We start from the raw sequence: 57671 nt of genomic DNA on the forward strand, positions 1-57671 counted from the left end.
TTTGGTAAATGCTAATGAAGTTCTTTTTCTGGAATCTGTTTCCACCGAACAATACGAAGCTATTCAAAAAATATTAGCCGAATATGGTTTTGAAATTATTGAAAACCAAAAAAATGTATTGGTTCAAAAAATAAAAGATACTATTGTAGAAATGGTACTTCAGGAAGAAAATTTGAATGTAAAAGTATCGGCTTATTTAGCAGAAAAGCTGGAACATAGTTATGGTTATTTATCCAATCTGTTTTCTGAAGTAACCTATACTTCCATTGAAAACTTTGTCATTTTGCAAAAAATAGAACATGCTAAACAATTGATGGTAAACAGTAATTTAAGCTTGACTGAAATTGCGTTTAAGCTTAATTATTCTAGTGTGGCGCATTTAAGCAGTCAGTTTAAAAACACTACAGGAGTTACACCGTCGGCTTTTCAGCGTATTATAACGAAACGTCGTGAACTGCTTACCAAAAACATTCATTAACTTATTTTTCTTTTATGCAAAAAGACTTTTTACTGATAACACTCGCCGACGATGATGAAGACGACAGAATGTTTTTTACCGACGCATTTGACGAATTGAAGATCAATACTGTAGTCAATACTTTTGTAAATGGTCAGGAACTCATGGATTTTTTGAATAACGAAGAAAGTATATTGCCTAATATCATCTTTCTGGATTTGAATATGCCTATTAAGAACGGAATAGACTGTTTAAAAGAAATCAAACAGAAAGATCGTTTGAAAGATATCGCTATTGCTATTTATTCTACTTCTTCATCAGATGCTGATGTTGAGGAAACATTTGTTTTAGGAGCCAATGTGTACATCAAAAAACCAAATGACTTTTCCGAACTGAAAAAAGTATTGAATGATGTGGTTACACTCAATTGGCAATACTATACTTCCGGATTAAAAAAAGAGAATTTTTTACTGAAATTATAAAGCATGTTCAACAAAAAGTTTTTTAGTTCTTTTGCCTTTATAAAAGGAATTTTCTATGCGGCTTTTTTCGTATTGATTTTCCTGGCATCCATAACGTATAGGCACATTCAGGAATTAGAAAGCAACAGAGAAGCGATATTAAAAACATACGAAGTATCTCTGGAACTTGAGAAGTTAATTTCTTATATTAAAGATGCTGAAACAGGAGATCGCGGTTTTGTGTTATCCAATGATTCTACTTTTTTAGAACCGTATTCCAATGCACGTGACAAAGTAAACGAATCATTCGCTATTTTAAGAAAAACAACTTTTAAGGATAGTTTACAGCAAAGTCATCTCAATACGGTTTATAATCTTGTAGAACGCAGATTCATTTATTTTAAAAAAGAATTTTCAACACCACATGAATTTCAGGAAAATTTAAAAACCGGAAATCAAATAATGGATTCCCTTCGTTTAGAAGTCAACCAAATGATTACTAACGAGAAAAAGTTAATCCATTATAATGATGAAATTTATAAAATCAATAGTTCAAATACGCCATTAATTTTATTTTCAACGTTTCTTATTTCTATACTGACAATTGTTTTAGGCTATTTGCGAATTTCTAAAAATTATCAGCGCCTTTTAAAATCAAATCGGCAGTTGAAGATTTATGATGAATTGAGCAATCAATCGCAAATTTTAGGTAAGTATGGAACTTGGGTGTATCATATTTCACGAAACGAATTCTTATTTTCAGACAACTACTTTCGTCTTTTTGGGTTAGAACCCAATCAAAAAACAACTAAAATGGAAGATTTTCGCTGTATGATTGTTGAAGAAGACAGAGAAAGTCACAAACAAAATTTTCAGAACAGTCTGAAAGACGAAAATAATACGCCTATTAATTTTAAGATAAAACGAAATGATACCGGAGAAATTCGATATCTAAGAACGAAAACAAAATTAATCCAAGACGCCAAAGGATTAAAAAGTGTCATCAGTACAACACGAGACATTACAGAAGATTATCAAAAATCATTACTGATAGAAGAGCGAAACAAAGAGTTGGAAAGAACCAATCAGGAATTGTTAGAATTCAACCATGTTGCCAGTCACGATTTACAAGAACCGCTCAGAAAAATCCAAACTTTTATTTCTCGATTAGAAGAAAAAGAAATAGAACAACTTTCTGAAAATGGAAAAGCCTATTTTGAACGAATTAAAAATGCAGCTACGCGAATGCGAATTTTAATTGATGATCTGCTGCAATATTCAAGAACTAGCAGAGCTCAAGTTAGCTTCACGTCTGTTGATTTGAATGAAACGTTAGAAAATGCTTTAGCCGAACTTTCCGAAAGTATTTTAGAACAGAAGGCCATTATCGAAATAAAAAAATTACCGATAATTCAAGGTGTTGAGTTTCAATTGGAACAATTATTCACAAACTTGATTAGCAATTCATTAAAATATCGAAAAGTAGAAGAAACACCAAAGATTTTAATTTATGCCGAAGATTGTATAGCAGCCAATGAACCTGATATTAAGGATAATAGTGAAAAGAAATATCTTAAAATCACGTTCTCGGATAACGGTATTGGCTTTGATCAAGAATTTGCAGAAAAGATATTTAATTTGTTTCAAAGATTGCATAATAAAACAGATTATCCGGGAACAGGAGTAGGATTAGCTATCTGTAAAAAAATTGTAGAAAATCACAAAGGCTATATTGTAGCCAAAGGAAAGCCCCAACAAGGCAGCCAGTTTATAGTCTATTTACCCAATTAGTTTTTCCGTTAAAAAAACAAAACGCTTACTGAACAGTAAGCGTTTTTTTATGCACTATAATAGTTAAATGGAAATGTTATAACAAAGCAAAAAAATGTTGTAACACAAAAACTGCTGATCCTAACGAACTTTGTAATGTAATTAAGAAACAAACCATTACAATTAGTTTAAAAATGAAAATTAAAAAATTCATCCCAAATCTATTTTTTGCTATGGCTGTTTTGCTAACAGCATTGGTTTCGTGTAAAAGAGAAGAAAAAGATGAAATGAATAATCCTTTAATCAATATGATTAACGAAGATATTCACAACAAAGTAGACTCTCAGTTTTTGAATGATGTAACAGTAGCCGGGTTAAAAATTTTAAATGTAACCCAATATGCTAAAGAAAAAGAATTGAGCTTAAAAACAAGAAACATTATTTCAGAAATTGAAGCTAAACATGTACATCTGAATAAACGAATTAAAAAGATCGCAAAAAAGAATCTGATTATTTTACCTGATACCATCCAGGAAACAGAAGGAATAGTTGAGCAGAATGAAGTTGATATCAGAGAATATGTGTATTTAGTTGAACTGGAAAAGTTAATGAAGAAAGAAGTTGAAGAATTTTCTAGAGTAAAGAAAAATACCGAAAATGAAGAATTAAAGCAATTGGCAGAGCATGCCATTACAGAGCTAAATTCTAAGTTAAACCAAATTAATTCTGAATTAAATTAAAAGTTAACCATAAAAACACAAATTGCTATGAAAAAGAAAATTTTAACAAGTATGGCACTATTAGGATTAATAGGCTTTACAACTGCACAAGCTCAATCAACAGATGCGTCATTTGGTATAAAAGGTGGTGCCAATTTTTCGAACCTTTACGTTGACGATGTTGATGACAACAATGTTTTAGCCGGTTTTAATCTAGGAGTATTTGTAAATATGCCTTTGAATGAAGCAGTCTCCATTCAGCCTGAATTTTTGTATTCCCAAAAAGGAGCTAAATTGGCTTATGACAATGCTTTGGCAACTGGAGAAGCTAAATTCAGACTCAATTACTTAGAAGTTCCGGTACTGTTAAAATTAAATCTAACGCCAAATTTCAACCTTCATGCAGGACCTTATGTAGCTTATTTAATAGATTCTAAGGTAACTAATGAAACGAATGGAGGAGCATTTGACTTTGAACAAAATATTGATAACGATGATCTGAATAAATTCGATTACGGATTATCAGGCGGAATTGGATTTGACTTTTCATCCATATCAATAGGAGCGCGCTACAACTATGGTCTTAACACTGTAGGAAAAGAACAGAACATAGGCGGAACAACCTATACTTTCCCTGATGGGAAAAATAGTTCCGTAAGTGTCTACATGGGAATTAAATTCTAACAATTAAAAAAAAAGCTATGGGAAATTTATTATATCTGATAGCAGTGTTTTTAGTAATACTATGGGCACTAGGACTTTATGTTGGATCATTTGGAAATCTAATTCATATTTTACTAGTCATAGCTATTATTGCTATTCTATTGCGAATCATTAACGGAAGTCGAAGAATTTAAAAAATTAAAATATTATGAAAAGTGGAAATGTAATTTTAGGCGTATTAGGCGGAATTGCCGTAGGCGCTATTGCCGGAGTATTATTAGCACCGGAAAAAGGTTCAAAAACCAGAAAAAAAATGAAACAAAAAGCATCTGATATCAAATCAGATCTAAAAGGTGAATTTGAAGATTTTCTCGAAAAAATGGAAGAGAAATACCAAAACGCCAGTGAAAAAGCAAATGAAATTGCCGAAGTAGTTAAAAAATAGAACATCATGAACGAGCAAAAAGAAGCATTAGAAGAATTATTTGATAAAGTAGAAAACTATTCTAAAACAAGTTTTACTTTATACAAATTACAGTTAATTGACAAATCAAGTTCATTACTTTCAATTGTTTTGGTTTATATTGCCATAATTGTCTTCATGCTCTTTTTTATCTCATTTATTAATATTGCTTTGGCCTTATTCATCGGACAATGGATTGGAGATTATTATTTAGGCTTTCTCATCGTTTCTGTTTTTTATCTCATAGTCGGGGGACTAATCTATTGGAATAAAAACAAACTATCAGCGTATTTTTCAGAAAGCGTTCTACTCAAATTATTGTTACCAAAAAATTGGAATTATGAAAAAGAAGACTAGAAAGGAACGTTTACAGGAGCAAATTTTAATATTAGAAAACCAACAAAAAATGGATTTATATCATTTAAAATTGCAACTCGAAGATACGTATGAAAGCCTAAAACCAATTCATCTAATCACTGATTTTATTGAAAATTCAGTAAAAAATACAAACGGTATCAAATCCAGTTTAACAAAATTGATAATCAGTAGTACCGGAAGTCACTTTTTAAAGAAATGGATTGTAGGAAAACCTGAAACCTTCATTGGAAAACTATCAGGGAACATTTTTCAAAGTTTATCCTATAAATTCATTCAAAGCTTACTTCAAAAAAAGATTTTTTAAACGATAGTTGTTTAAAAAAAAATCACTAATTAAAACCAAAATCACATGAAAAAGTTCTTTTATACTGTTGTTGCGAGCACATTACTCCTAACAGCAACAAAATCTTTTGCTCAAGAGCAATACAGTTTAGATACTCCTTATGATCCCAAATTTAAATTGGGAGTAGGTTTATCAGTTGGAGCGCCTTTACAAGATCCTTATGAAACCAGTTTAGGAGGAGACGTTCGTTTACAATACGATTTTTCAAAACCGTATTCCGTAACACTAACAACAGGATTTACGAATCTTTTTGTCAACGGAAGTAATAACGATTTAGGATACATACCATTAAAAGGAGGTTTTAAAGCTTTCGTCTTAAAAGATAAATTTTATTTAATGGGAGAAGCCGGAGCTGCATTTGCCGTGACCAATGGCTATGATAAAACATCATTATTATTGAGTCCGACCATCGGTTATGCAACCAAATATATAGACTTGAGCTTGCGATATGAATATTTAAGTGATTTTCCAACAATTGAGAATAATCAACCGGACAAAGGATTAGGACAAGTCATGCTTCGATTAGCGTATGGATTTGACCTGTAAAAATCACAATAATAACTAATTAAAAAAAATGCTATGAAAAATTTATTAAGAATAACAGGAACAATGGTATTTGCAATTGCAATGGTTGCATGTACTGATAAAGAAAGTAAAATGGCGACACATAAAATTGAGAATTTTACTAAATTTGTAGACTCAGTAAGCACTGTTGCAGCAAATGAGTCGGCTGAAAAATGGGAAGATATTGAAGCAGGTTATGAAATGAAAAAAAATGAAGCAGAACAAGCTTTAGAACAAATTGAAAATAAGGTTACTGCTCAGGAAAATATCGATGCTTCAACCACAAAGTTTGATTTGTATAAAACAGAAGTGGAAAAGTCAAAAATGAAAATGGAGAAAGAAGAGCTGAGAAAAGCACTTCTAGGAGAAGAGCATATTGGAGAAGATCTTACTTTTAATTGGGTAAATAAAGACAATATTTTACAAGTTTATGAAAATTTTGTAAATACAGTTCAGCAAAATAAAGACCATTATTCAAGAGAAGATTGGGACGAAATAAAACTGCTTTACGAAGCTTTAGATTCTCGTAAAAATACAGTTGAAAAAGAAGGATTGCCTTCAAAAGATAATTTGAAAATTGCAGCTTTAAAAGTAAAATTTGCTCCTATGTACACTGTAAACCGAATGGGAGCCAAAGCAGAAGAAAATGCTGAAGCAAAAAAATAAACATCTAGTCCGACTTTAATCAGTCGGACTAATTTTAAATACCAAATTATGAGAAAAATATCGCTAATCTTAATCACCCTCTTTATGATAGGGTGTAAATCAACAGAAAAAACTGTTGAAACCAAATTAAATACGAAAGCACAAGTAGCCGTAAAAGGAGACTGGCAAGTAACCAACGTTTCTTTCGCAAATTCAGACTACATCAAAATCGATCTGTTTGATTTAGGAAATACCAAATGTTTTGTCAATAGTACATGGCATTTTATTTCTAATAACAACAAAGGAAGTATGAAGATCAACGATTACAGCTGTGCTTATGAAAGTGATATTACTTGGTATATCAACAGTAATAATGAAATGGTAATCAAGTTTTTAAACGGTACAAAAAGTAAAAAAGTAACAACAGGTTATGTGGTGCAATATGTTCCTATTAATGAAAACAAATTCCAACTGATCGAACAAGCAGATGTACTCAATAAAAAACAAGATGTAGTATTAACTTTTGAACGCATGTAGTTATGAAAAAAACGATTTTAATAGCATTGTCAGCAGTACTTTTGGTACAATGTAATGCAGTAAAAAATTCCAATAATACGCAAAGAGGAGCCGCAATAGGTGTTGCCGGAGGAGCAGTAATTGGCGGGATTTTAGGGAATAATTTAGGAAAAGGAGGCAAAGGAGCAACCGGAGCCATTTTAGGAGGTGTAATTGGTGGTGTTGCCGGAGGATTGATTGGTCGTAAAATGGATAAACAAGCACGTGAAATCCAAAATCAATTACCGGGAGCACAAGTAGAAAGAGTAGGAGAGGGAATTAAATTAACACTAAATGAAAATGCTATTCGCTTTAATTTAAACGAATCTTCATTAACTACGACTGCTAAAACCAATTTAGATAAACTGGTTTCAGTTTTCAAAGATTATGACGATACTAATATTATCATTTATGGACATACCGATAGTTCAGGAAATGATGATTATAATATGAGCCTTTCGGTGAAAAGAGCCGAATCGGTGAAAAACTATTTGGTAACCAAAGGTCTTTCCGGTACTAGATTCCAAATCGTAGGGATGGGAGAAACCGACCCCATAGATACCAATGAAACCAAAGAAGGTATGGCTAATAACCGAAGAGTAGAATTTGCCATTATTGCCAACGAAAATATGGTACAAGAAGCCCAACAAGAAGCAAAAAACTAAATAAAAGACCTCAATTTGAGGTCTTTTATTTTTTACTTTTTATCTGACAACACATTTTTAATACCATTCAACCCTTCCGCAAAATCTTCCAGTAAAGCCACAACCTGATTCATTTTGTCGTTACCTCCAAAACTTTTCAAACGATTGTTTTTCTTGAAGATCGTTTTGATTTCTTCCCAACGCACCTTTTCAGCTTCACTTTGAATTTGCATGATTTCTTTCAATTTCAAAAGATTCGCTTCTGCACCTGTGGTTAAGGTTTGTGATTCATTTTTATAATGCGATAAAACAATTTGTTCTACTTCTTTATCTGTGTGAATCGGTTCAATTTTGGCCACTAATTTATTCATATCACGATACGAACCTTGTAATTTAAAAATCGGTTCCGAACGGTATTCATCTGCCATTGCTGCCGATTGAATGTACATTTCGTTCACTTTGATAACCGTATTGCGTACTTGAATGATTTTTTCCAAAACGTTTTTAAAATCTTCAATTTCCTGAGTCGTAAAATTCCCTTCAACAGTAACATTCGGATTATTATGAACAATGCCATCGTATACTTCGTAAAGATTCTTCATTCCCGCTTGCGTCAAACGCGTCATAAACGAATTGGATAAAATGGAATTTTCAATTAAACTCAAATCAAACAATTCAGCATTTACGCCTGAGATTTCACCTAAATTATACGTGTCAGCACGGTTGGCCAACATATCCGGAATTTGGAATTTCTCACCACTTTCGGTATATGGATTTCCGGCCATAACCAAACAAAAACGTTTGGAACGCAAATCGTAGGTTTTGGCTTCGCCATTAAAAATACCTTCAATTTTTCGTTGTCCGTCGGCTAAAGAAATGAACTTTTGCAAAAATTCAGGGTTACAATGCTGAATATCATCTAAATATAACATCACATTGTCACCCATTTCAAAAGCTAAGTTTAGTTTTTCCAATTCTTGTTTGGCTCCCGCATTTTTCGCTTCACTCGGATCGGTTGATGTGATCTCGTGTCCCAAAGAAGGTCCGTTGATCTTTATAAAAACTAATCCCATTCGGTCGGCTAAATATTCCATCAAAGTTGTTTTCCCATAACCCGGAGGCGAAACCAACAACAACATTCCCATTCGGTCTGTTCGTTTTGTTTCTCCTGTCGCACCGATTTGTTTCGCTAAATTGGCTCCGATTAAAGGAAAATAAACTTCGTTAATCAATTTATTTCTGATGAAAGAAGTCAACACCTGCGTACTGAACGTTTCCAATTTGAACTGCTTTCTTTTGTCGGCAACCCAATGTTTTTTCAACTGTTGGAATTCCAAAAACTTCGGTTGAATTTTCTCAATGTAATATTCCAGTTTTTGACTGAATTGATGAAAATGCAAGGTGTAAATTTCTTCTTTTTGCAACGTTTTAAACGCACTCAATTCTTCAGAAGCGTTGGTTTTTACCACTTGATTTGATTTCAAATTGTGCACCAATAAAAACACAGCCGTTTCGTCTAAAGTTCCTTTTGTTGTGGTAATATCTTGTTCTAACAAATAGGTTTTTACTGCATTATAAACGATATCAAAACACGCGGAAGGAAACGGATACAAATCTTCAATTCGTTGGAAAAAAACCAAATCTTTACCTTGTTCCTTTAGATTTTTCACAAAACTTTGATAATGTGTATTGGCTTCGTCGTTTACCGTGAAAGCGTTTCTGTTTTCTTTTTTAAGATAAGAAGCCGCTTTGTAAGACGAAATAGTTCCAAAATGATCGAATTGTGTTTTGAAAAGTTCAATTTTCTCCGAAAGTTGTTTGTTCAAATATTTGAATTGCTCGGTATTTTTGAACGTTTGCTTCAATAATTCAATGGCTTGGAATTGCTTTTCATAATACGATTTTTCACCTTCTTCCAAAAAGAACCAAAACAATTGCGCCAAAGCTCTTTCGGATGGCGAATAGCGTAGTAAACCTAATTGGTTGTTTAATTGCTGTAATTTGGTCACAATTTGCAAAGCATCTTCATCGTGAACGCCTTTTACCAAACCTTCGCCAAAATGATTCGCGAAAAATTCTTCAATAGCGGCACGATTTGTTTTTTCTGTTCCGATATCCGGATTTTTCAAAAACACGTTCCATGCAATATATTCGATTTTTTTTACCGATTGATTTTCGGTAACAAACTCCTGATTCCAAACGTCTTTAAACGAATCAATTTCTTGATATTCAATAGGCTGATAAAAATTAGTTCCTGTTAAATGATAGAAATACTGATTGTTTTTGGTCACCAAAGTCAAATCGAGTTTTTGCTTGTTTACCGCAAATTTGTAATTTCCTAAAGCAATAATATTTTCGCCGTCTTCATAAATTTCATTTCGATCTTTCAGTTTGCGAATCGCTTCTTGCTGAGCCGTTTTTAACTGAGTCAACAATTCTTCCGATTTATTGGCATCATTCAAATCCTTCAATTGTTGGGCAATATCCCGAACTTTTTCAATCATCAAATCGGAGGCAAAATAGCCGTTGATCTCAATTTCTGTTGCAAATGAAGCTACTTTATTGGCCAAGCCTTTCAAAATACGTTCCGCCGATTGAAATAAATTGGTCGTACGCTTGTTTCTGGCTTCGGTTAGCTGAACGCCTTTGGTTTGAAACTGTTGGTAGATTTCTTCTCTTTTTTCGCCGATAACTTGAATGAATTCGTCAAAATCGACATATTTGGCTTCCATTTCTTCCAACTGAATCGCCAATTTATTTAAGAAATCCTGACATTTATCGGGCGTGTTTGCCAATTCGTAAAAATTAATCGCCGTTTGATCAAACAACGTTACTTGCGCTTTAAAATCGGCTGCCAATTCTTTGCCGGAAAGCTCTCTTTTTTTATTGTTTAATGCAATTCGTTCTTGATTAATCAAAGAGAATAAAACCGAAATATTTTCGATAATTTGGGTCGAATGCGACGCGTCTTCAATCTTTAAATTGTTGACAATGTCTACCAAAAGTTCTAATTGGTTAGCCAAATTATCTAAATTCTTCTCAATTTCTTTTCCTTGAATCGTTTTAGTCAAATGGGTAATTTCAGCCGACAATCCATCAATGGTTTCCTGATAAGGTGCCAAAGCTTGCGGTTCCAATAAAAACGAAACACAATTGGTTGCCAATTCATCTGCCAAAGTTCCCAATTCGGTTTCCCAAACTTCAATTTGTTTGACATCGGCGTATTGCAAATCTTTAGCCGAAATCATTTCGCCTCGCAACGAACGAATTTCAGCCAATGAAACAATATATTGCTGCAAATTAGTATACGACTGATAATTTAATTCGCTGGTTTTATTTTGAAATTTTTGATGAATTTCCTCTAAAGCAACTGCCGTTTTCTTCTTGATTTCCTGAACTTTTTCAAATTCATTAATGGCAGTATGCGCAATATTTCGGATTTCTAAAAGCGGTTCGTTGATACTGAAAACACCTTTGTCTTGCAAGAAATAATAGCTATCTAAAATAGTTGTGGTTTGTTTCACAATTTCGTTATACAAACCGTTATAAGTGTCTTTTTTGCTCAAAAACACTTGCAATTCCTGACATTCCGCCATTAAACGCACCAAGTCTTTATTTCCGACTTTGTACAGAATATTGTCTTTGTTTTGTTCGTTTACAACAACATCTTTAGTGAAAGGCGTTTGCCAAATTTGTACTAAATGGTGTTTGGTATCTTCATTACCTTTGAAAAAACACATTTTTCCATCTTCAAAAAGCGTAAAACCACTACATTGAATTGGCGTTTCAATGGTTTGTTTGATAATGTTGTAAGGAATCAACAAATATTCGTGTTGTTCCTGATCGTAAAAAACGTAAAGGAAGTTTTCGCCGTTAATTCCGGAAATTTTCTTGTAAAAATACACCGGACGATTTTCGGATTCCAACACTTTAATTTCGCCGGTTTGCAACGCAAAACCGTTAGGAAAAATCAAACCTTGGTTTTCGGGCAACAAAACACCGGAGTATTCCAAAGAATCAATTCGGGCAACTTTCTTTTCCTTATGATTGTAAATAAAATATCGTTCGTTTTCTAAATACGGTTTGATTTTAAAAATCAGTAGATTGTGATAGTCGAAAAAGTGAATTTCAGCATCGTCTAACGTTTGATCTTTATGAATAACATCTTCGCTGTAAATTCCTTTTCCGGTTTGTGTATTGTCTTCAACTTTTACCGTGATATCGCCACCAATGGCTTCCACAAAAACTTTATCGGCTAAGGAAACATGCGGATGCGCTCCCGTACGTTGCATGTCGCGCGTTGCTTTGGTCCACTGAAATTCGTGTTGATTGGGAAATTTTACTTCCGCGGCACTTCTTGCATCTACAAAAACAAGTGTTTCGTCTTTTATCAACCATTTAAAAGCCTTAATATCAGAAGGACTTGATGACAGTTGGAAAACGAAATACAAGTAGTTATTGGCAATAAAAAACTTAACGAAAGTGGTGTTTCGGTAATATTTGTATAGATTTTTGAATTCGTCAATAAACGTTTGATCCTGCAACCAGGTTAGCGGATGCGGTTCAAAATGATTGTTGGTAAACGTGTACATGGAAAACACATCTTCCAAAGCGATTTCAGTTTTTAGCCCCAGATGTGTTTGATGTCCTACCAAACAAGTATTTCCAAGCGAAATAATATCGCGAATTTTACAACTTTGTTCCGTAGAAAGGCGTTCGTTAGCAATTAAATTGTATTCAATGCCACCGAAAATCTTTTTGCGTTCTTCATCGAGTTGAAAAATACGTTTGGATAGTTCGTTTTTTTGTTCATTCAATCGTTTTTGAATGATTTCGTATGTTCCGTTTTGCATAGATTCGCTATTCATTTGTTGTATGAAAATAGAGAAATAGGATAAAAAGCCAACTGCTCCAAAGAATGAAGCAATTGGCAGAACTTAAAGAGATAAAGGATTTATCGTAAAGGCTTGTTGTCGATTCCTAAATGTCTTGCCATGTCTAAAGCTTTGGCTAAAACACCTTGTTCATTATCGCTTGCAACACCTTTTAGTTTAAGAATCAAAGAAGCTATGCTTAGGTTTTTGATGTCTTCTGATGAAACTTTGTATTTGTCCACTAATTGCATCACTTTGCCCACCAAGTTTCCTTCTTCGTCATTGCTCAATAAAGCTTCTTTTACCAACTGAGCATTTTCGCTGTGCTGAATAAATTTATCAATTCCTTTACCGGCAGAGATTTGGCGAACTACATTGTCAAAGAATGTATTTTCACCACCTACGATGTCAATATTAGCGGTTTTGAAAGCTTCACCTAAAACTATAGCTTGTGCTTCGGCGATGTCTTTTTGAATAGCAATTTGTGCTAATTCTACTTCTTTTTCTTTCGCTAATTTCAAACGGAACTCTTCGTGATCTTTTCCGGCATCGTTTAGTTTTTTCATCGCTTCTGCTTTTTCGGTAATTCCGGCAGCTTCTGCTAATGCTTTTTCTTTGATAACTTCGGCTTCTGCTAAACCTTCTTTTTTGTTGGCATCGGCTTTTTTCTCAATGATAGTGGCTTCAACAATACCTTGACGCTCGTGCGCTTCAGCTTTAGCATGCATTACCTGAGCTTCAGATAAACCAAGAGTTGCTTCTTCTTTAGCTTGCGCATCAGCAATGATTTTTCGTGCTTCTGCTTCTTTTTCGGCAGCATCGCGTTTTGCTTGCGCTTCAATCACATATTTTTGAGCGTCTTTTTCAGCAGCTAATTTGCGAGCTTCGGCAGCTTTGGTTTCTATAATCAAACGTTCTTCTGCTTCTTTGCTAGCAGCAATGATTTGAACTTGTTTGTCTCTTTCAGCAGTTTTTAAAGCTTCTACATCTAAAATTCCTTGTTGTTCTTCTACCACCGTTTTTTCTTTCATTAAACGCTCGCGAATCACATCTTGAATATTTTTCTTTTCTAATTCCACTGCTTTTTCTTTTTCGATATCGGCAAGAGCCACAACGCGTTCTTTTTCGGTAGCTTCTAACAAACGGTCTTTTTGTACTCTTTCTGTTTCCACTAAATCGGCACGTTCTTTGTTTTTGGCAGCAATAACCACTTGACGTTGTTTGTTTTCTTCTGCAATTTGAAGTTTTTCTTCGGTAGCAATACGAACGCTTTCATATTTTAAACGCTCTTCTTCGGCAACTTTCAAAATTTCAGCATTTTCACGTGCTTTGATATTTTCCACTTCACGTTTTTGCGATTCTTCTTTTTCAGCCAATTGTTTTTCTAATTCCAAAATAGCTTCGCGTGCTTCAACATCTTGTTTTTTGATGGTTTTTTCTTCTTCACGTCGTACCAAATTGGCTTTAATATTTTGATTGGCCGTTAATTCCGTGATTTTTTTAATCCCTTCTGCATCCAAAATATTGTCTTTATTTAACTGAGCTAATGACGTTTGTTCCAAATAATCGATAGCGCAATCATCTAATACATAACCGTTTAAGTCAGTTCCGATGATATTTAAAATCTCATGACGAAATTCGCTTCGCGCTTCATATAATTCGATAAATTCAAATTTTTTACCTACAGTTTTCAACGCTTCCGAGAATTTTGCTTCGAAAAGCTCTCTTAAAGTAGAAATATCAGAAGCTCTTTGGCAACCAATAGTTTGCGCTACATTGATAATATCATCAACTGATTTGTTTACCCGGATGAAAAATGCTACCTGAATATCAGCACGCATGTTGTCTTTACAAATAAGTCCATCTTTACCTTCTCTGGAAATTTCTAATTTTTTAACCGAAATATCCATATTTTCTTGGCGGTGAATCACCGGAATAACAATACCGGCATTGAAAAACACTTTGGTTCCGCCATAACCTGTTCTCAGGATTACAATTCCTTGAACCGTTTTTTTGTACATGGATAAAATCCAGAAGATCAGTCCTAAACCAGCGATGAGAATAACAGCTAGCGTGATGTAAAATGTACTCATAAATAGTTTTTAATAATTAGTGTTAGTTGGATTATAATTCATACGATTTTTCGATATAGAAAAACTTTTTTTGAGGTTCTTCGTCCACAATCACGGCTTTTTCGCCTTGCTTGATCAGAGAACCATCTTTACTTTTAACCATTAATCTAATGGGATCTTTATTGATAATTAACTCAATCATTCCGGTTTTATCGGTTCCTGCATTGGTAATCATAATTCCTGTTCGTCCTAAATAATCATAAGCCATTTCTCCTTTGTGATTGATTTCTTTAAAAACGGGTTTCAATGGCGTACAAACGTATTTTGAAATGAATAAACTCACCACAAAAGCGGGAAGTATCGTTATAAAGAAAAACCAATTGGGCAACGGCAAATAATAACTTAAATTGACGTTGATCAACCAAGTAAATAAAAACACCAAGGTTAAAAAGAACGTAATTGGGATGATGTCTAAATTCAGAAATTTCAGAAATTGAACGAAAGAAGAAGGATCAGCATCTACTTCAAGCAATCCATCCGGATTATCAAGGTCTCCATCGAGATCAGTATCTAAATCCAAATCAAAATCGCCAATTCCGGAAAGTATCGTGAACAACCAATACAAGACACTTAGTATTAAAACAATACTCAGTACCGCATTAGCCGGCGTAAAGGCAACATCGATTAATTCTTCAAAATTCATTGTTAGTTTGCATTGAATTGTTCTTTTAATTTTTGAAGTTCAGCTTCGGCTTTATTTTCTGTTGTATCTACTACCGAATTGATTTCTTCGTCTATACTTTTTGACGCATTTGCAATTTCTCCGTAGGCATCAGCAAGCGCTTCTTGTTGCAAGACTTTGTCTTTCATTTTTTCCAGCATGCTAATCGTGCTATCCGAATCTAATTGCGTCATCTTTTTATTGATGTCTTGTGTCGCCTGACTTACCTGAACTCGAGCACGCAATGTTTTTAATTCGCCTTCCCATTTTGCAATAGTCGATTTTAACGAATTGATATTCGCTTGCATTTTTTCAACATCCTGCTCTAGTTTTTGACTTTCCGCTTCCGCTAATTTGGCATCTTGAGTTGCTTGTTCTTTCATTTTTAGCGCTTCTTTTGCCAAACGATCGCTTTCTTCCACAGCAATTTCTTCCTTGATTCCTTTTTGAACCAAAAGCATCGCTTTATTTTGGTAATCTTCCGATTTATTCAAAAGCGAAGCATGCTCGTTCTTTCTTCGGATAGCCAAAGCTTTTACCTGAGCCATAGCATGAATACTTTTATCCAACTGCTCTTTCATTTCTCTGATTCCCTGTTCCGTCATTTTAATCGGATCTTCCAATCCGTCAATAGCTGCATGCGCTTCCGCTTTCCCTATTCTAAAAAGTCTTTTAAAAATATTCATAGTTGTCTAATATTAATTGTTCTACAATTTACTAAAACTGATCATTTCAGCCGAATATTCACTAAGCAATAAACTCAGTGAATTAATAGTTCCTACCAATTCGTTTTGGTCTAAATTTTCAGCTTGAAGCGTGTCTCTAAAAATCACACGTTCACCGGTTTCGTCCAAAACAAACGCACCATGAACAATATCTCTGTTCTTAATCAGAAGTTGTTTGTATACTTCCGGCTGATCTTTTTTACAGCTAAATAAAAACTGCTCTATAATCAATATTTGAGGAGCAATAACCACAATCATGTTTTTAATTCCTTCAGTTTCTTTACTGATAATAAATGTTTGATGATTTGGGTTTTCGTGCACAATTTCAATATTGAGTTCGAGTAACCAATCTTTAATTTTTGAATACAATTCTGTTTGTTGCATCGAGTAGAGATTAAAGTTGTTCTAACAAATCTAGGAATAAAAAAATTAATTTGCAAAAAATATTAGCAATATTATAAAAATATTTTCATTACCTTTGTTTTGTACTAAATACGGAAGGCATGACATATTTTGGCACCAATATAAAAAAAATAAGACAGATAAAAGGGTTGAGTCAACAAGCTTTTGCAGAATTATTGGAATTAAATCGCGGTGTTATTAGTTCGTATGAAGAAGGCCGGGCGGAGCCTAAAATAGAGTCGTTGCTTAAAATTGCAAAAATATTAAATCTTACTACAGATGATTTACTTTCCAAGCCGGTAACAATAAATAAAATAACTAATTTTTCAGAAATTGAACATTTGATTCCGAACAAGGAGAGGGAAAATGTTTCAGTTTATGAGTTGGATAAAACAAATCATTTTCAAAATTTTGATTTGCAAAAAATATTAGCAAATCTGAGTTTTGTTTACAAAGTTGATGAGCAATTGGCTCAAAAAAGCATGTATACAGAAGGAAGCTATTTGTTATTAGCAAAACTCAATCAAGAGTCGATTTCTAAAAATCAAAACTATCTGTGTTTTCAGAATGGGCAATTTCAAATTACAGGAGAAATAAATTCGGCTGAAAACGCGTATTTAATCATTGGTGAAATTCAGTCTAAAGGAAGAAAAAGAAGGGATTTACAATCTATTTTAGATCGTTTGGAAAAAGTAGAAAAAGCATTAGAAAATATTAAAAAGGATTAAAAAAAATGCCCGATTGAGTTTCAATCGGGCATTTTTTAAAAAGGGGATATGTTTTATTCGTTAGCTAAGACCCATTCGCCTGTAGCTAATAAAGGTTCTGCTTTTTTGAATTTCATTTCTTCGGTTTTACCGCTTAAAACATGTTTAATGATAACAACATCATTACGATTGATTTTTGGTGTTTCTCTAACAATCGTTTTCGTTACTTGAGGTTGTTGTTCTTGAGCTTGATTTTGGCTTGCAGCTTGACGGCTACGTGCTGCCATTTCATCAGTATTTAAAACTTCCTCTTTAGTTTCAGTATAATTTTCTTTTTGTTTTACTTCTTTAGCTTCGCTAATGTTATTTGGATTTTGCGAAGGTAGATCAGCTTTAAACAAGAATGAAATTACGTCTTTGTTTACATCGTCAACCATTCTTTTGAACAATTTGAATGCTTCTAATTTGTAGATTAATAACGGATCTTTTTGTTCGTGAACTGCTAATTGAACTGATTGTTTTAACTCATCCATTTTGCGAAGATGCTTTTTCCATGCTTCGTCAATGATAGCTAAAGTTACGTTTTTCTCGAAATCAGTAATCAACGATTTTGCTTCGGTTTGATATGCTTTTTCTAAATTGGTAACAATATTCAACGATTTAATACCATCAGTAAACGGAACTACAATTCGCTCATATCTACCATTATTGTTTTCATAAACGTTTTTGATGATAGGGAAAGCTTCGTGTGCACTTCTTTCGTTTTTCTCGGTATAATGAGCTAAAACAGCTTTGTATGTTTTACCTGTAATTTCTCTTTCGGTTAATTTAGTAAATTCCGCTTCTGTGATAGGAGCACTGATTGAGAAAATACGAATTAAATCGAATTCATAGTTTTTGAAGTCGTTTGCTAATTTGTTGTTTTGAACGATCAATTCTGACGTGTCAAACATCATGTTTGCAATATCCACTTTCAAACGCTCTCCGTGTAAAGCATGTTTACGACGTTTGTAAACTACTTCACGTTGCGCATTCATTACGTCATCATATTCTAATAAACGTTTACGCACGCCAAAGTTGTTTTCTTCTACTTTTTTCTGAGCTCTTTCGATCGATTTAGTCATCATAGAATGTTGGATAACTTCACCTTCTTTTAAACCCATACGATCCATAATTTTAGCTACTTTTTCAGAACCGAATAAACGCATTAAGTTATCTTCTAACGAAACGTAGAACTGAGAACTACCCACATCTCCCTGACGACCGGCACGACCACGTAACTGACGGTCTACACGACGAGAATCGTGACGTTCTGTACCAATAATCGCTAAACCACCTGCTTTTTTCACTTCGTCAGAAAGTTTAATATCGGTACCACGACCTGCCATATTCGTAGCGATAGTTACAATTCCCGGTTTACCGGCTTCTGCAACAATTTCAGCTTCGCGTTTGTGCATTTTAGCATTCAATACGTTGTGATGAATACCTCTCATTTTCAACATACGGCTCAATAATTCTGAAATTTCTACAGAAGTTGTACCAATCAATACTGGTCTTCCGGCTTGCGAAAGTTGGACAACATCGTCAATAACAGCGTTGAATTTTTCGCGAACGGTTCTATAGATTAAATCGTCTTTATCTTTACGAGCAATTGGTCTATTGGTAGGAATTTCAACAACGTCTAATTTGTAGATTTCCCAGAATTCACCAGCTTCCGTAACAGCAGTACCCGTCATACCTCCTAATTTGTTATACATACGGAAGTAGTTTTGCAAAGTAATGGTTGCAAAAGTTTGCGTTGCAGCTTCAATTTTTACGTTTTCTTTAGCTTCAATCGCTTGGTGTAAACCATCAGAATAACGACGACCGTCCATGATACGTCCGGTTTGTTCGTCAACAATCATTACTTTGTTATCCATAATCACATATTCGGTATCTTTTTCAAATAACGAGTACGCTTTTAATAACTGTGTTAAAGTATGAATACGTTCTGATTTTACAGAGAAGTCTTTGTATAGTTCTTCTCTTTGTTCAGCTTCTTCTTCTTTTGATAAATTGGCTCTTTCAATTTTAGCAATTTCAGTTCCGATATCTGGTAAAACGAAGAAGTTAGCATCAGTATCTTGAGAAAGGAATTTAATTCCGTTATCAGTTAATTCAACTTGGTTATTTTTTTCTTCGATAACAAAGTAAAGTGCCTCGTCAATTTTTGGCATCTCTCTGTTGTTGTCTTGCATGTAGTGGTTCTCCGTTTTTTGAAGCAATTGTTTTACTCCGTCTTCGGATAAGAATTTAATCAAAGCTTTGTTTTTTGGTAACGCTCTGTGCGAACGCAATAAGTAGAAACCAGCTTCTTTAGTATTTCCTTCTTTGAAGAAACGTTTAGCCTCTGTTAAGCAATCAGTAGCTAATTTACGTTGAAGTCCTACAAGATTTTCTACTTTTGGTTTCAATTCCATGAATTCATGACGATCTCCGTCAGAAACCGGTCCGGAAATAATTAATGGTGTACGAGCATCATCTACTAAAACCGAGTCAACCTCATCGACAATAGCGTAGTTATGTTTGCGTTGTACCAAATCAGCAGGCGAGTGCGCCATGTTATCACGCAAGTAGTCAAAACCGAATTCGTTATTCGTTCCGTACGTAATATCAGCTTCATACGCTTTTCTTCTTGATTCAGAATTCGGTTGGTGATTATCGATACAATCAACAGTCATTCCGTGGAATTCAAATAAAGGAGCTTTCCAAGTACTATCACGTCTTGCTAAGTAGTCATTTACGGTAACCAAGTGAACCCCGTTACCAGTCAAAGCATTTAAGTAAATAGGAAGTGTAGCTACTAAAGTTTTACCTTCACCGGTTTGCATTTCGGCAATTTTACCTTGATGCAATACGATACCGCCAATTAGCTGAACATCGTAGTGAATCATATCCCAAGTGATGGCTTTTCCGGCAGCATCCCAAGAATTTGCCCAAACTGCATTCTCGTCTTCAATAGTAATATAAGGTTTAGTTGCAGATAATTCTCTGTCTTTTGGAGTTGCAGTAACTGAAATGCTCGTGTTTTCTTTGAAACGACGTGCTGTTTCTTTTACTACGGCAAAAGCTTCCGGTAAAATTTCATTTAATGTTTTTTCAGAAAGTTCATAAGCTTCTTTTTCTAACTGATCAATTTCAGCATAGATATCTTCACGAGCATCAATGTCTTCTGTTTCTTCAGCTTGTTGTTTCAAAGAATCGATTTTGTTATCTTTTTCAGCTCTTGAAGCTTTAATTTTTTCTTTGAATTCAACAGTTTTAGCTCTTAATTCATCATGACTTAAGGCTTGAAGAGGTACTTCAAAAGACTTAATTTTAGTAACAATGGGTTGAATAGCTTTTATGTCTTTTTGGGATTTATCGCCCACAAAAGCTTTCAATATGGAATTTATGATACTCATAACTACTTATTTTTCTTTATTTTGGTGTGCAAATTTACAAAAAAAAGCCTCTTGAAGAGACTTTTAAGTTGCTGTGTTTTATCTTTTAATTAATACTCATCCTCATTCCAAAGATAATCTTCGTCAGTCGGATAATCAGGCCAAATTTCTTCCATTGATTCGTAAATTTCACCCTCATCTTCAATAGACTGCAGGTTTTCAACTACTTCAAGAGGAGCTCCTGTTCTGATTGCATAGTCGATAAGTTCGTCTTTGGTTGCGGGCCAAGGCGCATCACTTAAATAAGATGCTAATTCTAATGTCCAATACATCTTTCTATCGATTTAATTTAATGCAAAAATAAATTTTTAACTTAAAAAGTCAAGTGTTTTTTGATTTTTTTTTAATTATTTGTAAGAACGTTTGTTTTGTAAAGTGTAAAGGTATTTATTTGGATGTAAAATAGTTGCGTCTTTTTACGCATAAACTACTTTCTTGGAATCCATTTTACCTCATCAGCGTTCAAATCGTGTGACAACTTTCGTGCCAATACAAATAAGTAGTCAGAAAGTCGGTTAAGGTAGGTTAAAACTAACTCATCGACAGGTTCTAATTCATGTAAATGTACTGCTAAACGCTCTGATCTGCGACAAACACAACGTGCAATATGACAATATGACACGGTAGTGTGACCGCCTGGCAAAACAAAATGTGTCATTGGTGGCAACTCGGTATCCATTTTGTCGATTTCTTGTTCGAGGTAATCAATGTCTTCTTCAGAAATGCGATTGATATTTAAACGTTGCTGACCGTTTTTTAAAACTTCTTTTTCGGGTGGCGTGGCCAAAATAGCTCCTACTGTAAACAGACGATCTTGAATTTCAATTAGTACTGCTTTGTACAATGGATTAATGTTTTGGTCGCGAATTAAACCAATGTGCGAATTAAGTTCGTCAACCGTTCCGTAGCTTTCAATGCGAATATGATGTTTGGGAACACGAGTCCCGCCAAATAGTGCAGTAGTACCTTTATCTCCGGTTTTTGTATATACTTTCATAGTTTGTGGCTTTATGCGGTAAGCTTGAAGCTTTGGGCATTTTTTTTCAAAGATAACAAAAAGTATATGGATTACACTTTAGCCCTGATGGAAGTGAAAATCATTTTGTTTTGTGAGGATGAATGGAATAGAAACACTTAATACAAAACAAAATATTGCAATGTACAGCAGGAAAAAGGTAAGCAAATAAAGCCTGATCGATTTGCTTCAATTTTAAAATCAATAGATTACGAAATCGAAGATTCAACGTAGTTAAACAAGTTCGGAATGACAAAAGGTTAATTGTGAAAATGGATTATTTGTTTTTCACGTCGGTTTCAATCATGCCGTCTTTTAAACGGATGATTCGGTGTGCATGTTCGGCAATATCTTCTTCGTGAGTTACTAAAACGACGGTGTTTCCTTTAGCGTGAATTTCGTCAAAAAGAGCCATAATCTCAACAGAAGTTTTACTGTCTAAGTTTCCGGTTGGCTCATCGGCAAGAATCATAGCCGGATGATTTACCAAAGCACGAGCTACGGCAACACGCTGGCGCTGACCTCCAGACAATTGATTGGGTTTATGATCCATACGATCTTGGAGACCAACTTGGGTTAGCACTTCTGTAGCACGTTCGTTTCTTTCTTCTTTAGATTTTCCAGCATAAACCATAGGTAGAGCTACATTATCTAAAGCAGTAGTACGAGGCATTAAGTTGAAAGTTTGAAAAACGAAACCAATTTCTTTATTACGAATTTCGGCTAATTCATCGTCGTGCATTTCGCTGACTAATTTTCCGTTTAAAATATAAGATCCGGAAGTAGGAGTGTCTAGGCAACCTAAGATATTCATTAAAGTGGATTTTCCTGAACCGGAAGGTCCCATTAAAGCAACATATTCGCCTTTGTTGATGGTTAAATCAATTCCTTTTAAAACATGAATGGTTTCTTCTCCTAAAGGGAAATCGCGCGTAATACCTTTTATTTCTATGATAGGTTGTGACATAACGAATTTAGAATTTAAAATTTAGAATTCTGAATATTCCTATAAGTAGAAAGAAAAGGTATTTTGTTACGGCGATTGTTCAAAATATTTTGAAGAATGTTATCCTTCAATTTTATAAATCTCGGTAATATCGTGTATGATAGTATCGAAATCAATGTTTAAATCGATTAGTTTTCCGGTGTGAAGATCAAAAATCCAACCGTAAACTTTTAATCCTCTGTCTCTGTTCGCTTTTTGTACCTCGGCAGTTTTAATGACGTTGATGCATTGTTCTTGAACGTTTAATTCTACTAAACGTTTGTATTTAGCTTCTTCGTCAGTAATTGAGTTTAATTCTTTTTTATGCAAACGATATACATCGCGAATGTTTCGTAACCAAGGATTTAAAATTCCCAAGTCAGATTGCTGCATAGCCGATTTTACACCGCCACAACCATAGTGACCACAAACTACAATGTGATTTACCTTTAAGTGATTTACAGCGTAATTGATAACCGACATTGAACTTAAATCGGTATTAGGAACCATGTTAGCAATATTGCGGTGAACAAAAACTTGTCCCGGAGCCATTCCCATAATTTCTTCGGCAGTAGCGCGACTGTCAGAACAACCGATGTATAAAAATTCAGGTGATTGTCCTTGTGCTAAATGGTCAAAATACTGTGGGTCAGTAGCAAGTTTTTCGCTAACCCAAGCTTTGTTGTTTTCAAAAATTTGTTTAATATCCATAGTTTCAAAAGTTTTAAATTTTAATTTTTTGAAAAATTAAGGAAGATAGGTTTTTCCTTGAATGTATAGTAAAATGTTCTTTTTTTTGTTCTTTTCTAAAGAAAACGATTCCCCATTGAAAAGTGTCAATAGTAACCGTTACTTGTGAATGGCTTTTGATGATTTTCCAAGCTTCTTCCATGTCTTGTGACCAATGAATGTCGTCAAAAATCCAAACGGAATCATTGGTAACAGTTGGTAACAGTAAATTGAAATACTCTAACGTTGCTTTTTTGGAATGATTGCCATCGAAATAAATCAGTTGGCAATTAGCTGTTGAGAGTTGACAGTTTTTTAAATAGCTTGAAAATTCAGTGTTAACAAATTTAATATTTTCTGAATTGATTTTTGATTTTTGAAATTGTAATTGACATTGCTCTATTGTATTCGGGCAGCCTTCTAAAGTGATAATTTTTGCATTTGAAGTTGGCTTTGTATCGATTCCCAATGCTAGGGCAGAAGTGGCTAATCCTAAAGATGTTCCGATTTCTAAAATTTGTTCGGGTTGAAAATAACGAACGATACGAAATAGTAACTCGGCTCTTTTAGGGGTAATTCCTGCTGTTTTGGCAATTTTAGCAATTTCTCGAGTATTTGATTTAAAAATACGGGAACCTGCGCCAAAGTCGGTTACTTCAATGCTGTTTTTATTGTTTAGAAGTGATTTTCTATATTGTTTTAAAATTTGGTATTCAGTATATTTTGACCTGTCGTAGAAGCATTTGGTGACTAAACTAAATACAAATGGCGAATGTACACCATGTTCATTTTTGGAATTCCAATAGAAAGTTCCAAGGGCTTGAAAAGGGAATATATAGGTTTTGTATAATTCTTTAAGAAATTGCTGCATGTGTGTGAATAGAGATTGCATTTGCAAAAATATTAAAAGCAATAAAAAAATCCCTCAGAAAGAGGGATTTTGAAAATAATTAGTATCAAATATTTTTAAAATTAATTGATAATCATTTTTACATTATAGATTTTATTAGAATGTATTCTAAGAATGTATGTTCCTTTAGGTAAGTTTTGGTTAATTAAGCTAAAGTTATAATCATTTACATTTTTACTGGTGTAGAATAAGTTCCCTGTCATGTCAAACATATCAATTCTGTCAATCGGGTATTTTGATTTGATATAAGTTTGTTCTCCTGCTTTTGCCGGATTAGGATATACTTGTACGGCTGAGTTGGCACTGGTTTGATTTTCCACACTCAACAAATCAATAATCTCAAAGTCAACACGGTTGGAAACTTCTGTATAAGAATCATTTGTAAACATTACAATGAAGTAGTTTCCTTCTTCTTGTGGCATGTTTTCTTCCGGAATCATAATGGAACCATCTGTTAAACCATTAAAATACGTGTAACTGATTAATGGATCTACACTAGGATCATCTCCTTGGTTATAAATTCCTAACCAGTCTTTTGGCAATCCGGGAGCATCTGTCCAAGTTGCCATGATGTTTTCGTTAAGGTTATAAACAGTCGCATCTGTTGCTAAGTTGGTAATGAGTTCTCCTACTTGAAAGAAGGCTTTTTCACCAATGCGATAATATCCATTTTTAAGGAAGTAACCTGCAAAATAGTATCCATCTGCTAAGTCGGAAACGGTATAATTACCATTTGCTGTATTTCCAAGATTAGTAATATATTCCCATTGTATTGCATTTGTATCACTTCCCGGAGTAATATTCACTTTATAAATACCAATCCAGTCTTGCGCTAAATGAGGGATATTTTGAAAAGTAACGACTACATCACTTCCTGACGTGTATACTTGTTCATCCGTTGTTAAAACAGGTATAGGTCCGGCATAAAAAGTTTGGCGTGGCGCAATTTCTGTATACCCATCATTTTCAAGAAAAGCGGCAAAATACAAATCAGCTTGAGTTAATCCATTAGGGAAAGTTACTTGCCCGCTTGTAATACCACTAGCTCCGCTAGAAGTACTGTTATTTACATATTTCCATAAAGTAGAAGCCGGACCTCCCGGATTTTGTCCGTTGTGATAAATACCAATCCAATCTTTGGCATTACCTGGTCCATCAGTAAAATTAACGGCAATGGCTTCGCTTAATTGATAGTTTTCTTCTGAAAGTGTAATTTGAGGGTCAGCATAAGTGCTATTTATAACTTGAAATGATTTTACAGGACTCCAGTCGCTCCAGTTTAAGTTTCTGTCTCTTTGACGGTATTTGATGTAATGCAAACCATTTTCAAGTTCTCCTGTCGGAATCGTATATTTGGTAATATCTACCCCTTCATTAAGATTGTATTCTTGATCAGGATGTCCCTCAATACCACCAAACCAATTTTCATAATCTCTATAATATGATTTTACAATCGTACTAAAATCTGAAGCTTTACTGATTAAGAATTCTGTAGAATTAAGTAATTCATTGGTAGAAGTTTCATAAGGAGAAGTTTCAATTAAAATAGGTAGTTCTAATTCTTGTCCGGTTAAATCAGTTGTAATTTCAGGAGTATTAGGCTCAGGTTTATTCTTTTCGCGGTGAAACTCATCGATCAATTCGTTATTTTTCCATTCATAAACACTTCCTATAGAGTAGGTTTCTACATTAAAAGTTTCGTTAATGACATCAATATCAATGATAGAATACGCCCAGTTAGCAATTGTTTTTTGTACATCTTCATAATCTTGTTCTGTACTCATTCCCCAATATTGATCCCAAGCAACGCCTCCGGATATAATTTGATAAGTAGGCGTGTTTTTTAATTGACCTCTATGATATAAATGATGATGAGCACCTACGTGTAAAATATGTTTAGGAGAAGCAGTTAAATAAGGCATAACAGTATTGCGTACCCAAGATGAAATATCTCCGATATATTGTTCTGCCTGATAAGGTCTGTGTCCTAACGAAATAATCCAGTCAACAGTAGTGTCATTTTCAGCAGCACTTAAAATTTGTTGAACCCAAGCTAATTGCGTAGCACTGGTGTGTTCGGTATCTAAACAAATGAAAAGTACATTTCCCACTTGGTTTGCATAATAATTCTCCGTACCGGAACTAATGCCTTGATAAACCATTTCGTCTAAAACATAATGATCGTAGTAAGCATTCATTCCCAATGTTCCATAAGTTTCATGATTTCCTACCAATGTTTGAATGGGAATTAATCCTGAAAGTTCTTTATTCTTTTTAAAATGTACATTTTCATAATGGTCTAAAGTACCGGTATCAACCTGATCTCCTACCATAACTGTTAAAGCAATGTTGTCTGAAGGATCTAATTGAGCTCCCCATTTTTCGCTAATCTTTCTTTTGGACTGAGCTACTAAAGTATCAAAACGAGGAAGATTTCTCATCTGGTTATCTCCTAATAGTAAGAAGCGTAAATGTCCGTCTGCTGTAGCGGCTTGTCCGGGTAAAGGCATCGTTTTGAAAGAAAGTATTTCTGAGGTATTACTTCCGGTTACGGCTCTGTAATAATATTTTGTATTGGGTTGCAGTCCTTCAATTTTAACAGAGTGATAGTAATAATTATTCGGATATCCCGTGTCCGAGAAAATAGTATTTGTTCCGGAAACAGCATTAAGTAAATCAGTAGGAGAAGTTCCGTATTCAACAATACTTTCAGGGTTAGTATCCGTTTTCCAATTTACATAAATGGAATAAGGAGTAGCGGCCTGTAGGTAAGGATTTAATGTTTGAGCCAACATACTATATCCTGTTAAGGCAATTAATAATGTAATGATTTTTTTCATGTTATGTTTGTTTAATAGGTTCTGTATAGCAGTTTTATAGAGATGGGGAGGAGGAATAAGATTTCTAAAAGAAAATAATCCCACCATAACAATAAACTCTTTTATCCCTATAAAAATTTAAGTCCATAAATTTCAGGGCAAAGGTATTTCCTGGGTATTAAGGAATTTAAAACCCGGAATTATTAAATGTTTATTTAAAGGTTATGAATGTTATGAAAACTCTAAAACATTACGAAGAAGTAGAATATAATGTTTTAGAGTTTTGAGATTGTATCAATGAGGTTGGTAATAGAATATACGAAAATGAAAGATTTACTCCATTTTTGCACTCAATTCAAACCAACGTTCTTCTTTTTCTTCTAAAGATTGAATGATTTTTTGTAATTCGTTAGCTTTTGTTTCAATCTTGTTATCGGCTACTTTTCCGTTGGCAAATTCGGCTTCAATTTCTTTTTTCTTGAATTCCAAATCTTTGATTTCGCGTTCAATTTTTTGAAACTCTTTTTGTTCGTTAAAAGTTAAGCCTGATTTGACTTGTTTTTCTTTCCAAGATTTTGCATTAGCCGATTCCACTTTTTCCGCTTTAACAGGTTCCGCTGAATCTTCATACGTTCTGAAATCCGAGTAGTTTCCGGGAAAATCTTCAATTTCGCCTTGCCCACGGAACACAAATAAGTGATCTACAATTTTGTCCATAAAATAACGATCGTGACTTACCACTAACAAACATCCGGGATAATCTAAAAGGAAGTTTTCCAACACATTTAATGTCACGATATCCAAATCATTCGTTGGCTCATCGAGAATCAAGAAATTCGGATTTTGAATTAAAACGGTACACAAATACAAACGTTTCAATTCGCCACCGCTTAGTTTTTCAACGTAATCGTATTGTTTTTTGGCATCAAATAAAAAGCGTTCCAATAATTGCGAAGCCGAAATGATTTTCCCTTTGGTTAACGGAATATATTCGCCATATTCTTTAATGATGTCGATTACTTTTTGTTGCGGTTTCGGATTGATTCCACTTTGCGTATAATATCCGATTTTCATGGTGTCACCCACGATTACCTTTCCAGAATCGGGCTGAATACTTCCGGTAATAATATTTAAAAAAGTTGATTTTCCGGTTCCGTTTTTACCAATAATTCCCACGCGTTCGCCACGTTGAAACGAGTAATTAAAATCTTTTAGAATCACTCTGTCTTGGAAACTTTTATTGATTTTTGCCAATTCAATAATCTTGCTTCCCATACGTTCCATGTTGATTTCCAGTTCCACCACATTTTCCTTACGGCGACTCATGGCTTTCTCTTTAATCACGTAAAAATCATCTTGACGCGATTTAGATTTGGTTGTACGCGCTTTCGGTTGGCGACGCATCCATTCTAATTCTTTAACGAATAAGTTTTTGGCTTTGTCAACACTTGCGTTTTCAGAAGCAATTCGTTCTTCTTTTTTCTCTAAATAATAGGAATAATTGCCTTTGTATTGGTATAATTTTCCGTTTTCTAGTTCTAAAATTTCGTTACAAACGCGCTCTAAAAAGAAACGGTCATGCGTTACGATGAATAATGTTAAATTTTCTTTGGCAAAATAGTCTTCTAGCCATTCAATCATTTCTAAATCCAAGTGGTTGGTGGGCTCATCCAAGATTAAGAAATCGGGTTTATTGATTAAAATGATGGCTAATGACAAGCGTTTCTTTTGCCCACCCGAAAGATTTTTGACTTTCAGTTTTAAATCGTCTAATTTCAATTTGGACAAAATTTGCTTGTATTGCGTTTCAAAATCCCAAGCATTATGACGATCCATATTGTCAAACGCTTTTTGATATGCTTCGGCATCATCAGGGTTTTCCAATGCTTTTTCGTATTGTTCTATCACTTTCAGCGTGTCGTTATCACTGGCGAAAATGCTCTCTTCAATAGTCAGTTCGGGTTGTAAATTGTCATTTTGCGATAAAAATGCCATTTTAATGTCTTTACGAACAATAACCTGACCACTATCGGGTTCGTCTAAACCGGCTAACATGTTCATAATGGTTGTTTTTCCGGAACCGTTTTTAGCAATAAAAGCGATTTTTTGGTCTTTGTTGATACCAAATGAAATGTTTTCAAACAAAACGCGTTCGCCGTAAGCTTTTGAGATATTTTCGACTGAAAGGAAGTTCATGTAATTAATGTGTCAATTAGACGATGAGGCAATGTGCCAATTTTTATTGGTGCAAAAATAAGGTTTTGGTTTTGAATTTTTAAGCTTATTACTTTTAGATTGTGTATTTTAGTTAGAAATATAGTAAGAGATGTTTCGAATTATTTTAATAACAGCTTTGACGGCTTTTCCTTTTATTGCTAAAGCGCAAAAGGTATATGCTGTTCAATATGCTAATCAAGCGGATGTAAAGGTTTTTGTGGTAGATTATCCCAATCAAGCTGATTTGTTCGTTTACAAAGTAAAATATTCTAATCAAGTAGGGAAAAATGATGGAAAGTGGTTTTTTACAGAATATTCGAATCAAGCGGATAAAAAAATCTACTTTGTAGAGTATGCTAACCAAGCCGATTTAAAAATTTATTTTGTCGAGTACTCGAACCAAGCAGGATGGAAAGAAAATTCCAAAAAGCAGCTGATGTATTAGAAAGAGAAAATCAGCCCGAAGGCTGATTCCATTTATTTTAAAACTTCAACTTCTATTGAACTATCGTTAAAGACTTTGATAAAAGCTTTGGTGTAATCTTCTTTGGAAGCCAAATGCGGATTTTCTAAGAATTTCTGCGAATTGATTTCCATTAACGGATACCATGTGCTTTGTACTTGAATTTGGATTTTATGTCCTTTTTTGAATGTATGCAACACATCTTGAAGACGGAATGTTACTTTTGTCGCTTGGTTTGGTGTTAAAGCTTCCGGTTTTTCAAAGCTGTTTCTAAAACGCGCCGGCATGATTTCGCTTCGCACCATTTGGTGGTAATTGGCATACACTACATTCGGTTTGTCTTCATTAGCAGGTTCGTCAAGCGGATAAACATCAATTAATTTCACCACAAAATCGGCATCGGTACTTGTAGAAGCAATGTTTAATTTTGCTAAAATTTCTCCGGCAAAAGTAATGTCTTCCGTTAAATAGTCAGTAGTGAAAGTCACTACATCCGGACGGCTTAACGCAAATCGTTGGTCCTCACTCATATAATTACGCGGTGTAAAACCGTTGAAATCTTTATGATTTACAGAACTCGGTACCGGATTATTAGGATCGCTATAATATTCTGTTGAAGCAGTGTTAGAAGGTTTGGCTTTGCTTAATGAAGCATTTTCTGTTAAATAAAAATTTACTTTTTCTGCTTTTTCAGGTGGCCAAGCTGTAAATTCTTTCCATTCTTTTTTACCGGTATCAAACATGTAGGCTTCCGGTAATGTTATTTTGTCTTTTTTATCGCCTTTTAAGTAATGCGAAAAGAATTTGTATTCAATATTTTTTTGGTAGAACGTCGCAATGCTATCGCCAAAGTAAATATCATTATGGAATGTTTTTCCGTTTTCATGTCCCCATCCGCCATGCGAAAAAGGTCCCATCACAATTGTGTTTTTTGCTTTTGGGCTAGTTTTTTCAATGGTTTTGTAAATGTTCAATGGTCCGGCTAAATCTTCGGCGTCATACCAACCGCCAACAGTCATTACGGCATGTTTAATGTCTTTTAAGTGCGATAACAAGTTTCTTTTTTGCCAAAAAGTATCATAATTAGGATGCTCCATTACTTCTTGCATAAAGAAATTGTCTTTGTAATAGGTGTCTACACCTTCTTTTAAGGTACCTAATTCGTTATAGAAAACCAAACCATCATCTGAAGTTTTTTTAATCATATCTTTTCCAAACCAATGTTCTTGTGTAGGCTTGTCTTTAGATACGCCAAAAACAGGAAAAGTCTTAAAATAACTCATTAAGAAAGCTCCATTGTGGTGAAAATCGTCAAAAAAGAAATCGGAAATGGGTGCTTGTGGCGATGAAGCAACTAATGCCGGATGATTTGCTAAAGTTCCAACAGCGGTGTAAAAACCAGGGTAAGAAGTCCCGTATTGACCGGCTTTTCCGTTGTTGTTTGCAATGTTTTTTACTAACCAATCTATGGTGTCGTACGTATCAGTGCTTTCGTCAATATTTTGTTTGGTTTTGTGGTCTACTTGCGGCGTCATATTGGTAAAAGTTCCTTCACTCATGTATCGACCTCTTACATCTTGGTAAACAAAAATATATTTGTCGTCAGATAAAAAATGACTTGGGCCAAGGGCTCTTCTGAATTTGTCTTCACCATAAGGTCCAACGCTGTAGCACGTACGTTGCATTAAGAACGGATATTTGTTTTTCTTAGAAATATCCTTAGGAATATAGATGCTGGTAAAAAGTTTTACACCATCACGCATGGTGATATACATTTCCTTTTTGTCATAATTTTGTTCAATACTATTTTGTGACCAAACCAATAGCGAAAGACAAAAAGATACAATTGTTAAAAATGATTTCATTTGAATTTTGATATTTTTCTTCGAATTTATTACTTATTTTCGCGTCATGCAACTATCGGTAATAATTCTTAATTACAACGTACGGTATTTTTTAGAACAGTGTGTTTACAGCGTTCAAAAAGCGTTGCAAGACATAAATGGTGAAATCATTGTGGTTGATAATGCTTCTTCTGATGCTAGTTGCCAAATGATTAAAGAACAATTTCCTAATGTTACTTTAATTGAAAACAAGGAGAATTTGGGTTTTCCCAAAGGGAATAATATAGGTGTAGCCCAAGCCAAAGGCGAATACATTTGCATTTTAAATCCCGATACCGTTGTTGCCGAAGATACTTTTTCTAAAATACTGAACACTGAGCACTGGCAACTGAACACTGGTATTATCGGTTGTAAATTAATCGACGGTTCCGGAAAATTTCTTCCCGAATGCAAAAGAGGAGTGCCAACACCTTGGGTGGCTTTTACCAAAATTTTCGGTTTGTATAAGTTGTTTCCAAAGTCAAGTTGGTTTAACCAATATTACGCGATGCATTTGACTAAAGATCAATCGGGAGAAGTCGATATTTTGGTAGGTGCATTTATGGTTATGAAACGCGATTTGTATTTGGAAGTTGGTGGATTTGACGAAAACTGCTTCATGTATTCCGATGATATTGATTTGAGTTATTTGGTTAAAAAAGCGGGTTATTCTAATTATTATTTTGCCGAGACAACGGTGATACATTATAAAGGAGAAAGTACGATAAGAGACGGATTGTATATGAAACGCTTTCGCGAAGCCATGCAATTTTTCTACAAAAAGCACTTTAAAAAATCATGGTTTTTTGATGTCATGATGCAAATGGGAAGTTTTGCTTTTTCGTTGTTAAAAGTGTTTCAATCCAAAACAGTAAGCGTAAAAAATCCGGAACAGTATATTTTGGTTAGCGAAGGGATTGATGAAAAAATAAAAGAAAAAATAAGTGATAAATTAAAAGCAAATATTAATAAAAACAGTGATGTTCCGTTTCATGTACGAGTTGAATTTATAATCGATCTGAAATCAAATTCCTTTAAAAAAGCAATCCAATTAATGAAAACTAATAGAAATAAAAATTATACTTTTAAATTTTTATCAATGAATCATAAGTATTTAATAGGAAGTGATAATTCAAATGATAGAGGAAAAGTTATTTTGTTGTAAAATTTTATTGTATTCATTATAAAAGCATCTAAAAATTATTATTTTTGTAATCTAAAATAAATAAACGCAACTTTAGTTAAAAATATGGCAAAGTTTGAATTGAAATTACCTAAAATGGGTGAAAGTGTTGCTGAAGCAACGGTGACGAACTGGTTAAAACAAGTTGGTGATACTATTGAACAAGATGAAGCAGTACTTGAAATTGCTACTGATAAAGTAGACAGTGAAGTACCTTCTGAAGTTTCAGGAACACTAGTTGAAATTCTATTCAATGTGGACGATGTGGTTCAGGTTGGTCAAACAGTAGCTATTATTGAAACTGAAGGCGGTGCGGTTGCTACTGCTTCAGTTGCTACAAATGATGTCACTTCGAGCGCGTCATCTCTAGCGGAGTCGAGAGACGAGAAGCAAGTAGCTGAGGTTGCTAAAACTATCGAAGTTGCTAAAGAAGTAGCAGCACCTGCCGATTTTTCAAATTCAGATAAATTCTTCTCGCCATTAGTGAAAAACATCGCTAAAGAAGAAGGTGTTTCTGTTGCTGAATTAGAAGCGATAAACGGAACCGGTAAAGACGGGCGTGTTACTAAAGACGATATCTTAAATTACGTAAAAACCAGAGGAAGTCAAACTAGTGTACAGTCACCAGTTGCAAGTGTTCAGTCTCAATCTTCAGTTGTGTCATCTCGAGCAGAGTCGAGAGACGAGAAGCAAGCAGCTTCAAAAGCTGCTTCGGTATCGGTTAACGGAGAAGACGAAATCATCGAAATGGATAGAATGCGCAAGCTGATTTCTAAATACATGGTAGAGTCAAAACAAACTTCAGCTCACGTTCAATCGTTCATTGAAGTTGATGTTACCAATATTGTGAAATGGAGAGATAAAGTTAAAAATGCTTTCGAAAAACGCGAAGGTGAGAAATTGACTTTTACGCCAATCTTCATGGAAGTAGTTGCAAAAGCATTACGCGAATTCCCAATGATGAATATTCAAGTAAACGGCGATTACATCATCAAAAAGAAAAATATCAATTTAGGTATGGCTGCTGCTTTACCAAACGGAAACTTAATTGTTCCGGTAATTAAAAATGCTGACCAATTAAACTTAGTGGGTATGGCTAAACAAGTGAACGATTTAGCAAACCGCGCAAGAACCGGAAAATTAAAACCAGACGATACACAAGGTGGAACGTACACGGTTACAAACGTTGGTACTTTCGGTTCTGTTTTTGGAACACCAATTATCAATCAGCCACAAGTAGGTATTTTAGCTTTAGGAGCTATTCGTAAAGTACCTGCTGTTATCGAAACACCAGATGGTGATTTTATCGGTATCCGTCAAAAAATGTTCTTATCACACTCTTATGATCACAGAGTAGTAGACGGAGCATTAGGAGGAAGTTTCGTAAAACGCGTAGCACAATTACTAGAATCTTGGGATATTACTAGAGAAATTTAATTTGTCAACCTGAACTTGTTTCAGGTTCTGAAATACAAACCGATAGTCTTACTGTCGGTTTTTTTATGCAACACAAATGCAGTCTTTCAAATGATTAAACGTCCCGCTTTCCGCTTTATTTTTTGTTGTTAACTCTAGTTGATTCGGGAACAACAAAAAGATACCGCTGTAATCGGGGTTGTAATTGTATATATAGTTTCAAAAGCGCGTATAAATTTTTACCTTTGTAATTCAAACCAAAAAATATGGAATTAAAACTAAATAGACCTATTTGCTTTTTCGATTTAGAAACCACAGGAATTGATGTGGCAAGAGATAGAATCGTTGAAATATCAATATTAAAGGTTTTTCCAAACGGAAACAAAGAAAGTAAAACATGGTTAGTAAATCCCACAATTCCAATTCCGGCGCATTCTACAGCGGTTCACGGAATAACGGATGAAAAAGTAGCAAACGAACCTACTTTTAACGAATTGGCACCACACGTTTATAATATGATTAAAGATTCTGACTTAGCAGGTTTTAATTCGGATCGTTTCGACATTCCGCTTTTAGCAGAAGAATTATTGCGTGCTGAGGTCGATTTCGATATGAAAAATAGAGTAACGGTTGATGTGCAAACTATTTTTCACAAAAAAGAAGAAAGAACACTAAGTGCAGCGTATCGTTTTTATTGTAACGAAAGTTTAGATAATGCGCACAGTGCCGAAGCAGATACGAATGCAACGTATGAAATTCTGAAAGCGCAATTAGAGCGTTACGAAGATTTAGAAAACGATATGAAGAAACTTTCTGAGTTCACTACGCGTAAAAAATCAGTGGATTTCGCCGGATTTATTGCGTTAAATGAAGACGGACAAGAGATTTTTACTTTTGGAAAACATAAAGGTGCTTTGGTGGATGATGTGTTGGAAAAAGAACCGGGGTATTTCGGTTGGATTCAAAACGCCGATTTCCCTTTGTACACTAAAAAAGTATTAACCGGAATTAAGTTGAGAAAACTAAATACAAAGTTTTAGTAATCAGGAATTAGGAGAGAGTAATTAGTAATAGTTACTGAACATAAACACCTAAAAACCTTTTACTAACCCCTAACTCCTAGATAAAAATGAAAATAATCTGTATAGGAAGAAATTACGCTGACCATATATCGGAATTAAACAACGAAAGACCAAGCGAACCGGTGATTTTTATGAAACCCGATACAGCCGTTTTGGCAAAACAATTTCCGTTTGTTATTCCTGAGTTTAGTAATGATGTGCATCATGAAGTGGAAGTTTTAGTAAAAATCAACAAAGTCGGAAAGTATATTGATGCAAAATTTGCACATAAATATTACGATGAAATTGGTTTAGGAATCGATTTTACAGCTCGTGATTTACAAAATAGACTAAAAGAAAAAGGGTTGCCTTGGGAAAAAGCAAAGGCATTTGACAATTCAGCGATTATTGGTGACTTTTTACCGAAAAATACATTTTCTTCATTAGAAAACCTTAACTTTGAGTTAACCAAAAACGGAGAAGTAGTACAAACAGGTAACACTTCTTTAATGTTGTGGAAAATAGATGAAATTATAGCGTATGTTTCTCAGTATTTCACATTAAAAACAGGTGATGTTATCTTTACCGGTACGCCAAAAGGTGTAGCTGCTGTAAAAGAAGGTGATGAATTAGTGGGTTCTCTGGAAGGAAAACAAATGTTTAAAATTCAAGTTAAGTAATCATGGCACTACAGTATAATTTGTCTAAAGTTTATGAAATCTCAGAGAATGATAGAGATTTTGCTTTTCAAATAGTAAGTCTTTTTTTAGATGAAGTTCCCGTAGAAATTAAATCTATGAAAGTAGGAATTGAAGAAAAAGACTTTTCCAGAGTATATGCTTCGGCTCACAAAATTAAACCTTCCTTAGACCTTTTAGGAATGGACATGGCTTATGATGAAAATCTGCAAATCATGGCTTGGGCAAAATCAGAAGGGCAAAAAAAAGAAATCAAAGAAACGTTTAAATCACTTCGTGAACGAGTGGAACTTGCCGTAAAAGAAATCAAGAAAGATTTTCGCCTTTAATTAATTAAAACCTACTTTTTAAAAAATATGAAAGCCTCCATAATTACTATTGGTGACGAAATTCTTATTGGACAAATAGTAGATACTAATTCCGCTTACATGGCTAAAGCTTTAGATAAGATAGGAATTGGTGTTCACGAAATGTTGTCTATTTCAGATAGTCAGGAACACATTACACAAACATTACAAAATCAGCTTTCAAAAGTCGATGTAGTTATTGTTACCGGTGGATTGGGCCCCACTAAAGACGATGTAACTAAAAAAACATTTTGCTCTTTTTTTGATGACGAATTGGTAGAAGATCCAAAAGTCTTGGCTCACGTAAAAGAACTGATAGAAGGTTTTTACAAACGTCCGATTACACAAATGAATAAAGATCAGGCTTTGGTTCCTTCAAAAGCGACAGTGCTTTTCAATGCAGTAGGAACAGCTCCGGGAATGTGGGTGGAAAAAGAAAATACGGTTTTTGTTTCGCTTCCGGGTGTACCTTACGAAATGAAGTATTTGATTGATAATGAAGTAATTCCTAGACTGATCGCTAAGTTTCAAAGACCTTATATCGTTCACAAAACCATTTTGACTTATGGCAGGGGGGAAAGTTTGCTTGCCGAACAAATTGAGGAATGGGAAGATAATTTACCTCCTTTTATAAAATTAGCATATTTACCAAGTCCGGGACAAGTTCGTTTGCGATTAACAGCCAAAGGAGCTGATGAAAAATTGTTGCATGATACCATAGCGCAAGAAGTTGAAAAGTTAAAGCCATTAATAGGAGATGTTATTGTGGGGTATGACGAGGAAGATTCTATTCAAGTTGTTTTAGGACGTTTGTTAAAAGAAAAACAATTGACCATTGCAACTGCCGAAAGCTGTACGGGAGGGAAAATTGCACAAACAATTACTTCAGTTGCGGGAGCATCTTCTTATTTTAAAGGAAGTGTGGTGAGTTATGCTACCGAAATAAAAGAATCTCTTTTGAATATTCCAGCTGCATTAATTGAAGAACATTCGGTGGTGAGCAAAGAAGTAGCAATGGCAATGGCGCAATCGGTGCAACAGTTAATGAAAACGGATATTGCGATTTCAACTACAGGAAATGCAGGGCCTTCAAAAGGAGATTCCGATGTTGAAGTAGGAACAGTTTGTGTTGCGATTGCGATAAAAAATGATATTTTTGCAGAAGAATTTAACTTTGGACAACCAAGGGAGAAAGTCATTGATAGAGCGGTAAATAAGGCGCTCGATTGGGTTTATAAAGAAATTTCAAAAAAATAGTAAAAGATTGTTGTGTAATTCGATACAATTTTGTTTCTTTGCACCCTGATTTTGAATAACGAAATAAAAGATTAGAAATAATGTCAAGAGTTTGTGAACTAACAGGTAAAAAAGCAATGGTTGGGAACAATGTTTCTCACGCTATGAATAAAACTAAGAGAAAATTCTCTGTTAACTTAGTTAAAAAACGTTTTTACATTCCTGAAGAAGATAGATGGGTAACGTTGAAAGTATCAACAGCTGCTTTAAAAACTATCAATAAAATTGGTATTGCTGCAGCATTAAAAAAAGCACAAAAATAATAATATTAGGTAGTAATACTTAATTTAAAAATAAGTTACGATGGCAAAGAAAGGTAATAGAATTCAGGTTATTTTAGAGTGTACTGAGCACAAAGCAACTGGTATGCCAGGTACATCTCGTTACATTACTACTAAGAATAAAAAAAATACTCCGGATAGATTAGAGATTAAAAAATTTAATCCAGTCTTAAAAAGAGTAACAGTTCACAAAGAAATTAAATAATATAAGTCATGGCAAAGAAAACCGTAGCAACTTTACAGACAGCTTCTAAAAGATTAACCAAAGCTATTAAAATGGTTAAGTCTCCAAAAACTGGGGCATATACATTCGTAGAATCAGTTATGGCTCCTGAATTAGTTGACGAATTCTTAAAAAAGAAATAATTCTTTTTTAAATACTATATATGAAAGCTACTTTCGTTTGAAAGTAGCTTTTTTATTTTTACATTTGTCCTATAATTAATAATAAAACAAATGAGTTTTTTTAAAAGAATTTTTTCCTCAGAAAAAAAGGAAACCTTAGATAAGGGACTCGAAAAATCAAAAACCTCTTTTTTTTCTAAACTTTCTAAGGCTGTTGCCGGAAAATCAAAAGTAGATGATGAGGTTTTAGATAACTTAGAGGAAATATTAGTTTCTTCTGATGTAGGAGTAAATACCACATTAAAAATTATTGAGCGCATTGAAGAACGTGTGTCTCAAGATAAATATTTGGGAACTCAAGAGTTAAACCAAATTTTAAGAGAAGAAATTGCTGGTTTGTTGGCCGAAAACAATCATGGCGATGCTTCCGAATTTGAAGTTCCTACAGATAAAAAACCATACGTGATTATGGTGGTTGGTGTGAATGGAGTTGGTAAAACAACAACTATTGGTAAATTAGCCAATCAATTTAAAAAAGCAGGCTATAAAGTGGTTTTAGGTGCAGCCGACACTTTTAGAGCAGCGGCCATTGACCAATTGCAAATTTGGGCCGATAGAGTTCAAGTGCCAATTGTTCGTCAGCAAATGGGAAGTGATCCGGCTTCCGTGGCTTTCGATACGTTGCAGTCAGCAGTTTCTCAAGATGCCGATGTGGTTATTATTGATACAGCCGGACGTTTGCATAACAAGGTGAATCTAATGAACGAATTGTCGAAAGTGAAACGCGTTATGCAAAAAGTAGTTCCGGATGCGCCACACGATGTATTATTAGTATTAGATGGTTCAACAGGTCAAAATGCATTTGAACAAGCCAAACAATTTACTGCAGCAACAGAAGTTACATCTTTAGCGGTTACCAAATTAGACGGAACTGCAAAAGGCGGAGTGGTAATCGGAATATCAGATCAGTTTAAAATTCCGGTGAAATACATCGGAGTGGGAGAAGGTATCGAGGATTTACAAGTCTTTAATAAATATGAATTTGTCGATTCGTTCTTTAAATAAAAATATAAGAAAATACTTTTAATTTTAAAAACAGGTGAAACTACCTGTTTTTTTTATGCTCAATTTCTATAGATTTACTCCTGAAAATACTGCTAACCCTTGTTAAAAAATAGTAATTAATACATTAAACCTATGAATAACAGTATTTTTTTTAAAAGGAGTATTGCCTTAATTTTTTTGGCAACTTTAGGTAGTTTCGTAATATCTTGTAAAGAAGATAAAGCTGAAGAGAATAAAGAGACGAGTGAAAAAGAAAACTTTGTGGTGTCTCAAAATACCATAACACCCGAAGAATTTCCAGATAATCTTAATATAGAGGGATTTCATTTTCCGGAAGATTCTTTAAAAATTTATCAGTGGTTAAAAGATCAAGATACCGTTCAGATTAATAAGCATGCTTGGGGAATATGGGCAGGACTTACTGAAAAGTCTAATCAAATCTATAAAGGAGATACATTGTTAATATATGAAACTTGGTTAGGAATAAAAGAATTAGCAGCTATGTCAGCTAGTTTAGATAAAGAAGGAGGATGTAATAAAACTAAATCAGAGCGCGCTCAGTTAAGCGTACCGAAGCAGTTTATTCATGCCCAAATTTTTGCAAAACAAAATGCTCCAATCGATACGACTTTTAATGTATTTGAGTCTGTATCTTATAATCCTGCAGCAGCATGTTTTGCTACATCTAATCTTATTTTTAATCAATCAGTTTTAGAGAGTTATGCTAAAAAAGATGGGATAGGAAAAATACCTGATTTCCCGGCTAACAGTATTACAACAAAGCCTGTGTATTATGCAGGAAAACCAGATGATAATGGATTGATCAGAGTGCCGGTTTGGCCTGGAATGCCAAGTAAACCAGAAGTTTTTGGCTATGATGATTGGCATACGTATGTATATGTGGACGTAAATAATAGCCAGCCCAAAAGAACTTTAATTCCTGTTGTTGGAGAAAGTCCTTCTAAAGAACAAATTACAAATGCTTCTTGTAATGTAAATGAATTTATAAACTTTAAATTGGACGCAGCAGCAGCTATCTATTTGAATGCACATCAAGATAAGGGAAATAGTAATTTTAAAGCTGGTGATATAGTATTTTTAGTAGCAATGCACGTGGGAACAAAAGAAATAAGTAATTGGACATGGCAAACGTATTTTTGGAGTTACGATATTAATAATCCTTTCTTTCCGAGTTCAAAATTTCAAGCGGGTTTAAGACCTGGTACAATAACCGGAGCAGCAGCTAATTACTCTTTATCATCATGTTATGCAATGGTTTGGCCTAATCAACCTATTAGCGGAGGTACAGATAAAAATGCAACACCAATCATTTCTTTTAATCCCTATTTAGAAGGAAGTTTTGGACCAGGAACTTTTAATATAAAAAATAAGTTCAGAAAAGATTTTCAATACGGTATACAAACAAACTGTATGACATGTCACGCTTTGGCAACAGTAGAAGATATTGGATATTCTACAGACCAATACATAGATATGAAAGACATGTCATTGTTTAAGAATAAGGTTCAGTTAGATTTTGCCTGGTCTATTCAAGGAAATATTAATAAGAAGAAATAAAAATGCTTAACAATCAACCAAAAAGGATAGATTAATCTTAATCTATCCTTTTTTTAATTAATGACTAAATTGATTTTTTGCCATAAAACTTCATCAAAATCAGATAAGGCAAAATTACTGTCATCTGCGGCATTGCCCATTCGTATAATAACAAGTTTTTTGCTAGGAACGACATATATTTTCTGATCATTTAGGCCTAAAGCACAATACATATCATTGGGTGCGCTAGGGATAAGAGAGCCTTGAAATTCATATTGTGTTTGCGGTAAATGATAGGAACTTTTTCCGTTTAACCACCATAAGTAGCCATAAGACAAATTGATGCTTTGCGAAGTAGTAGTCGCTTGATTAAAATAATTGGCATTAACAATTTGGTTTCCATCCCAATTTCCTTGATTCAGGGCTAATAAACCAAATCTCGCCATACTACGTGTATTGCTGCTAAATACGCTATTGTTGTTTACTTGAGTCCAAGCCCCTGTCATTCCGATTTTATCTCGTAGTTTCGTGTTAAAATAGGTTGACCAACTTTGTCCGGTTGCTTGTGCTATAACATCCTGAAGTTTTACATATACATTGTGGTAAGCCCAGCGATTTCCAGCGTCTGCAATATATTGAAGGTTAGCAGGATAAATATCATCGCCCAAGCTGTCGTCTAGTCCTGATGTCATGGTCAACAGATTTTTACAAGTAATTAAATTTTCTTGTGCCAAAGTTTCACTAGTCCAACTTGTTCCAATATAATCGGAAACTTTATTATTTTGGTTTACAAAATTTTCTTCTTCAGCTATACCAAAAAGAGTAGAAGTCAAAGTTTTTCCGGCACTTGCCCAATACCAAGGCGTTGTAACTGTGTGTCCGTTGAAATATTCTTCAAGAACTATTCTTCCGTTGTATAAAACAATGAAGCTTTTAGAATTTTTGGTGTTCAAATAGCTTAATAATTCAGGGATATTGTTTTCATTCCAATTTAAACTGGCGGGAGATATTGTTTCCCAAGTTGAGCTTCCGATAGGAGGGAAATACATGGTACTAGGAATCGTTTCTGTATTATCATTACTACAATTAAGAAGTAAAATAGGAAAGAGTAATAGAAGAATTTTTTTCATGTGATAAAGAGTTAGACTTCAATTTATAAGACACTAAAACTAGTAATTAGTTTAATTCTATTTTCAAAAATTAAAAAGAAAATAGGGGTAATGTTACATTAAAAAGGTTAATTTTGAGAACTGAATTCAATTGCTAAAATCCAATTTCTGATGAAAAAAATACTGTTGTTTTTGTGTTTAACTCTTGTAGTTTCTTGTTCTAAAGTAGAAGAGAAAGATATTGATTTACTGAATGGTTATTGGGAAATTACGAAAGTTGAGCTGCCTTCTGGCGAACAAAAAGAGTATAAAATAAACGAATCTGTAGATTTTTTTAAAGTGGAAAACTTAAAAGGTTTTCGTAAAAAATTGATTCCGCAATTAGATGGTACTTTTTTAACGAATGAAGTTCAGGAAAACGTAACGATTGAATTTGTTGATGGAAAAGCAATAGCACATTACAAAACTGATTATGCGAATTGGGATGAAGAAATTATGAAACTTACAGATAAAGAATTGGTTGTAAAAAGCCAACAAGATATACAGTACTTTTACGCTAAAAAAGAATTTTAGAATATGGCAAAGCGATTAAATGAAGAGAATTCTTTAGCAGATGTGTTAAAAGCTTTTATTCAAACCAATAACTTACAAAAAGGTATGGATAAAATTGATGTGCGCGAGGCTTGGAAAAATGTAATGGGTAATGGTGTGAATAATTATACTGTAGATGTACTCTTGAAAAAAGATGTTCTGCATGTAATTCTCAATTCATCAGTTGTTAGAGAAGAACTGTCTTATGGGAAAGAAAAAATTATAAGAATGATTAATGAAGAATTAAGACGAGATATCATTAAAGATGTATGTTTAAAATAAATCTTAATGTAAAATATTTAAAGTTTAAATAAATAAAACGGTTGTAAACAAATACTTTACAACCGTTTTTATTTAATTATTCTTTCATAGAAAATCATTAAAAAGCTCTAATAGCACGTACTCTACATGTAGTAAGCTTACTGAAGAAACTTTGGTCTCCATTGTCAAAAGACTGCCTCCAGCCATAGCTAATTAAATTCTCGTTAGAACTCCAATAATAGTCATTACTAAAACTACTGCCTCCGTTTGCTACTGCGGTAGCATCAATAGTTGCTTTATTTTGATACATGACCATTAATTCTTCTTTTGAAGGCAGATACCAATCTCCATAAGTTCTACCTCCTTCAGTGATCAGTAGTTCATTGCAAATACGAGCAGCATACGTATTGCCATCGCCATATCCTTGGTTTGCAATAATTAAGGTAGTATTCATACTACCAGCTTTAATACCATCTCCTCTTGCCATAGTATTTGTACTAGTTCCCGCATACCATCTTACACCTGTGTTTTGATCTACTTTGGAGCAAACAAGACCATGCTGTCCTGTTTCGTCTACCCAAAATACAATACCGCCTTGGGCAAAATCTCCTACTGAATAAGTCGTAACACTAGATCCTCCAATTAAGCTTTCTGCTGTTTTTGCGTGAAGAGCATAGGGAACACTTAATAATTGACTTGTACCTGTAATAAAGTAATTGGTTCCGCCAGCAGGACCTGTTTCAGTTTTAATAAAATAAGGTCCGTTTGCCCAATCGATTATAGAAAAATTTCCACTTACGATAGTACCGGTACCAATTTCAAGACTTGCTAGTCCGTTGGCATTCGTAGTCGGGGAATGAGTTTCAACATATACTGCTGTTCCCGATGCTGAACCTTGTAAAATACTGATTTGCATACTAACAGTCTGATTGGTCAGTAACACATCAGAATTATTACGAATAACAGCTTGATAGCTCATTTTTTCCGGTGATTGAGCTATTGCTAATGCTGTCATAAAAACTGATGCTAAAATTGTAATTATTTTTTTCATTGTTCTTAGTTTAATAATTGATTTTATTGTGTTAGATTTAGAAAAGAGTTGATGAATAAATCATTAAAAAGCCCTGATAGCACGTACTCTACATGGGTACTGTTTATCCCCATCACTCATGATGCCACCATTGCCAAAACCTATAGAATATGCGTTATAGAAATTATACTCAGTAGAAGTCCAATAGTAATTATTGTAAAAACCACTTCCTCCATTTGCTATTGATGTAGCCTCTATAATTGCTTTGTTATTATGCATTAATATTGCTTCTTCATAGGAAGGTAAGTACCAGTCTCCATATGCAGCATTTCCATGGGTGACTACAAGCCTATTACATATCTTAGCTGCATTATCATCCCCATCTCCTCCTAAAGCAACGTAAGCGGTAATAATCATAGGAGTATTAATTTTACCAGAATACAGACCGCTTCCGGTTACTTGGGTATAACCATAAACACCTTGAAACCATCTTATCCCAATACCAGTATCGGGCGAATCCTCTATATGAGCAACTAGCCCATGTTGCCCGGTTTCATCTACCCAAAATACAACACCACCTTGTGCATAATCACCTACGTTATATTTAATAACTGTTGGATCAGTTTCGGTAATTCCTCCACTAATGGTTTCTGCTGTTTTTGCGTGTAGTGCATACGGAACACTCAATAATTGGCTAGTACCTGTGATGGAATAATTTGTTCCGCCAGACGGATCGGTTTCTGTTTTAATAAAATAGGGACCGTTTACCCAGGCGATTGTCGTAAAATCACCATTTACGACTGTGCCCGAGCCGATTTCCAAACTGACCAATCCATTGGTATTAGTTGTTGGTGTTTGAGTTTCTACATATACCGCAGTTCCACTTGTTGAACCTTGTAATATGCTGATTCTCATATTGACAGCTTGGTTGGTTAATAATTCATTAGAACTATTGCGAATTACAGCTTGATAGCTCATTTTTTCCGGTGTTTGAGCAAATACACTCAAAGTCATTATTAATACTGTACAAATTGTAATTATTCTTTTCATTATAGTTTAGTTTTTGATGATTTTAAACGATTGAATCTTTCTGTTTTCTTGACTTACAACGTTAATAATGTAAGTAGCTACAGGTAAACTACTCATGTTTATTTGGGTTTGCTGATTAGCAATTGGCTCACTTCTTAGCAATTTTCCTTGCATATCGAATAATTGATATACTAATTTTTCGTTGTCGTAATCCTTTATATTCAAGGTTATATTCTCAGATGTAGGATTAGGAAAAACAGCTAATGAAATAGCCAATTCAGGATTTTCTATTCCGAGTGTTATAAATTCGTAGGGATGTTGTACCCCTTGATTTACGCTTCCAATGCTTCCGATATTAGATGTGTATACTATTTGTCCTATACTATAAGCAACGGTTCCTCCGCTACCCGAAGCATCACCTCCTGAAGATAAGGTTGTTTGTTGTGCATGTGCTGTTAGTCCAAATCCTAATAACAGAACACCTAATTTTACGTTTTTAAATTCCATTCTTTTTAATTTTTAATATTCATTAATTTATATGATAAAAACGGTTTCTTTTAATGGATTTAAAAGTTTACCAATAGCTATTTGTTAGTCGTTTGGACATAATTTTTTCTTATCTGAGAATGAATTAACATAATTCAATGCATCATCATCCTGACGAACTACGACCTCTAATTTTGTGATTTTCCAGCTTTTTTGAGCTATGCCATCTTTATATCCGTTATCTTCTTGCATGCCACTCATCATAGTAGTAACTTTTGGAACACAACCAGTTATGTATATATGTTTGGAAGAGGAAAGACTACCTTTCTCATAGGTTTTACAATACTGATCTTTGTATTTCATATCACCAGAATAAGCATTTTGTGCTGCGGTGTTAATGATATTGGCTCCAGCCTGATTAAGTTGAACAGTACTGCCCGGATTGAAATACATTTTTTGAGAAATGGTTTTCATCAAAATGGCTTCTAATGTTTCTGCATTTCCTGTCAATAGTATGTTATGGATATAATCTGCAAGTTCATCCATGTTTTTGAAGTTGGGTACATCTACTTTTGGCAAATTGTTGGCAGTTTCATTTGCTGTTTGTTCATCAATGGTAAAGGCTAGTGTATTTTGACGCATTTTGCGTACTTGGTCTTCCTGTAAAGTTTTGAAATTCAATACCTTTTTTTCTCCCGGACTTACTATAAAACCGTTCCATTCACTTGCCTCTGTATCGCGATACATTTGTAATCGTAATGGAAGTTCAATGGCTTCGACAGTTATATTATCACTAATAATTTCTGCTTTGTATTCCATATTAAAAGTAACATTCATCGGGTTTCCCCATTCCCATTTTGGACTATCTGTTAGATGAGGTTCTACTTCTAATTTTATGATTTTGTTGAAGTAATATCCATAAAATTTCTTCCAATCTTTAGCTATAGTCTTGTTTATTTCTGCTGCTGTCGGATTTGGAATTCCTTCATAGCTCTTATTTGTAGTTCGGAATTTCCAATATGTGTAAGAATTCCCAGTGCTTTGGTAAACGGCATCACCTTCTAGTATAGCATTGTATTTTGGATAATCAAATGATTTCTGACGAATAATAACGCCGCGCACATATTCATAATTTTTCAGATCACTATTCCATTGACGTGTTCCGGTTGATTTCGTGAAGGTAATGTCGATCACATTACTGTTCATCAAATCTTTTTTTATTTGAGCTTCAGAAGGTTGTTGAGCAGGTGATTGGCAACTTAACATAGATAAAGTAATAATTAAAAGTAAATTTTTCATGATGATTGATTTTTAAAAATCTAGTTTTGAGTTAAAACATTACCTTCAGATTGCAAAGTTTTTATAACTTTTATATAGAGAGGAAATCCTTTATCTGTGGCAACAGTAATATCCAATATAGATGAATAATCAGGATTGAAGGTTTCAATTTCTAATTGACTATTTGCACTTTGGTAAATAAAAGAGGTAATAAAAAAGGATGAAATTAATGTACTATACTTTTTCATAATTTTGAGTCAAATATCTGATTTCAAAATTATTAGTAAACCGTTTTTGTTCTATTACCCTTAAGGGTGATTTTTAAGTTGTGGAAAGTTTACAGGTACATTAGACGACTTATTTTAGCATCATTTCACGTAGTTTGGTAAAAACCGTAGATCGGGAAACAACATCCAATTTCAAATAAGCATTTTTAATATGTGCTTTTACGGTATTTTGACTCACAAAAAGAAGATCTGCAATTTTACTGTTGCTATGTCCTTCGTAAATTAATGAGAGAATTTCGAATTCCCTTGCTGTGATAGGCGATGGAATTTGTTGGTTAATTTTATGCAAATTCAAATTCGGGAATTTATCCTTGTTTTCTTGATTATAGTTGTATAATGCAATTTCCAGAGTTGCCAATAAACCTGCTTCGGCAAAAGGTTTTACAACATATCCTGAGGGGAGAGTTTCCTTTGCCATTTCCAGTGTTTTTTTATCAGAATAAGAGGTGATAAATATAAAAGGGAGTTGTAGTTCCGTTTTAATTTGGGCTGCCAGATTGATCCCTTCGGGATTTCCATTGAGGTTGATGTCTATTAAAACAATATCTACACTTTTTTGTTGTAAAGTTTCAGTAACTTCCTCTGCGGAATAGGAAATTCCGATGATTTCATACTGGTTCCTTCTCAGACAAGAAGCAATTTCTTCTGCTATTATCGGATCGTCTTCTACTATATATACTTTAATCTCAGCCATTAACTTATATTCAAAAGGTTAAGAGTAATTTCTACACGCGCTCCGTCTTCGTTATAGACTTTTAATGTTCCTTTCATTTTATTTACAAATGTCTGAATCATCTTAAACCCAAAAGTAGAAGGGGTTTCATTCACCGGATTTTCAGAAAATCCCAAGCCGTTGTCATACACTGCTAGAAGTAATTGATTGTTTTCTGTTTTTATCGTTAATTTTATGAGACCTTCTGTGTGATTCACAAAAGCATATTTCAGGCTATTTGTAATTAATTCGTTAATGATTAAACCTAAAGGAACTACCATGTCAACATCCAGATTAATGTTTTCTACTTCTTTTATCAGTTTGATTTGAGTAGGTTTAATGTTATAAGAATAGAAAAGATTTTCACATAATTTATGAATATAGTCAGCTACTGCAATGCCTGTAAGATTGTCTTCCTGGTATAAATTCTGATGGATCAAAGCCATAGATTGCACGCGATTTCTGCTTTCTTTTACGGCATCCAAAGCAAATTCGTCTTTGATGTAATCGCTTTGTAAGCTCAATAGACTAGATATTAACTGTAAATTGTTTTTTACTCGGTGATGAATTTCTTTCAATAAGATTTCTTTATCCTTTAGTGCTGATTCTATGATGATTTTCTGTGTATTCAGTTGCTCTTTTTTCTTTTTGTTTGAGATATATGCCACATATAAAAAAGCGGCTAGAATAATAAAAATCAGAGAGGCAATGATGGAATAATTTCGTTCTGATTTGCGTTGAGCTACTTCGGAAGCAGCGTTTTTGTTCTCCAAATTCAGTTTCAGAATTTCTTTTTCTTTTTCGTTACTTTCATATACTACAGAGAGTTCGTTCATGTGCCGAATGTTTTCTTCGTTAAGCATTTCATTAGACAACTGCATTACACTGTCTTTATAGATCAATGCTTTTTCGTAATTTCCGCTTGCTCTGTAACAATCTGACAGACTTTCGTAGATGCCATTCACCTGTTGGTTATTGTTGTTCTTTTTGCTGAATAATAAAGCTTCTTCTAACTGGTTAATGGCTTTTGAGTATTGTTTTTTGTGAATAGATATTTTGGACAAACCGTTTAATAAATTTGGCCAACTTACATTTGAATACGAATTTTCATTGTTTATCAAATGGTAAGCATTATCAAAGTTTTGTTCCGCTTGCGAATATTTTTTCATGACAAATTGCGCTTCACCCATATTGGTTAAAGCAGCTGCCATATCATCAGTAAGTTGTAGTTTTTTAGCTAACAAGTAGCATTTTTCATTATAAAAATAGGCACTATCGTATTGCGTTTTGGTTTTGTATAAACTGCCCACATTTAAATAGGTATTCACAAGACCGCTTTCGTTTTCATTTTTTTCTTTTAAAGTAATGGATTCACGAAAATAGCGGATTGCATTATCATAATCTTTTCTGGCTTTATACAATAATCCAATATTGTTGAGCATTTTAGACAGGTGTTTGCTGTTCGTCTTTTTTAAAAGTTCTAATGCTTTTAAATAATTTTTGAGAGCCATTTCATAATTGCTTCGGTAATAATAGGCAATACCCATATCTTCTAGTACAAATGCTATTTTTTCGTCATCGTTTTCTGCAGAGAAAACATCAATGCTTTTGTTTAAATAATAAAGGCAAGAATCCAAATCAACTTTGTAGTCAAAACCTACACCAATATTTTTTAAACAAAAACCTTCCTTGGTTTTATGGTTAATTTTTTTAGAAATCTGTAATGCTGTTTTTCCGTATTGTATTGCCTTTTCAGGATGCTTTTCCATCAAATAAGTCATTGCGTCAATATATGCATTGATGCAAATGGTATCAATTTTTGAAGTTTTTGCAATTTTCACTAAAGAATCTGCTTTGGGAATTTGCGCATTTGTAGTTACTTCACCGCAAAAGAGATAAAGGAAGAGAACAAAAGATACAAATATTTTTCTACGCATTTTTAATTTAAAAAGGATATACAATTTGCAAATATTTTTAATTAAAAACAAAAAAGCATTACCCTTTGGGGTAATATTGAGTCATGAACATAACACAATGTTAATTATACGTAGATACCAATATGTCAATTTATAGAAAAATATCTCTCAGCAATTATAGAATTTCTTTATTTTTTATTCTTGTTATTATAAGTTATTAGATAAAAATTACCAATAGGCTCAATGAAGCATTGGGCAAACCAGTGGTGAAAAATACTATTCTCAGATAAAACAAAAAACGCTTCTCTTCAGAAGCGTTTTTTTAACAAACAAACCAAACTTAAATTGAAAGATATAATTTAAGTATATTTTAAAACTGAGCGGTCTCAGTTGAATCTTTCATGGCAACAGTTGAAGCCAAACCGGAAGTTACCGCATTTTGTACTTCGTCAAAATAAGAAGTTCCAACAAAATTTTGGTGTTTTACTGCTCTGAAGCCTTCCGCTTGTAAAGCAAATTCTCTTTCTTGTAATTCTGAATATCCGGCCATTCCTTTTTGTTTGTAAGCCAAAGCTAATTCAAACATAGAAGTGTTTAATGCGTGGAAGCCAGCTAATGTAATGAATTGGAATTTATAGCCCATTTTTGCTAATTCTTCACGGAAGGTTTCCATTTCAGCTACTGATAATTTTGCTGCCCAGTTGAATGATGGCGAACAGTTGTACGCTAATAATTTTCCTGGAAATTGTGCATGAATAGCATCAGCAAACTGTTTCGCTTGTTCTAAATCAGGTGTAGAAGTTTCTAACCAAATTAAGTCCGCATAAGGAGCGTAAGATAAACCTCTGTCAATTCCTTGTTCTAATCCTGCTTTTACGTAGAAGAACCCTTCAGAAGAACGTTCTCCGGTAACAAATTTATGGTCTCTTTCATCAATATCACTAGTTAACAAGTTGGCTGCATCAGCATCAGTTCTTGCTACAATAAGCGTTGGAACGCCCATTACGTCAGCTGCTAAACGAGCTGCAATTAATTTATTGATAGCTTCTTGTGTTGGAACCAAAACTTTTCCGCCCAAGTGTCCGCATTTTTTTGCAGATGATAATTGATCTTCAAAATGAACGCCGGCAGCACCCGCTTCAATCATTGCTTTCATTAACTCAAAAGCATTTAAGTTACCACCAAAACCAGCTTCAGCATCAGCAACAATGGGTACTAAATAATCTTTTTTGTTTTCAATTTTGTTTACCGATTGAATTTGGTCAGCACGTAACAATGCATTATTAATACGTTTTACCACCATCGGAACGCTATTAGCTGGATACAACGATTGGTCAGGGTACATTTCGCCAGCAATGTTAGCATCGGCAGCAACTTGCCAGCCACTTAAATAGATCGCTTCTAAACCAGCTTCCACTTCTTGAATAGCTTGATTTCCGGTTAAAGCACCTAATCCGGCAACCCAGTCTTGATGGTGTAATTTATGCCATAAAATTTCAGCACCTCTGCGAGCAATACTATATTCTATTTGGTAAGAACCTTGTAATTCTACCACTTTTTCAGCAGTATACGTTCTTTCAATTCCTTTCCATCTAGGATTTGTTGCCCAATCAGTAACTAATGCTTGAATTCTTTCTTGAGTTTTCATAATTTTGTAATGTTTTAGATAGTTATAATTTTTAATTATTTAGAGTTTCGCTGTCGGATGTTGCCGCATCCGGCAGTTTTTTATTGTATGTATTCGTATACTTTTAAGGTTAAGAACTCGTCTAAAGTTTCACTTAGAATCATTTCGGTAAACAATTGGGTTGCCAACTCAAATTTCCCTTTTTCATAGCGATCTTCCCCAACATAAGCTTTGATTTTAGTTAATTCTTCCGGAATGTAAGCTTTGTATAGTTCGGTTGAACAAACTGTTCCGTTGTCAAGTGTTACCTTTTTATTTAACCAATGCCACAATTGCGCTCTCGAAATTTCTGCTGTAGCGGCATCTTCCATCAAGTTGTACAATGCAGCAGCACCAACACCCATTAACCAAGATTCCACATAAAGAATTCCTACATTGATGTTTTTGCGCACACCATTTTCGGTAACAGTTCCTTTTGGTAGTTCCAATAATTGTGCTTCAGTAATATTCAACTCGCTGCGTTTTACATGCATTTGGTTTTTAGTAGGCATGTTTTCATTAAAAACCTTCATGGCTAAAGGAACTAATGCCGGATGTGCTACCCAAGTTCCGTCGTGACCGTTTTTGACTTCACGTTCTTTATCGGCTTTTACTTTGTTATAAGCTATTTGGTTGGCCTCTTCATCATTTTTAATCGGAATTTGAGCCGCCATTCCACCAATTGCTAATACATTTCGTTTGTGACAAATTTGAATAACACGTAATGAATAAGCACTCATAAACGGACTTGTCATCGTCACTTGATCTCTATCCGGAACTAAAAAGTCCGGATGTTGATTCAATTTTTTGATGTATGAAAAAATATAATCCCAACGACCGCAATTCAAACCGGCCATGTGTTCTTTCAATTCGTAGATGATCTCGTCTAATTGAAAACTTGCGGTAATGGTTTCAATTAATACTGTAGCTTTTATAGTTCCTTGTGGAATTTTTAAATAGTCTTGCGCAAAAACAAAAACAGCATTCCATAAACGAGCTTCTTCATAATGTTCCAGTTTTGGTAAGTAAAAAAATGGAGCTAAACCTTGTTTTAGTAAAGTTTGAGCGTTGTGAAAAAAGAATAAACCAAAATCAACAAATGAACCCGACATTTTTTCGCTATCAACTTCTAAATTCTTTTCGTCTAAATGCAATCCACGAGGTCTTACTAATAAAGTTGCAGTAGTTTCGTTTAATTGATACGATTTTCCATTTTGTTCTAAACGGATGGTTTTGTTAACTGCATCTTTCAAATTTTGTTGCCCTTCCATCAAGTTGTCCCAAGTTGGTGAACAGCTATCTTCAAAATCTGCCATAAATACTTTGGCTCCCGAATTCAAAGCGTTGATTACCATTTTACGATCTACCGGTCCGGTGATTTCCACTCTTCTGTCCAATAAGATTTCCGGAATGGGAGCAGCTGTCCATTCGCTTTCTCTTATGGATTGTGTTTCTTTTGGAAAAACAGGATTTTCTCCTTGATTGAATCTTTCTTGTTGTTCAACTCTTTTTTGAAGTAAAGCCAAACGTTCTTGATTAAAGTTTTGATGCAAAGCTTCTAAAAAAGCCAAAGCTTCATCGGTTAATATTGCTGAATGTTTAGCGTTAGCTTTTATTTGAATGTTGTTAACTGATGTTTCCATAAGTTTAAGTTTTTGTTTCTGCGTACAATATTATAAAATTAAAAAATACAAAACAAGCGAACGTTCGCAAAATTGTATAAAAAAATTAAAAATAATATTTCGCAAAAATGTTATATCTTTGTTTTTGGTAGTAAAATAGAGTGCTGACGCATTTTTTTATTTTTTCAAAAAAGTTTAAAAAATGATAGAAGAAGAATACATTAGATTGATTTTTGGTCTGAAATTAAAACAAATTCGAACTGAAAAGAATTTGTCTTTGTTTGGTTTAGCCAAAATTACAGGCTTGTCAAAGTCGTATTTGAATGAAATTGAAAAAGGGAAAAAATATCCGAAGCGCGATAAAATTGTAACTTTAGCGGAAGCGTTAGAAACGAGTTATGACAATTTGGTTTCATTGAAGTTGGATAAAAACTTGGCGCCAATCGGGGAAATTTTGCAATCTCGAATTCTAAAAGAAATACCGTTAGATATTTTCGGAATCAAGGAAAGCGATTTGATTGATATCATTGCCGAAGCGCCTTTAAAGGTGAATGCTTTTATCAGTACGCTTTTTGAAATTGCCAAGCATTATAATTTAACACGCGAAAGTTTCTTTTTAGCGGCTTTGCGTTCGTACCAAGAAGCGAATAATAATTACTTCGAAGAAATTGAACTTCAAGTAGAAAAGTTTGCCAAAGCGTATTCTATTGATTTGTCAAAGCGATTGAAAGTATCTGATTTGGAAGAAATTTTGACGGAAGAATACAGTTATACGATCAACAATGAAGAATTAACGCAACACAAAGAATTGAATAACTTGCGTTCGGTTTTTGTGCCAAGTTCTAAAACATTGTTGGTTTCTTCGGAAACTGATGATTCGCAGCGATTGTTTATTTATGCCAAAGAAATTGCCTATAATTTCCTAAACATTACCGATCGATTGTATACTTTTTCATGGATTAAGTTTGATAGTTTTGATCAGGTTTTGAGTAATTTCATGGCTTCTTATTTTGCCGGAGCGCTTTTGATTCCGAGGAAAGAACTAGTTGCAGCACTTAAGACATTTTTTGAAGAAAAGACTTTTGATAGTGAAAAGTTCCAACAATTGATGTATCGTTTTACCGATTCGCCGGAAACGTTCTTTCAGCGTTTGACCAATGTATTACCGAAAGATTTTAATTTGAAAAATTTATTCTTTTTACGATTTAGTCACAAATCAGGTCGCGATTATTATCAGTTGACCAAAGAATTACACATTACTAATTTATTAGAACCGCATGCTAACGAACGAAATGAACATTATTGTCGTCGTTGGGTTTCAATTAGAACTTTGGGTGAAATTGCGCGAGAAGAAAAAGAGAATCCGGTTTTTGACACGCAGATCTCGTCGTATGTTCATACCGATAATGAATACTTTGTATTTTCGTCGGCTACAAAAGATCCGTTTAGAAGCGGTTATTACAGAAGTATTGCTTTAGGAATCATGATTTCGGCGCATTCGCAAAGTAAAATTACATTCTTTAATGACGAAAATTTAAAAAGAAGTCGGGTAGGAGTAACTTGTGAAACTTGTGCCATTGCTGATTGTAAAGAGCGTGTGGCACCGCCAAGAGCATTAGAACGAAAAGAACGTTTTCAACTAACCGATAAAGTGGTAGAAGCTATTCAAGAAAAGTATAAATAAAAAAATCCGCTTTTAAAGCGGATTTTTTATATCGTGAAGTTTGTCTTATTAGAACATTTCTCTTCCAGCAAAGTGGAAAGCACCCTCGATAGCAGCATTTTCGTCAGAATCTGAACCGTGAACTGCATTTTCTCCAATTGAAGTAGCATATTTTTTACGGATAGTTCCTTCAGCAGCATCAGCAGGATTTGTAGCACCGATTAAAGTACGGAAATCTTCTACAGCGTTATCTTTTTCTAAGATAGCAGCAACAATTGGGCCTCTTGTCATGAATTCTACTAATTCTCCGAAGAAAGGTCTTTCAGCGTGAACTGCGTAAAATTGTTGAGCATCAGCAACAGTTAATTGCGTTAATTTCATTGCTACGATTCTGAAACCACCTTCAGTAATCATATTTAAAATTCCACCGATGTGTCCGTTTTCAACAGCATCAGGCTTAATCATTGTAAAAGTTCTATTACTTGCCATTTTTAAATTTTTTGCAAAGGTAACACTTTGTGAAGTAAATACAAGTTAAACTGTAATTTATTCCACAATACTTCTCACAACTCTAAAGCCGTAGAACTCATGTGTTTTATTGGGATAAGTTGAAATTCTGTTGGCAGGTCTTAAATAATTTAATTTACTATCCCAAGAACCGCCTCTGACACTTCTTCTTTCGCCCATTTCCGGACCTTTAGGGTTGTTTCCGGCTTCTACCAAATAATAATCTTGATTGTACCAATCCCAACACCATTCCCAAACATTTCCGCTCATGTCGTAAAGACCAAGTTCATTCGGTAATTTAGTTCCTACAGTATGAGGAGTAGCTTTACTATTTGCTTGATGCCAAGCAATTTTATCAGCTTCGTCACTGCCGCTATATTTTGTTTTTGTACTTACTTTTCCTCCTTTAGCGGCATATTCCCATTCGGCTTCAGTAGGTAAACGATAACCATCTGCTTTAAAATTGCAGTTATAGTTAGGTCCTTTTTTACTATAAACCGGTGTGAGTTTTTCTTTTTGACTTAGCCAATTGCAATAGGCTATAGCCTCTTCCCAAGTAACATTGTTTATAGGATAATTGTCATGCCAGCCCCAAGCAGGTTTGGGAGGCATAGTTAATTTGTTCGCTTTTGTAAACTGTTTCCATTCCCAAACTGTTACCTCAAATTTGCTGATGTAGAAAGAGTTTACAGTGACTTCATGTTCTTTTTGTTCGTCATTGTCGGCAACGACATCACTCTTTTTAGATCCCATAGTAAAATTACCACCTTCAACTTTTATCAAAGCAGGATTTGTATTTTCTGCTAAATTGTATGAAAATAGAAAAATGGCTGATAAAGATAGAGATAGCAGAGTTGTAATTTTTTTCATAAGTTGTTAATGTTAAGTTTTTGTAAATATAAATAATATTTAACATTAACATAAAAATGTGTTAAAAATATAAGTAAAAACATATATTTTTTCGAATGTGAAAAATATTTAAGTTTTTTATCGATGAAAACTACTTTCTGTCGATTTTTATAGTTTTAAAATTGAAAAATTATTAATAAAGCAATTAAATTCTTCTTTGGAATTGTTTATAAAGCTGTTGGTGTTAATTTCATTGGATAATTCTGATATATTTAAGACTCTTTCTTGCAAACTTTCATTGGGAAATAAAGAATTTTTAAGCTCTAAAATACGTTCAAGTTTGTCCTTCTGTTTTATTTTTTCGGCACGAAGCAATTTCTTTTCTAAATTTAAAAGTCCTTTTAACTGTTTTTGCTCTTGCGCTTTTACCGCATTTAAAAAGGAAATATCCGTTTTGGAAGCTACTTCGTATAGTTTTTCAAATTGAAGACTTAATTGTTCTTTTAAGCCTGAAAAGTCCAGAGGAAAATCAGCAAACTCTTTGGTTTTGTTGTTCACTAATTCATTTCTCTTTTGGAATAAATCTGACCAATTCAATTCCAATTTATCCATTTTTTGAAGCTGTTTTTCAGTAACTGCTACGGCACTGTTTCTTACATAAAGAACAGGAAAAGTTACATTGAACTGCTCAAACATATTTTTTAATTCCAACCAATACGCAATTTCGCCACCGCCGCCAATGTAGCATAAATTAGGCAAAATAACTTCTTGATACAGCGGACGCAAAATAACATTCGGACTGAATTTCTCGGGATTGGTTTCCAATTCGTTTAAAATTTCTTCTTCCGAAAAGGACAACTTGGTATTCAAAACTTCATAGTGATCCGCTATTTTTACAATTCGTTCTCGTATAGCATCTTCGATATAAAACAAATTGATTTCGCGTGGATTAACCTGGATTTTATAGTTTTCTTTTTCGAAGAAAGGCAAAATTTCTTGAACTGCATAGAAACTTTTTTGGTGAAGTAATTCGTCTTTGAAATACGGAATCATCTGTTTTTTGAGTTCCTTATCATCTCCGTCAACAATGACCAAACCATAATCTGTAAAAAGTTCATTCACCAAATATCGGGTAGCAATTGCTAAATTTTGATGTTCCAAATAGGATTTTCGGAATAATTCCTTCATTTGTTTGGCATTGGTTCCGATACCCAATTCTAACTCTAAAATATCAAAAACTTTGTCTAAACCCTCGGTTGAAAGTCGACCAACAGGACCGCTAGCTTTCCTGTTCCAACTTATTTTTTTGCCATTGAGGAAAAAGTGATTGATTTCGTCAAAATCGTGATCTTCGGTGGCCATCCAATACACGGGAACGAAATTGAATTCGGGATATTGTTCTTTTAAAACTTCAGTGGTTTTAATGGCAGAAACAATCTTGTAGATAAAATACAAAGGTCCGGTAAACAAGCTCAATTGGTGGCCTGTTGTAATGGTAAATGTATTTTCGGAAAGTAAAGCTTCAATGTTATTTTGTGTACTTTCGGAAACTATAATTTCTTTATATTGGTTCTGTAACGCTTGAACTAAGGTTGTTCGGTTACCGGAGAAGTTTTGTTTTTTTTCGGCTATTTGGGCACCAAATTCACTTAAACTTGAAAAGCGATTGTATAACGTTTGAATTTCTTTTTTCTGATTGAGATAATCTACAATGAGTTTTGAAAAATATCCGGATTCTTGAAACGTTATA

General features: G+C 34.1%; 56 protein-coding genes (2 of these 56 running past the window's edge). 29 read left to right on the forward strand and 27 right to left on the reverse strand.

Going from position 1 to position 57671, the window contains the following annotated elements:
* From ACUSJC_RS03685 to ACUSJC_RS03745, 13 genes are all read left to right on the forward strand, one after another.
* On the forward strand, positions 1-478 hold the 3' portion of the coding sequence (locus ACUSJC_RS03685; protein ID WP_449268203.1) for a helix-turn-helix domain-containing protein. It extends 86 nt beyond the left edge of the window; the window shows 478 of its 564 coding nt (coding positions 87-564); the start codon falls outside the window, past its left edge; the stop codon is at positions 476-478.
* Between the two features lie 14 nt (positions 479-492).
* Positions 493-939, forward strand: coding sequence for a response regulator (locus tag ACUSJC_RS03690; RefSeq protein WP_449268204.1), 447 nt, complete (start codon positions 493-495; stop codon positions 937-939).
* A 3-nt stretch (positions 940-942) separates the two neighbouring features.
* A complete protein-coding gene (locus tag ACUSJC_RS03695; protein WP_449268205.1) occupies positions 943-2709 on the forward strand; it encodes a sensor histidine kinase in 1767 nt (588 codons plus the stop codon).
* A gap of 173 nt (positions 2710-2882) precedes the next feature.
* On the forward strand, positions 2883-3428 hold the full coding sequence (locus ACUSJC_RS03700) for a hypothetical protein (protein WP_449268206.1): 546 nt from the start codon (positions 2883-2885) through the stop codon (positions 3426-3428).
* A gap of 27 nt (positions 3429-3455) precedes the next feature.
* Positions 3456-4091, forward strand: coding sequence for a porin family protein (locus ACUSJC_RS03705; RefSeq protein WP_449268207.1), 636 nt, complete (start codon positions 3456-3458; stop codon positions 4089-4091).
* A 17-nt stretch (positions 4092-4108) separates the two neighbouring features.
* Complete coding sequence (locus tag ACUSJC_RS03710; protein ID WP_449268208.1) at positions 4109-4264, forward strand: lmo0937 family membrane protein; 156 nt, start codon at positions 4109-4111, stop codon at positions 4262-4264.
* 14 nt (positions 4265-4278) lie between these two features.
* Positions 4279-4515: a YtxH domain-containing protein gene (locus ACUSJC_RS03715; RefSeq protein ID WP_449268209.1), complete on the forward strand. Its 237-nt coding sequence runs from the start codon at positions 4279-4281 to the stop codon at positions 4513-4515.
* 6 nt (positions 4516-4521) lie between these two features.
* Positions 4522-4890, forward strand: a complete 369-nt coding sequence (locus tag ACUSJC_RS03720) for a phage holin family protein (protein WP_449268210.1) — start codon at positions 4522-4524, stop codon at positions 4888-4890.
* Complete coding sequence (locus tag ACUSJC_RS03725) at positions 4874-5215, forward strand: hypothetical protein (protein ID WP_449268211.1); 342 nt, start codon at positions 4874-4876, stop codon at positions 5213-5215. The genes ACUSJC_RS03720 and ACUSJC_RS03725 overlap by 17 nt, the downstream gene beginning before the upstream one ends.
* A 45-nt stretch (positions 5216-5260) precedes the next feature.
* On the forward strand, positions 5261-5800 hold the full coding sequence (locus ACUSJC_RS03730) for a hypothetical protein (RefSeq protein WP_449268212.1): 540 nt from the start codon (positions 5261-5263) through the stop codon (positions 5798-5800).
* 33 nt (positions 5801-5833) lie between these two features.
* Complete coding sequence (locus ACUSJC_RS03735) at positions 5834-6484, forward strand: hypothetical protein (RefSeq protein ID WP_449268213.1); 651 nt, start codon at positions 5834-5836, stop codon at positions 6482-6484.
* 84 nt (positions 6485-6568) lie between these two features.
* Entirely contained in the window at positions 6569-7000 is a 432-nt protein-coding gene (locus tag ACUSJC_RS03740) for a hypothetical protein (RefSeq protein WP_449268214.1), read from the forward strand.
* A 2-nt stretch (positions 7001-7002) separates the two neighbouring features.
* On the forward strand, positions 7003-7683 hold the full coding sequence (locus ACUSJC_RS03745; RefSeq protein ID WP_449268215.1) for an OmpA family protein: 681 nt from the start codon (positions 7003-7005) through the stop codon (positions 7681-7683).
* A gap of 32 nt (positions 7684-7715) precedes the next feature.
* Here ACUSJC_RS03745 and ACUSJC_RS03750 read toward each other — a convergent pair whose 3' ends face one another.
* From ACUSJC_RS03750 to ACUSJC_RS03770, 5 genes are all read right to left on the reverse strand, one after another.
* A complete protein-coding gene (locus ACUSJC_RS03750; RefSeq protein ID WP_449268216.1) occupies positions 7716-12530 on the reverse strand; it encodes a DNA repair ATPase in 4815 nt (1604 codons plus the stop codon).
* Between the two features lie 86 nt (positions 12531-12616).
* Entirely contained in the window at positions 12617-14629 is a 2013-nt protein-coding gene (locus ACUSJC_RS03755) for a flotillin family protein (protein WP_449268217.1), read from the reverse strand.
* Positions 14630-14660: 31 nt separating this feature from the next.
* Entirely contained in the window at positions 14661-15311 is a 651-nt protein-coding gene (locus tag ACUSJC_RS03760) for a hypothetical protein (protein ID WP_449268218.1), read from the reverse strand.
* Positions 15312-15313: 2 nt separating this feature from the next.
* Positions 15314-16015 (reverse strand): PspA/IM30 family protein, encoded by a 702-nt coding sequence (locus tag ACUSJC_RS03765; protein ID WP_449268219.1) that lies wholly within the window; start codon positions 16013-16015, stop codon positions 15314-15316.
* Between the two features lie 21 nt (positions 16016-16036).
* A complete protein-coding gene (locus tag ACUSJC_RS03770; RefSeq protein ID WP_449268220.1) occupies positions 16037-16438 on the reverse strand; it encodes a molecular chaperone Tir in 402 nt (133 codons plus the stop codon).
* 119 nt (positions 16439-16557) lie between these two features.
* Between ACUSJC_RS03770 and ACUSJC_RS03775 the strand changes: the two genes are divergently transcribed.
* Positions 16558-17184 (forward strand): helix-turn-helix domain-containing protein, encoded by a 627-nt coding sequence (locus ACUSJC_RS03775; protein ID WP_449268221.1) that lies wholly within the window; start codon positions 16558-16560, stop codon positions 17182-17184.
* 53 nt (positions 17185-17237) lie between these two features.
* On the opposite strand, the gene secA is transcribed toward ACUSJC_RS03775, so the two are convergent.
* From secA to ACUSJC_RS03815, 8 genes are all read right to left on the reverse strand, one after another.
* Positions 17238-20606 carry a preprotein translocase subunit SecA gene (gene secA, locus ACUSJC_RS03780; RefSeq protein WP_449268222.1) on the reverse strand — a complete coding sequence of 1123 codons (3369 nt, stop codon included), beginning with the start codon at positions 20604-20606 and terminating at the stop codon, positions 17238-17240.
* Between the two features lie 89 nt (positions 20607-20695).
* A complete protein-coding gene (locus tag ACUSJC_RS03785; RefSeq protein ID WP_002986941.1) occupies positions 20696-20917 on the reverse strand; it encodes a DUF2795 domain-containing protein in 222 nt (73 codons plus the stop codon).
* 155 nt (positions 20918-21072) lie between these two features.
* A complete protein-coding gene (locus ACUSJC_RS03790) occupies positions 21073-21642 on the reverse strand; it encodes a cob(I)yrinic acid a,c-diamide adenosyltransferase (RefSeq protein WP_449268223.1) in 570 nt (189 codons plus the stop codon).
* A gap of 295 nt (positions 21643-21937) precedes the next feature.
* Positions 21938-22627 (reverse strand): ABC transporter ATP-binding protein, encoded by a 690-nt coding sequence (locus ACUSJC_RS03795; RefSeq protein WP_449268224.1) that lies wholly within the window; start codon positions 22625-22627, stop codon positions 21938-21940.
* Positions 22628-22726: 99 nt separating this feature from the next.
* A complete protein-coding gene (locus tag ACUSJC_RS03800) occupies positions 22727-23356 on the reverse strand; it encodes a carbonic anhydrase (protein WP_449268225.1) in 630 nt (209 codons plus the stop codon).
* A gap of 13 nt (positions 23357-23369) precedes the next feature.
* A complete protein-coding gene (locus ACUSJC_RS03805; protein WP_449268226.1) occupies positions 23370-24266 on the reverse strand; it encodes an O-methyltransferase in 897 nt (298 codons plus the stop codon).
* A gap of 80 nt (positions 24267-24346) precedes the next feature.
* Entirely contained in the window at positions 24347-27124 is a 2778-nt protein-coding gene (locus ACUSJC_RS03810) for a fibronectin type III domain-containing protein (protein ID WP_449268227.1), read from the reverse strand.
* Between the two features lie 312 nt (positions 27125-27436).
* Positions 27437-29299: an ABC-F family ATP-binding cassette domain-containing protein gene (locus tag ACUSJC_RS03815; protein ID WP_449268228.1), complete on the reverse strand. Its 1863-nt coding sequence runs from the start codon at positions 29297-29299 to the stop codon at positions 27437-27439.
* A gap of 130 nt (positions 29300-29429) precedes the next feature.
* Here ACUSJC_RS03815 and ACUSJC_RS03820 point away from each other — a divergent pair, with 130 nt between their 5' ends.
* Complete coding sequence (locus tag ACUSJC_RS03820; RefSeq protein ID WP_449268229.1) at positions 29430-29765, forward strand: DUF6150 family protein; 336 nt, start codon at positions 29430-29432, stop codon at positions 29763-29765.
* Positions 29766-29797: 32 nt separating this feature from the next.
* Here ACUSJC_RS03820 and ACUSJC_RS03825 read toward each other — a convergent pair whose 3' ends face one another.
* Positions 29798-31648, reverse strand: a complete 1851-nt coding sequence (locus ACUSJC_RS03825) for a CocE/NonD family hydrolase (protein WP_449268230.1) — start codon at positions 31646-31648, stop codon at positions 29798-29800.
* A gap of 46 nt (positions 31649-31694) precedes the next feature.
* On the opposite strand from ACUSJC_RS03825, the gene ACUSJC_RS03830 reads away from it, so the two are divergent.
* From ACUSJC_RS03830 to ACUSJC_RS03880, 11 genes are all read left to right on the forward strand, one after another.
* On the forward strand, positions 31695-32831 hold the full coding sequence (locus tag ACUSJC_RS03830; RefSeq protein WP_449268231.1) for a glycosyltransferase family 2 protein: 1137 nt from the start codon (positions 31695-31697) through the stop codon (positions 32829-32831).
* 84 nt (positions 32832-32915) lie between these two features.
* On the forward strand, positions 32916-34286 hold the full coding sequence (locus tag ACUSJC_RS03835) for a dihydrolipoamide acetyltransferase family protein (RefSeq protein WP_449268232.1): 1371 nt from the start codon (positions 32916-32918) through the stop codon (positions 34284-34286).
* Positions 34287-34531: 245 nt separating this feature from the next.
* Positions 34532-35305, forward strand: coding sequence for an exonuclease domain-containing protein (locus ACUSJC_RS03840; protein ID WP_449268233.1), 774 nt, complete (start codon positions 34532-34534; stop codon positions 35303-35305).
* Positions 35306-35394: 89 nt separating this feature from the next.
* Complete coding sequence (locus tag ACUSJC_RS03845) at positions 35395-36006, forward strand: fumarylacetoacetate hydrolase family protein (RefSeq protein WP_449268234.1); 612 nt, start codon at positions 35395-35397, stop codon at positions 36004-36006.
* A gap of 2 nt (positions 36007-36008) precedes the next feature.
* Complete coding sequence (locus ACUSJC_RS03850) at positions 36009-36353, forward strand: Hpt domain-containing protein (RefSeq protein ID WP_449268235.1); 345 nt, start codon at positions 36009-36011, stop codon at positions 36351-36353.
* 27 nt (positions 36354-36380) lie between these two features.
* Positions 36381-37628: a competence/damage-inducible protein A gene (locus tag ACUSJC_RS03855; protein ID WP_449268236.1), complete on the forward strand. Its 1248-nt coding sequence runs from the start codon at positions 36381-36383 to the stop codon at positions 37626-37628.
* A gap of 80 nt (positions 37629-37708) precedes the next feature.
* The gene (gene rpmB / locus ACUSJC_RS03860) at positions 37709-37930 is read left to right on the forward strand and encodes a 50S ribosomal protein L28 (RefSeq protein ID WP_449268237.1); all 222 of its coding nucleotides are present in this window, start codon (positions 37709-37711) and stop codon (positions 37928-37930) included.
* 40 nt (positions 37931-37970) lie between these two features.
* Positions 37971-38153 carry a 50S ribosomal protein L33 gene (gene rpmG / locus ACUSJC_RS03865; protein ID WP_072785033.1) on the forward strand — a complete coding sequence of 61 codons (183 nt, stop codon included), beginning with the start codon at positions 37971-37973 and terminating at the stop codon, positions 38151-38153.
* 8 nt (positions 38154-38161) lie between these two features.
* Positions 38162-38314, forward strand: coding sequence for a DUF4295 domain-containing protein (locus tag ACUSJC_RS03870; protein ID WP_113988621.1), 153 nt, complete (start codon positions 38162-38164; stop codon positions 38312-38314).
* Between the two features lie 90 nt (positions 38315-38404).
* Positions 38405-39358: a signal recognition particle-docking protein FtsY gene (gene ftsY / locus ACUSJC_RS03875; protein WP_449268238.1), complete on the forward strand. Its 954-nt coding sequence runs from the start codon at positions 38405-38407 to the stop codon at positions 39356-39358.
* A 132-nt stretch (positions 39359-39490) separates the two neighbouring features.
* Entirely contained in the window at positions 39491-40936 is a 1446-nt protein-coding gene (locus tag ACUSJC_RS03880; protein WP_449268239.1) for a hypothetical protein, read from the forward strand.
* Between the two features lie 53 nt (positions 40937-40989).
* Here ACUSJC_RS03880 and ACUSJC_RS03885 read toward each other — a convergent pair whose 3' ends face one another.
* Positions 40990-42045, reverse strand: a complete 1056-nt coding sequence (locus ACUSJC_RS03885; protein WP_449268240.1) for a serine hydrolase domain-containing protein — start codon at positions 42043-42045, stop codon at positions 40990-40992.
* A 150-nt stretch (positions 42046-42195) separates the two neighbouring features.
* On the opposite strand from ACUSJC_RS03885, the gene ACUSJC_RS03890 reads away from it, so the two are divergent.
* Complete coding sequence (locus tag ACUSJC_RS03890; RefSeq protein ID WP_449268241.1) at positions 42196-42597, forward strand: lipocalin family protein; 402 nt, start codon at positions 42196-42198, stop codon at positions 42595-42597.
* Positions 42598-42600: 3 nt separating this feature from the next.
* Positions 42601-42897 (forward strand): DUF721 domain-containing protein, encoded by a 297-nt coding sequence (locus ACUSJC_RS03895; protein WP_449268242.1) that lies wholly within the window; start codon positions 42601-42603, stop codon positions 42895-42897.
* 97 nt (positions 42898-42994) lie between these two features.
* Here the strand turns inward: ACUSJC_RS03895 and ACUSJC_RS03900 are convergent, their stop codons facing one another.
* The 9 genes from ACUSJC_RS03900 to aceB form a co-directional block, all read right to left on the reverse strand.
* Entirely contained in the window at positions 42995-43927 is a 933-nt protein-coding gene (locus ACUSJC_RS03900) for an Lcl domain-containing protein (RefSeq protein WP_449268243.1), read from the reverse strand.
* A gap of 63 nt (positions 43928-43990) precedes the next feature.
* Entirely contained in the window at positions 43991-44956 is a 966-nt protein-coding gene (locus ACUSJC_RS03905; RefSeq protein WP_449268244.1) for a hypothetical protein, read from the reverse strand.
* A 6-nt stretch (positions 44957-44962) separates the two neighbouring features.
* On the reverse strand, positions 44963-45442 hold the full coding sequence (locus ACUSJC_RS03910) for a T9SS type A sorting domain-containing protein (protein WP_449268245.1): 480 nt from the start codon (positions 45440-45442) through the stop codon (positions 44963-44965).
* Positions 45443-45526: 84 nt separating this feature from the next.
* On the reverse strand, positions 45527-46720 hold the full coding sequence (locus ACUSJC_RS03915; RefSeq protein WP_449268246.1) for a hypothetical protein: 1194 nt from the start codon (positions 46718-46720) through the stop codon (positions 45527-45529).
* Positions 46721-46740: 20 nt separating this feature from the next.
* Positions 46741-46947 (reverse strand): hypothetical protein, encoded by a 207-nt coding sequence (locus ACUSJC_RS03920; RefSeq protein ID WP_449268247.1) that lies wholly within the window; start codon positions 46945-46947, stop codon positions 46741-46743.
* A gap of 109 nt (positions 46948-47056) precedes the next feature.
* Positions 47057-47680 carry a response regulator gene (locus ACUSJC_RS03925; RefSeq protein WP_449268248.1) on the reverse strand — a complete coding sequence of 208 codons (624 nt, stop codon included), beginning with the start codon at positions 47678-47680 and terminating at the stop codon, positions 47057-47059.
* A complete protein-coding gene (locus tag ACUSJC_RS03930; protein ID WP_449268249.1) occupies positions 47680-49635 on the reverse strand; it encodes a tetratricopeptide repeat-containing sensor histidine kinase in 1956 nt (651 codons plus the stop codon). Before ACUSJC_RS03930 ends, ACUSJC_RS03925 begins: the two co-directional genes overlap by 1 nt.
* Before the next feature lie 349 nt (positions 49636-49984).
* Positions 49985-51262 carry an isocitrate lyase gene (gene aceA / locus ACUSJC_RS03935; protein WP_449268250.1) on the reverse strand — a complete coding sequence of 426 codons (1278 nt, stop codon included), beginning with the start codon at positions 51260-51262 and terminating at the stop codon, positions 49985-49987.
* 80 nt (positions 51263-51342) lie between these two features.
* Positions 51343-52923 carry a malate synthase A gene (gene aceB, locus ACUSJC_RS03940; protein WP_449268251.1) on the reverse strand — a complete coding sequence of 527 codons (1581 nt, stop codon included), beginning with the start codon at positions 52921-52923 and terminating at the stop codon, positions 51343-51345.
* A 181-nt stretch (positions 52924-53104) separates the two neighbouring features.
* Here aceB and ACUSJC_RS03945 point away from each other — a divergent pair, with 181 nt between their 5' ends.
* Entirely contained in the window at positions 53105-54586 is a 1482-nt protein-coding gene (locus tag ACUSJC_RS03945; protein WP_449268252.1) for a helix-turn-helix domain-containing protein, read from the forward strand.
* Between the two features lie 48 nt (positions 54587-54634).
* On the opposite strand, the gene ACUSJC_RS03950 is transcribed toward ACUSJC_RS03945, so the two are convergent.
* From ACUSJC_RS03950 to bshC, 3 genes are all read right to left on the reverse strand, one after another.
* Positions 54635-55054 (reverse strand): nucleoside-diphosphate kinase, encoded by a 420-nt coding sequence (locus ACUSJC_RS03950; protein WP_449268253.1) that lies wholly within the window; start codon positions 55052-55054, stop codon positions 54635-54637.
* 57 nt (positions 55055-55111) lie between these two features.
* Positions 55112-55942, reverse strand: coding sequence for a formylglycine-generating enzyme family protein (locus ACUSJC_RS03955; protein WP_449268254.1), 831 nt, complete (start codon positions 55940-55942; stop codon positions 55112-55114).
* Positions 55943-56089: 147 nt separating this feature from the next.
* Positions 56090-57671 carry the 3' portion of a bacillithiol biosynthesis cysteine-adding enzyme BshC gene (bshC, locus tag ACUSJC_RS03960; RefSeq protein WP_449268255.1) on the reverse strand. The gene runs 14 nt beyond the window's last position, so the window shows 1582 of its 1596 coding nt (coding positions 15-1596); its start codon lies beyond the right edge, outside the window; the stop codon is at positions 56090-56092.

Source organism: Flavobacterium sp. U410 (assembly GCF_053570605.1).

Excerpts from the sequence above, each read along its gene's own strand:
- ACUSJC_RS03885 (WP_449268240.1), bottom strand. The coding sequence starts at position 42,045 with ATGAAAAAAATTCTTCTATTACTCTTTCCTATTTTACTTCTTAATTGT.
- rpmB (WP_449268237.1), top strand. The coding sequence starts at position 37,709 with ATGTCAAGAGTTTGTGAACTAACAGGTAAAAAAGCAATGGTTGGGAAC.
- ACUSJC_RS03915 (WP_449268246.1), bottom strand. The coding sequence starts at position 46,720 with ATGAAAAATTTACTTTTAATTATTACTTTATCTATGTTAAGTTGCCAA.
- ACUSJC_RS03790 (WP_449268223.1), bottom strand. The coding sequence starts at position 21,642 with ATGAAAGTATATACAAAAACCGGAGATAAAGGTACTACTGCACTATTT.
- ACUSJC_RS03800 (WP_449268225.1), bottom strand. The coding sequence starts at position 23,356 with ATGGATATTAAACAAATTTTTGAAAACAACAAAGCTTGGGTTAGCGAA.
- ACUSJC_RS03890 (WP_449268241.1), top strand. The coding sequence starts at position 42,196 with ATGAAAAAAATACTGTTGTTTTTGTGTTTAACTCTTGTAGTTTCTTGT.
- ACUSJC_RS03730 (WP_449268212.1), top strand. The coding sequence starts at position 5,261 with ATGAAAAAGTTCTTTTATACTGTTGTTGCGAGCACATTACTCCTAACA.
- ACUSJC_RS03750 (WP_449268216.1), bottom strand. The coding sequence starts at position 12,530 with ATGAATAGCGAATCTATGCAAAACGGAACATACGAAATCATTCAAAAA.
- ACUSJC_RS03690 (WP_449268204.1), top strand. The coding sequence starts at position 493 with ATGCAAAAAGACTTTTTACTGATAACACTCGCCGACGATGATGAAGAC.
- ACUSJC_RS03695 (WP_449268205.1), top strand. The coding sequence starts at position 943 with ATGTTCAACAAAAAGTTTTTTAGTTCTTTTGCCTTTATAAAAGGAATT.
- ACUSJC_RS03715 (WP_449268209.1), top strand. The coding sequence starts at position 4,279 with ATGAAAAGTGGAAATGTAATTTTAGGCGTATTAGGCGGAATTGCCGTA.
- rpmG (WP_072785033.1), top strand. The coding sequence starts at position 37,971 with ATGGCAAAGAAAGGTAATAGAATTCAGGTTATTTTAGAGTGTACTGAG.
- ACUSJC_RS03905 (WP_449268244.1), bottom strand. The coding sequence starts at position 44,956 with ATGAAAAGAATAATTACAATTTGTACAGTATTAATAATGACTTTGAGT.
- ACUSJC_RS03850 (WP_449268235.1), top strand. The coding sequence starts at position 36,009 with ATGGCACTACAGTATAATTTGTCTAAAGTTTATGAAATCTCAGAGAAT.
- ACUSJC_RS03735 (WP_449268213.1), top strand. The coding sequence starts at position 5,834 with ATGAAAAATTTATTAAGAATAACAGGAACAATGGTATTTGCAATTGCA.
- ACUSJC_RS03710 (WP_449268208.1), top strand. The coding sequence starts at position 4,109 with ATGGGAAATTTATTATATCTGATAGCAGTGTTTTTAGTAATACTATGG.
- aceB (WP_449268251.1), bottom strand. The coding sequence starts at position 52,923 with ATGGAAACATCAGTTAACAACATTCAAATAAAAGCTAACGCTAAACAT.
- ACUSJC_RS03880 (WP_449268239.1), top strand. The coding sequence starts at position 39,491 with ATGAATAACAGTATTTTTTTTAAAAGGAGTATTGCCTTAATTTTTTTG.
- ACUSJC_RS03795 (WP_449268224.1), bottom strand. The coding sequence starts at position 22,627 with ATGTCACAACCTATCATAGAAATAAAAGGTATTACGCGCGATTTCCCT.
- ACUSJC_RS03920 (WP_449268247.1), bottom strand. The coding sequence starts at position 46,947 with ATGAAAAAGTATAGTACATTAATTTCATCCTTTTTTATTACCTCTTTT.
- ACUSJC_RS03705 (WP_449268207.1), top strand. The coding sequence starts at position 3,456 with ATGAAAAAGAAAATTTTAACAAGTATGGCACTATTAGGATTAATAGGC.
- ACUSJC_RS03945 (WP_449268252.1), top strand. The coding sequence starts at position 53,105 with ATGATAGAAGAAGAATACATTAGATTGATTTTTGGTCTGAAATTAAAA.
- ACUSJC_RS03755 (WP_449268217.1), bottom strand. The coding sequence starts at position 14,629 with ATGAGTACATTTTACATCACGCTAGCTGTTATTCTCATCGCTGGTTTA.
- ACUSJC_RS03930 (WP_449268249.1), bottom strand. The coding sequence starts at position 49,635 with ATGCGTAGAAAAATATTTGTATCTTTTGTTCTCTTCCTTTATCTCTTT.
- ACUSJC_RS03765 (WP_449268219.1), bottom strand. The coding sequence starts at position 16,015 with ATGAATATTTTTAAAAGACTTTTTAGAATAGGGAAAGCGGAAGCGCAT.
- ACUSJC_RS03785 (WP_002986941.1), bottom strand. The coding sequence starts at position 20,917 with ATGTATTGGACATTAGAATTAGCATCTTATTTAAGTGATGCGCCTTGG.
- aceA (WP_449268250.1), bottom strand. The coding sequence starts at position 51,262 with ATGAAAACTCAAGAAAGAATTCAAGCATTAGTTACTGATTGGGCAACA.
- ACUSJC_RS03820 (WP_449268229.1), top strand. The coding sequence starts at position 29,430 with ATGTTTCGAATTATTTTAATAACAGCTTTGACGGCTTTTCCTTTTATT.
- ACUSJC_RS03900 (WP_449268243.1), bottom strand. The coding sequence starts at position 43,927 with ATGAAAAAAATAATTACAATTTTAGCATCAGTTTTTATGACAGCATTA.
- ACUSJC_RS03840 (WP_449268233.1), top strand. The coding sequence starts at position 34,532 with ATGGAATTAAAACTAAATAGACCTATTTGCTTTTTCGATTTAGAAACC.
- ACUSJC_RS03740 (WP_449268214.1), top strand. The coding sequence starts at position 6,569 with ATGATAGGGTGTAAATCAACAGAAAAAACTGTTGAAACCAAATTAAAT.
- ACUSJC_RS03845 (WP_449268234.1), top strand. The coding sequence starts at position 35,395 with ATGAAAATAATCTGTATAGGAAGAAATTACGCTGACCATATATCGGAA.
- ACUSJC_RS03720 (WP_449268210.1), top strand. The coding sequence starts at position 4,522 with ATGAACGAGCAAAAAGAAGCATTAGAAGAATTATTTGATAAAGTAGAA.
- ACUSJC_RS03835 (WP_449268232.1), top strand. The coding sequence starts at position 32,916 with ATGGCAAAGTTTGAATTGAAATTACCTAAAATGGGTGAAAGTGTTGCT.
- ACUSJC_RS03955 (WP_449268254.1), bottom strand. The coding sequence starts at position 55,942 with ATGAAAAAAATTACAACTCTGCTATCTCTATCTTTATCAGCCATTTTT.
- secA (WP_449268222.1), bottom strand. The coding sequence starts at position 20,606 with ATGAGTATCATAAATTCCATATTGAAAGCTTTTGTGGGCGATAAATCC.
- ACUSJC_RS03950 (WP_449268253.1), bottom strand. The coding sequence starts at position 55,054 with ATGGCAAGTAATAGAACTTTTACAATGATTAAGCCTGATGCTGTTGAA.
- ACUSJC_RS03725 (WP_449268211.1), top strand. The coding sequence starts at position 4,874 with ATGAAAAAGAAGACTAGAAAGGAACGTTTACAGGAGCAAATTTTAATA.
- ACUSJC_RS03810 (WP_449268227.1), bottom strand. The coding sequence starts at position 27,124 with ATGAAAAAAATCATTACATTATTAATTGCCTTAACAGGATATAGTATG.
- ACUSJC_RS03855 (WP_449268236.1), top strand. The coding sequence starts at position 36,381 with ATGAAAGCCTCCATAATTACTATTGGTGACGAAATTCTTATTGGACAA.
- ACUSJC_RS03830 (WP_449268231.1), top strand. The coding sequence starts at position 31,695 with ATGCAACTATCGGTAATAATTCTTAATTACAACGTACGGTATTTTTTA.
- ACUSJC_RS03910 (WP_449268245.1), bottom strand. The coding sequence starts at position 45,442 with ATGGAATTTAAAAACGTAAAATTAGGTGTTCTGTTATTAGGATTTGGA.
- ACUSJC_RS03760 (WP_449268218.1), bottom strand. The coding sequence starts at position 15,311 with ATGAATTTTGAAGAATTAATCGATGTTGCCTTTACGCCGGCTAATGCG.
- ACUSJC_RS03775 (WP_449268221.1), top strand. The coding sequence starts at position 16,558 with ATGACATATTTTGGCACCAATATAAAAAAAATAAGACAGATAAAAGGG.
- ACUSJC_RS03745 (WP_449268215.1), top strand. The coding sequence starts at position 7,003 with ATGAAAAAAACGATTTTAATAGCATTGTCAGCAGTACTTTTGGTACAA.
- ftsY (WP_449268238.1), top strand. The coding sequence starts at position 38,405 with ATGAGTTTTTTTAAAAGAATTTTTTCCTCAGAAAAAAAGGAAACCTTA.
- ACUSJC_RS03925 (WP_449268248.1), bottom strand. The coding sequence starts at position 47,680 with ATGGCTGAGATTAAAGTATATATAGTAGAAGACGATCCGATAATAGCA.
- ACUSJC_RS03815 (WP_449268228.1), bottom strand. The coding sequence starts at position 29,299 with ATGAACTTCCTTTCAGTCGAAAATATCTCAAAAGCTTACGGCGAACGC.
- ACUSJC_RS03770 (WP_449268220.1), bottom strand. The coding sequence starts at position 16,438 with ATGCAACAAACAGAATTGTATTCAAAAATTAAAGATTGGTTACTCGAA.
- ACUSJC_RS03895 (WP_449268242.1), top strand. The coding sequence starts at position 42,601 with ATGGCAAAGCGATTAAATGAAGAGAATTCTTTAGCAGATGTGTTAAAA.
- ACUSJC_RS03825 (WP_449268230.1), bottom strand. The coding sequence starts at position 31,648 with ATGAAATCATTTTTAACAATTGTATCTTTTTGTCTTTCGCTATTGGTT.
- ACUSJC_RS03870 (WP_113988621.1), top strand. The coding sequence starts at position 38,162 with ATGGCAAAGAAAACCGTAGCAACTTTACAGACAGCTTCTAAAAGATTA.
- ACUSJC_RS03805 (WP_449268226.1), bottom strand. The coding sequence starts at position 24,266 with ATGCAATCTCTATTCACACACATGCAGCAATTTCTTAAAGAATTATAC.
- ACUSJC_RS03700 (WP_449268206.1), top strand. The coding sequence starts at position 2,883 with ATGAAAATTAAAAAATTCATCCCAAATCTATTTTTTGCTATGGCTGTT.